51 protein-coding genes are annotated in these 56,605 nt (G+C 73.0%); 34 read left to right on the top strand and 17 right to left on the bottom strand.

Annotated features, from left to right (window positions below; genetic code table 11):
• Nucleotides 1-13: 13 nt before the first annotated feature.
• Nucleotides 14-1,009, top strand: coding sequence for a porphobilinogen synthase (hemB, locus tag Q8791_RS19460; RefSeq protein WP_330093171.1), 996 nt, complete (start codon nt 14-16; stop codon nt 1,007-1,009).
• Between the two features lie 95 nt (nt 1,010-1,104).
• Nucleotides 1,105-1,758 (top strand): bifunctional DNA primase/polymerase, encoded by a 654-nt coding sequence (locus Q8791_RS19455; protein ID WP_330093170.1) that lies wholly within the window; start codon nt 1,105-1,107, stop codon nt 1,756-1,758.
• Nucleotides 1,759-1,879: 121 nt separating this feature from the next.
• Here the strand turns inward: Q8791_RS19455 and Q8791_RS19450 are convergent, their stop codons facing one another.
• The gene (locus Q8791_RS19450; protein WP_330093169.1) at nt 1,880-2,533 is read right to left on the bottom strand and encodes a response regulator transcription factor; all 654 of its coding nucleotides are present in this window, start codon (nt 2,531-2,533) and stop codon (nt 1,880-1,882) included.
• Nucleotides 2,530-3,951: a sensor histidine kinase gene (locus Q8791_RS19445; protein ID WP_330093168.1), complete on the bottom strand. Its 1,422-nt coding sequence runs from the start codon at nt 3,949-3,951 to the stop codon at nt 2,530-2,532. The genes Q8791_RS19450 and Q8791_RS19445 overlap by 4 nt, the downstream gene beginning before the upstream one ends.
• A gap of 239 nt (nt 3,952-4,190) precedes the next feature.
• Here Q8791_RS19445 and Q8791_RS19440 point away from each other — a divergent pair, with 239 nt between their 5' ends.
• Genes Q8791_RS19440 through Q8791_RS19430 form a run of 3 tightly spaced genes read left to right on the top strand, consistent with a single transcriptional unit; the run spans nt 4,191 to nt 6,556 of the window.
• Complete coding sequence (locus tag Q8791_RS19440) at nt 4,191-4,829, top strand: hypothetical protein (protein WP_330093167.1); 639 nt, start codon at nt 4,191-4,193, stop codon at nt 4,827-4,829.
• Between the two features lie 33 nt (nt 4,830-4,862).
• Nucleotides 4,863-5,789, top strand: coding sequence for an ABC transporter ATP-binding protein (locus Q8791_RS19435; protein WP_330093166.1), 927 nt, complete (start codon nt 4,863-4,865; stop codon nt 5,787-5,789).
• On the top strand, nt 5,786-6,556 hold the full coding sequence (locus tag Q8791_RS19430) for an ABC transporter (RefSeq protein ID WP_330093165.1): 771 nt from the start codon (nt 5,786-5,788) through the stop codon (nt 6,554-6,556). Before Q8791_RS19435 ends, Q8791_RS19430 begins: the two co-directional genes overlap by 4 nt.
• A gap of 96 nt (nt 6,557-6,652) precedes the next feature.
• Here Q8791_RS19430 and rraA read toward each other — a convergent pair whose 3' ends face one another.
• On the bottom strand, nt 6,653-7,135 hold the full coding sequence (gene rraA / locus Q8791_RS19425) for a ribonuclease E activity regulator RraA (protein WP_330093164.1): 483 nt from the start codon (nt 7,133-7,135) through the stop codon (nt 6,653-6,655).
• Between the two features lie 251 nt (nt 7,136-7,386).
• On the opposite strand from rraA, the gene Q8791_RS19420 reads away from it, so the two are divergent.
• From Q8791_RS19420 to Q8791_RS19400, 5 genes are all read left to right on the top strand, one after another.
• Nucleotides 7,387-8,067 carry a phosphatase PAP2 family protein gene (locus tag Q8791_RS19420; protein WP_330093163.1) on the top strand — a complete coding sequence of 227 codons (681 nt, stop codon included), beginning with the start codon at nt 7,387-7,389 and terminating at the stop codon, nt 8,065-8,067.
• A 223-nt stretch (nt 8,068-8,290) separates the two neighbouring features.
• Entirely contained in the window at nt 8,291-9,586 is a 1,296-nt protein-coding gene (gene hemL, locus Q8791_RS19415) for a glutamate-1-semialdehyde 2,1-aminomutase (protein ID WP_330093162.1), read from the top strand.
• A gap of 42 nt (nt 9,587-9,628) precedes the next feature.
• Nucleotides 9,629-10,264 carry a histidine phosphatase family protein gene (locus Q8791_RS19410; protein WP_330093161.1) on the top strand — a complete coding sequence of 212 codons (636 nt, stop codon included), beginning with the start codon at nt 9,629-9,631 and terminating at the stop codon, nt 10,262-10,264.
• A 223-nt stretch (nt 10,265-10,487) separates the two neighbouring features.
• Nucleotides 10,488-10,586, top strand: coding sequence for a 30S ribosomal protein bS22 (locus Q8791_RS19405; RefSeq protein WP_017621272.1), 99 nt, complete (start codon nt 10,488-10,490; stop codon nt 10,584-10,586).
• 225 nt (nt 10,587-10,811) lie between these two features.
• Nucleotides 10,812-11,753, top strand: a complete 942-nt coding sequence (locus Q8791_RS19400; RefSeq protein ID WP_330093160.1) for an NAD-dependent epimerase/dehydratase family protein — start codon at nt 10,812-10,814, stop codon at nt 11,751-11,753.
• Nucleotides 11,754-12,106: 353 nt separating this feature from the next.
• On the opposite strand, the gene Q8791_RS19395 is transcribed toward Q8791_RS19400, so the two are convergent.
• Nucleotides 12,107-12,904 carry an HAD family hydrolase gene (locus Q8791_RS19395; RefSeq protein ID WP_330093159.1) on the bottom strand — a complete coding sequence of 266 codons (798 nt, stop codon included), beginning with the start codon at nt 12,902-12,904 and terminating at the stop codon, nt 12,107-12,109.
• A 248-nt stretch (nt 12,905-13,152) separates the two neighbouring features.
• Between Q8791_RS19395 and Q8791_RS19390 the strand changes: the two genes are divergently transcribed.
• The 11 genes from Q8791_RS19390 to Q8791_RS19345 all read left to right on the top strand — a co-directional run bounded on the left by Q8791_RS19390 (nt 13,153) and on the right by Q8791_RS19345 (nt 24,407).
• Nucleotides 13,153-14,295, top strand: a complete 1,143-nt coding sequence (locus tag Q8791_RS19390) for a putative quinol monooxygenase (protein ID WP_330093158.1) — start codon at nt 13,153-13,155, stop codon at nt 14,293-14,295.
• Nucleotides 14,296-14,558: 263 nt separating this feature from the next.
• Nucleotides 14,559-15,257 (top strand): LmeA family phospholipid-binding protein, encoded by a 699-nt coding sequence (locus Q8791_RS19385; RefSeq protein ID WP_330093157.1) that lies wholly within the window; start codon nt 14,559-14,561, stop codon nt 15,255-15,257.
• 176 nt (nt 15,258-15,433) lie between these two features.
• Complete coding sequence (locus tag Q8791_RS19380) at nt 15,434-15,796, top strand: TlpA family protein disulfide reductase (protein ID WP_330093156.1); 363 nt, start codon at nt 15,434-15,436, stop codon at nt 15,794-15,796.
• Nucleotides 15,797-15,891: 95 nt separating this feature from the next.
• Complete coding sequence (locus Q8791_RS31850; RefSeq protein WP_352983320.1) at nt 15,892-15,978, top strand: putative leader peptide; 87 nt, start codon at nt 15,892-15,894, stop codon at nt 15,976-15,978.
• Between the two features lie 202 nt (nt 15,979-16,180).
• The gene (locus tag Q8791_RS19375; RefSeq protein ID WP_330093155.1) at nt 16,181-16,471 is read left to right on the top strand and encodes a DUF4395 domain-containing protein; all 291 of its coding nucleotides are present in this window, start codon (nt 16,181-16,183) and stop codon (nt 16,469-16,471) included.
• Between the two features lie 80 nt (nt 16,472-16,551).
• Complete coding sequence (locus tag Q8791_RS19370) at nt 16,552-17,397, top strand: sulfurtransferase (protein ID WP_330093154.1); 846 nt, start codon at nt 16,552-16,554, stop codon at nt 17,395-17,397.
• On the top strand, nt 17,394-17,699 hold the full coding sequence (locus tag Q8791_RS19365) for a DUF1416 domain-containing protein (RefSeq protein ID WP_330093153.1): 306 nt from the start codon (nt 17,394-17,396) through the stop codon (nt 17,697-17,699). Before Q8791_RS19370 ends, Q8791_RS19365 begins: the two co-directional genes overlap by 4 nt.
• A gap of 594 nt (nt 17,700-18,293) precedes the next feature.
• Nucleotides 18,294-20,447, top strand: a complete 2,154-nt coding sequence (locus Q8791_RS19360; protein ID WP_330093152.1) for a hypothetical protein — start codon at nt 18,294-18,296, stop codon at nt 20,445-20,447.
• 740 nt (nt 20,448-21,187) lie between these two features.
• Nucleotides 21,188-22,444: a Mur ligase family protein gene (locus Q8791_RS19355; RefSeq protein WP_330093151.1), complete on the top strand. Its 1,257-nt coding sequence runs from the start codon at nt 21,188-21,190 to the stop codon at nt 22,442-22,444.
• Nucleotides 22,445-22,453: 9 nt separating this feature from the next.
• Nucleotides 22,454-23,164 carry a type 1 glutamine amidotransferase gene (locus tag Q8791_RS19350; protein ID WP_330093150.1) on the top strand — a complete coding sequence of 237 codons (711 nt, stop codon included), beginning with the start codon at nt 22,454-22,456 and terminating at the stop codon, nt 23,162-23,164.
• Between the two features lie 322 nt (nt 23,165-23,486).
• Nucleotides 23,487-24,407 (top strand): NADP-dependent oxidoreductase, encoded by a 921-nt coding sequence (locus tag Q8791_RS19345; RefSeq protein ID WP_330093149.1) that lies wholly within the window; start codon nt 23,487-23,489, stop codon nt 24,405-24,407.
• 497 nt (nt 24,408-24,904) lie between these two features.
• Here the strand turns inward: Q8791_RS19345 and ygfZ are convergent, their stop codons facing one another.
• Nucleotides 24,905-25,927, bottom strand: coding sequence for a CAF17-like 4Fe-4S cluster assembly/insertion protein YgfZ (ygfZ, locus tag Q8791_RS19340; RefSeq protein ID WP_330093148.1), 1,023 nt, complete (start codon nt 25,925-25,927; stop codon nt 24,905-24,907).
• 316 nt (nt 25,928-26,243) lie between these two features.
• Entirely contained in the window at nt 26,244-26,786 is a 543-nt protein-coding gene (locus Q8791_RS19335; protein ID WP_330093147.1) for a nitrobindin family protein, read from the bottom strand.
• A 211-nt stretch (nt 26,787-26,997) separates the two neighbouring features.
• Between Q8791_RS19335 and Q8791_RS19330 the strand changes: the two genes are divergently transcribed.
• Both Q8791_RS19330 and Q8791_RS19325 read left to right on the top strand, forming a co-directional pair.
• Complete coding sequence (locus tag Q8791_RS19330; RefSeq protein WP_330093146.1) at nt 26,998-27,771, top strand: GIDE domain-containing protein; 774 nt, start codon at nt 26,998-27,000, stop codon at nt 27,769-27,771.
• Nucleotides 27,772-27,785: 14 nt separating this feature from the next.
• Nucleotides 27,786-28,148 (top strand): DsrE family protein, encoded by a 363-nt coding sequence (locus Q8791_RS19325; RefSeq protein WP_330093145.1) that lies wholly within the window; start codon nt 27,786-27,788, stop codon nt 28,146-28,148.
• Between the two features lie 91 nt (nt 28,149-28,239).
• Here the strand turns inward: Q8791_RS19325 and Q8791_RS19320 are convergent, their stop codons facing one another.
• The 4 genes from Q8791_RS19320 to Q8791_RS19305 form a co-directional block, all read right to left on the bottom strand.
• Nucleotides 28,240-28,986 (bottom strand): phosphoglyceromutase, encoded by a 747-nt coding sequence (locus Q8791_RS19320; protein ID WP_330093144.1) that lies wholly within the window; start codon nt 28,984-28,986, stop codon nt 28,240-28,242.
• A 188-nt stretch (nt 28,987-29,174) separates the two neighbouring features.
• Nucleotides 29,175-29,687 (bottom strand): YbjN domain-containing protein, encoded by a 513-nt coding sequence (locus Q8791_RS19315; protein ID WP_330093143.1) that lies wholly within the window; start codon nt 29,685-29,687, stop codon nt 29,175-29,177.
• 21 nt (nt 29,688-29,708) lie between these two features.
• On the bottom strand, nt 29,709-31,007 hold the full coding sequence (mshA, locus tag Q8791_RS19310; protein ID WP_330093142.1) for a D-inositol-3-phosphate glycosyltransferase: 1,299 nt from the start codon (nt 31,005-31,007) through the stop codon (nt 29,709-29,711).
• A gap of 516 nt (nt 31,008-31,523) precedes the next feature.
• Nucleotides 31,524-32,516 carry a YbgA family protein gene (locus Q8791_RS19305; RefSeq protein ID WP_330093141.1) on the bottom strand — a complete coding sequence of 331 codons (993 nt, stop codon included), beginning with the start codon at nt 32,514-32,516 and terminating at the stop codon, nt 31,524-31,526.
• A gap of 73 nt (nt 32,517-32,589) precedes the next feature.
• On the opposite strand from Q8791_RS19305, the gene Q8791_RS19300 reads away from it, so the two are divergent.
• Together Q8791_RS19300 and Q8791_RS19295 are read left to right on the top strand one after the other, a co-directional pair.
• Nucleotides 32,590-33,939: a cryptochrome/photolyase family protein gene (locus Q8791_RS19300; RefSeq protein ID WP_330093140.1), complete on the top strand. Its 1,350-nt coding sequence runs from the start codon at nt 32,590-32,592 to the stop codon at nt 33,937-33,939.
• Nucleotides 33,940-34,020: 81 nt separating this feature from the next.
• Nucleotides 34,021-37,467, top strand: coding sequence for a hypothetical protein (locus Q8791_RS19295; protein ID WP_330093139.1), 3,447 nt, complete (start codon nt 34,021-34,023; stop codon nt 37,465-37,467).
• 60 nt (nt 37,468-37,527) lie between these two features.
• Here the strand turns inward: Q8791_RS19295 and Q8791_RS19290 are convergent, their stop codons facing one another.
• Nucleotides 37,528-38,058 carry an O-acetyl-ADP-ribose deacetylase gene (locus tag Q8791_RS19290; RefSeq protein WP_330093138.1) on the bottom strand — a complete coding sequence of 177 codons (531 nt, stop codon included), beginning with the start codon at nt 38,056-38,058 and terminating at the stop codon, nt 37,528-37,530.
• A gap of 500 nt (nt 38,059-38,558) precedes the next feature.
• Here Q8791_RS19290 and Q8791_RS19285 point away from each other — a divergent pair, with 500 nt between their 5' ends.
• The 3 genes from Q8791_RS19285 (at nt 38,559) to Q8791_RS19275 (ending at nt 40,379) form a co-directional block, all read left to right on the top strand.
• Entirely contained in the window at nt 38,559-38,921 is a 363-nt protein-coding gene (locus Q8791_RS19285; protein WP_330093137.1) for a BlaI/MecI/CopY family transcriptional regulator, read from the top strand.
• Between the two features lie 5 nt (nt 38,922-38,926).
• Complete coding sequence (locus tag Q8791_RS19280; protein ID WP_330093136.1) at nt 38,927-39,871, top strand: M56 family metallopeptidase; 945 nt, start codon at nt 38,927-38,929, stop codon at nt 39,869-39,871.
• Between the two features lie 208 nt (nt 39,872-40,079).
• The gene (locus Q8791_RS19275) at nt 40,080-40,379 is read left to right on the top strand and encodes a DUF2516 family protein (RefSeq protein ID WP_330093135.1); all 300 of its coding nucleotides are present in this window, start codon (nt 40,080-40,082) and stop codon (nt 40,377-40,379) included.
• A gap of 42 nt (nt 40,380-40,421) precedes the next feature.
• Here Q8791_RS19275 and Q8791_RS19270 read toward each other — a convergent pair whose 3' ends face one another.
• The 3 genes from Q8791_RS19270 to Q8791_RS19260 form a co-directional block, all read right to left on the bottom strand.
• Entirely contained in the window at nt 40,422-42,878 is a 2,457-nt protein-coding gene (locus Q8791_RS19270) for a hypothetical protein (protein ID WP_330093134.1), read from the bottom strand.
• A 121-nt stretch (nt 42,879-42,999) separates the two neighbouring features.
• Nucleotides 43,000-44,013: a neutral zinc metallopeptidase gene (locus Q8791_RS19265; protein WP_330093133.1), complete on the bottom strand. Its 1,014-nt coding sequence runs from the start codon at nt 44,011-44,013 to the stop codon at nt 43,000-43,002.
• A gap of 75 nt (nt 44,014-44,088) precedes the next feature.
• A complete protein-coding gene (locus tag Q8791_RS19260; protein ID WP_330093211.1) occupies nt 44,089-44,976 on the bottom strand; it encodes a neutral zinc metallopeptidase in 888 nt (295 codons plus the stop codon).
• A gap of 153 nt (nt 44,977-45,129) precedes the next feature.
• Here Q8791_RS19260 and Q8791_RS19255 point away from each other — a divergent pair, with 153 nt between their 5' ends.
• Together Q8791_RS19255 and dtd are read left to right on the top strand one after the other, a co-directional pair.
• On the top strand, nt 45,130-46,989 hold the full coding sequence (locus tag Q8791_RS19255) for a DUF2207 domain-containing protein (protein ID WP_330093132.1): 1,860 nt from the start codon (nt 45,130-45,132) through the stop codon (nt 46,987-46,989).
• Nucleotides 46,990-47,063: 74 nt separating this feature from the next.
• Entirely contained in the window at nt 47,064-47,489 is a 426-nt protein-coding gene (dtd, locus tag Q8791_RS19250; RefSeq protein ID WP_330093131.1) for a D-aminoacyl-tRNA deacylase, read from the top strand.
• A 316-nt stretch (nt 47,490-47,805) separates the two neighbouring features.
• Here the strand turns inward: dtd and Q8791_RS19245 are convergent, their stop codons facing one another.
• Both Q8791_RS19245 and Q8791_RS19240 read right to left on the bottom strand, forming a co-directional pair.
• Complete coding sequence (locus Q8791_RS19245; RefSeq protein ID WP_267947804.1) at nt 47,806-48,501, bottom strand: response regulator transcription factor; 696 nt, start codon at nt 48,499-48,501, stop codon at nt 47,806-47,808.
• A complete protein-coding gene (locus Q8791_RS19240) occupies nt 48,498-49,694 on the bottom strand; it encodes a sensor histidine kinase (protein WP_407942027.1) in 1,197 nt (398 codons plus the stop codon). The genes Q8791_RS19245 and Q8791_RS19240 overlap by 4 nt, the downstream gene beginning before the upstream one ends.
• Nucleotides 49,695-49,818: 124 nt before the next feature.
• Between Q8791_RS19240 and phoU the strand changes: the two genes are divergently transcribed.
• From phoU to ispF, 3 genes are all read left to right on the top strand, one after another.
• Nucleotides 49,819-50,481, top strand: coding sequence for a phosphate signaling complex protein PhoU (gene phoU, locus Q8791_RS19235; protein WP_330093130.1), 663 nt, complete (start codon nt 49,819-49,821; stop codon nt 50,479-50,481).
• Between the two features lie 385 nt (nt 50,482-50,866).
• Nucleotides 50,867-51,349, top strand: coding sequence for a CarD family transcriptional regulator (locus Q8791_RS19230; RefSeq protein ID WP_330093129.1), 483 nt, complete (start codon nt 50,867-50,869; stop codon nt 51,347-51,349).
• A 35-nt stretch (nt 51,350-51,384) separates the two neighbouring features.
• Nucleotides 51,385-51,855, top strand: coding sequence for a 2-C-methyl-D-erythritol 2,4-cyclodiphosphate synthase (ispF, locus tag Q8791_RS19225; protein ID WP_330093209.1), 471 nt, complete (start codon nt 51,385-51,387; stop codon nt 51,853-51,855).
• Nucleotides 51,856-52,646: 791 nt separating this feature from the next.
• Here ispF and Q8791_RS19220 read toward each other — a convergent pair.
• Nucleotides 52,647-54,857, bottom strand: a complete 2,211-nt coding sequence (locus Q8791_RS19220) for a DUF2637 domain-containing protein (protein ID WP_330093128.1) — start codon at nt 54,855-54,857, stop codon at nt 52,647-52,649.
• Nucleotides 54,858-55,144: 287 nt separating this feature from the next.
• Here Q8791_RS19220 and cysS point away from each other — a divergent pair, with 287 nt between their 5' ends.
• Entirely contained in the window at nt 55,145-56,545 is a 1,401-nt protein-coding gene (gene cysS / locus Q8791_RS19215) for a cysteine--tRNA ligase (protein ID WP_330093127.1), read from the top strand.
• Nucleotides 56,546-56,605: the final 60 nt, after the last annotated feature.

Below are 56,605 nucleotides of genomic sequence, written 5' to 3'. Positions count from 1 at the left end.
CGGGAGCCCCGCATTGACCGCCTCCAACGACGCCGCCTTCCCCGCCGCCCGTCCCCGCCGCCTGCGCCGTGGACCGGCGCTGCGTCGACTGGTCGCCGAGACCCGGGTGCTCCCGCAGAACCTCGTCCTGCCGATGTTCGTCAAGGAGGGGATCACCGAACCCGTGGCGATCTCCTCGATGCCGGGTCAGGTGCAGCACACGCGTGACAGCCTGCGCAAGGCTGCCCACGAGGCCGCCGCGGCGGGGGTCGGCGGACTCATGCTGTTCGGCATCCCCGCGCACAAGGACGAGCGCGGCTCGGGCGCCGACGACCCCGACGGGATCGTCCAGGTCGCCCTGCGCGACCTGGCGGCCGAGGTCGGCGACGACCTCGTGGTCATGGCCGACCTGTGCCTGTGCGAGTACACCTCGCACGGCCACTGCGGACCGCTGGAGACCGGCGGGAACGTCGACAACGACCTCACCCTGGAGCGCTACGCGTCCGTCGCCGCAGCCCAGGCCGAGGCCGGGGCGGCCGTCGTGGCGCCCAGCGGGATGATGGACGGCCAGGTCGCGGCCATCCGGGCCGGGCTGGACCGGGCCGGGTTCCACCAGGTCCCGATCCTGGCCTACGCCGCCAAGTACGCCTCGGCCTTCTACGGGCCCTTCCGGGAGGCGGCCGAGGGCGCACCGCAGTTCGGTGACCGCTCCGGCTACCAGCAGGATCCCGCCAACGCCCGCGAGGCCCTGCGCGAGGTCGCCCTGGACGTCGCCGAGGGCGCCGACATGGTCATGGTCAAACCGGGGCTGGCCTACCTCGACATCGTCGCCAAGGTCGCGGAGTCGTCCCCGGTACCCGTGTCGGCGTACCAGGTCAGCGGCGAGTACGCGATGATCGAGGCAGCCGCCGAGCGCGGCTGGATCGACCGCGAGCGGGCCATCGTCGAGACCCTGACCTCCTACCGGCGGGCGGGCGCGGAACAGATCCTCACGTACTGGGCCACCGAGGCCGCCCTCCTTCTGCGGTAACGCGACCAGGTCCTTCGCCCCGGTCGCGGTCGCCGGGCGCCGGGCCTTCCGACGGAGGCCGCGCCTGGACCACGCACGATCACCGGGGAGGACCCATGGCCGACGTACTGTACCGACGGAAGCGCCGACATGCGACGGACAGCATGCTCGACGCGGCTCTGCGCTACGCGGAGCTGGGGTGGCCGGTCGCGCGCGGCGCCGCGCCCGGCGAGGACCGCGCGTGCAACTGCGACAGGATGGGCTGTCCGGACCCGGCGGCGCACCCGGTCACGATGGCCTGGGGGGTGGAGGCCAGCACCGACCCCGCCACCCTCCGCCGCTGGTGGACGGCCACCCCCGACGCCAACGTCATCCTGCCGACGGGCAGGGTCTTCGACGTGTTCGACGTCCCGCGCGAGGCGGGTGTGATGGCGCTCGCGCGGATGGGGCGGTCGGGGATCCCGGCCGGGCCGGTCGCGGCGGTCGACTCCTCCCGCTACCTGTTCTTCGTGGCCACGCGCTCCCCGGTGGACGAGGACGAGTGGTGGTCCTGCCACCTGGACTGCGTGCCCGAGGACGTCGAGGAGATGCCCGGCCTGCGCTGGCACTGCCGGGACAGCTTCGTGCTCGGCGCCCCCTCCCTCATGCCCTCCGGCAACCGGGTCACCTGGATCCGGACCCCCCTCGACGCCGGCGAGCCGGTCCCGCTGCCCGACCCGATCGCGGTGCTCGGCATCCTCGCGGACGCCAGCGCGGAGTTCTCCGGCTGACGGTCGCCACCCGCCCCCGCACGCGGCGGCCCGGAGGCGTTCCGCCCCGGGCCGGTGCGCCCCACCGCTCCGCCGTCCCACCGCGCCTGTGCCTGGCCGCGCGGGCGGCCGGAGGGGCGCGTCAGGCCCCTCCGCGTTCGCGCACCCACAGCGCCAGCCTCGTGCGGTCGCGCAGACCGAGCTTGCGCAGGATGCTCGTGACGTGGTTCTTCGCGGTCCCCTCGGTGATGAACAGGGTCCGCGCGACCTCCCGGTTGGTGGCGCCGGTCCCCACCAGCCTCGCCACCTCCTCCTCGCGCTCCGACAGCGGTGACGCGGCGGCGGGAGCCGGCGCGGGGGCCGGAACCGCGTCCAGGGCGGCGACCAGCCGCTCCGCGGCAGGCCCTCCCAGGACGGTCTCCCCCCGGGAGGCGCGGCGCAGCGCCGAGACCAGCTCCTCCGGCGGCACGTCCTTGAGCAGGTAGCCGCGCGCACCGGCGCGCAGCCCCCCGAAGATCAGCTCGTCGTCGTCGAACGTGGTCAGCACGACGGCCGGAACGTCCGGGTACTCCTCCCGCATACGGCCGATGAGGGTGATCCCGTCCATGAGCGGCATGCGGGCGTCCACGAGGGCCACGTCCGGGAGCGGGGCGGCCGACGACAGGAACTCCAGCGCCTCCACCCCGTTGGCGGCCTCACCGACCACGGCGATGCCCTCCTCGATCTCCAACAGCTTGCGCAGCCCCTGCCTCAGCAGGATCTGGTCGTCCACGATCAGGACCGAGACGGTGCTCACGCGGCGCCCCCGATCGTGGTCAGGGCGGTCTCCGGCGCGGGGACGCGTGCGGGAACCGCCACCCTGAGGCGGAAGCCGCGCCGCGGCGCGCCCTCCTGCTCTCCCCCGGAGGAGCCCTCGGCCCCGACCCCCGCACCGGCCCCGGCGCGGGCCTCCCCGTCCCCGCCGCCCGCGCCCACGGGGACGCCCGTGCCGGGGGTGCCCCGAACCGCTGCGTCCCCGTCCGCGTCGCCGACGTCCAGCGTGCCCCCGACGGCCTCGACCCGCTCCGCGAGCCCGCGCAGACCGAACCCGGAGATCGCCGACCCCTCCGCGGCCCCGCCGCCGTTGTCGGCCACCGTGACCGACACTCCGCCGGGGCCCGCGTCGACCAGGACCTCCACCAGGTCCGCGCCCGAGTGGCGCATCGCGTTCGTCAGCCCCTCCTGGAGGCCGCGGTAGCAGACCAGCTCGGCCTCCTCCGACAGCTCGGGCCAGGTCCCGGTGTCGGTGAACCCGATGCGGATGCCGCCGCCGTCGAACGAGTCCGCCATCGCGCGCATGGCGGCCACCCCGGCGCGCCCCTCCAGCCGCAGCGGTCGCAGCGCGCGCACCCACCTGCGCGTGTCGGTCAGCGCCTCGCCCGCCAGCTCCCGCGCCTGCTCCACCTCGCCCCACGCCGCGTCGGGGCGGGCGGTGCGGAAGCGCAGGGCGTTGGACAGGGACATGGCGAGCGCGGTCAGGTAGTGGCCGGTGCTGTCGTGCATCTCCCGGGACATGCGGGCGCGCTCCTCGGCCACGGTCAGCTCCCGCACCCGCTCGGCGCGGTGGCGCAGCTCCTCGTGGGCCCGCTCCAGCTCGGAGAGGAGGGCGGTGGTCCGCTCGGCGCGCTCCGAGGCGACGACCAGGCCCACGAAGGCCATGCCCGACGCGGCCACGATGAACAGGAGGCTGGTCCCCATCACCAGTCCCGCCCAGAGCGGGGCCAGACCCGGCAGGGCGAGGGCGAGGACCACGCTGAACGCGAAGATGGAGGCCCCGTAGCCGAACCCGCCGGGCAGGCCGAACACGGCCACCGCGTTCATCGTCCCCACGCACACCAGCAGGAACATCGTGTAGTTGTTCGTGACCAGGCACAGGATGGTGAGGACGAGGAAGACCACGCTGGCCAGCCGCCGCAGCGGAGGGGAGTCCTCGGACCAGGCGAGGAGCGGCCACAGCGCGCACGACGCGATCGTCGCCCCGAAGCTGGCGAACATCACCGCCTTCAGCGCGGGGGGACCGGACGCGAACGTCGGCTCGATCAGGATGACCAGGGTCTGGAGCACGATCGTGATGCCCATCGCTCCCCAGAACAGCAGTTGCAGCATGCGCGGCGGGCGGTCCCTGTGGAGGATGACCCAGGCCGACAGGTCGGGGAGCGAACCGGACGTCTTCATCCCACGAGCGTAGCCACGCCCCGCTCCCGGTCGCGCTCCGGCAGGGGGCACGTCCGGAGCATGTTCCCGCCATGACCTCCGGCATGCCCGATGCCCGGAGAACGGCATGACCGCACCGTGCCGCGCGGTCGATGCGGCCGTCCCCCGCCTTTCCCTAATGTTCCCGGTGAGAGAACGAGAGCGGAGGGGAAATGGGCATGAGAACGGCTGCGAGAACCTCGGGCGAACCCCGGATTCCGATGGTGGGAATCGCTTTCTCGGTGGTGGGGATCACCCTGATGGCCTACGTCTCGTGGGTCGCCTGGCCGGACCTCCCCGCCATGGTGCACGGCGGGAAGACCAACCTGGACGGCACCCCCTCCATGGTCCCGCGCGCGTTGCTCGTGGCGGCCCTGCCGGCCACGGCCGTGATCCTGGCGGTCGTGCTGGCGGTCGGGGGGATCGTCGGCGCCCGGATCGAGCGCGCGCTGAACCTTCCGGTCCTGTGGACGGCGCGCGGCCTCACCCGGAACACGAACGTCATGCTCTCCCTGCTGTCCCTATTCCTCCTGGTCGTGCACGGGGTCCTCGTCCTCGGCCGGGCAGGGAGGGACATCCCGACCGATCAGGTCATGGGTGCGGCGGTCGGCCTCTTCCTCGTCGGAGCCGGACTGCTCCTCGCGCGGACGGAGGCGAAGCACGCCACCGCCAGCGCGTTCCACCGCTTCGGGGCGGCCGCCCGGGTCCCCGCCGCGGTCGCGCTGACCGCGGTCGGACTCACCCAGGCCGCCGTCGCGCTGCTCGCGCCCGCGTCCCCCCTCGCTTTCCTCGTCCCCCTGCTCCTCCTCCCCGCGCTGGGGGCGGCGGTGGGCGTCGCCGCCCTCCGCTCGCGCCCCTGAGACAACCCCGAGAGAAAAGACACGGAGGTGCCCATGCACGGCACGCCGATCATCACCACGAAGAAACTCACCAGGGACTACGGAAACGGTGCGGGGGTGTTCGACGTCGACCTCTCCATTCCGCGCGGGAGCGTTTTCGGACTCGTCGGCCCCAACGGCGCCGGAAAGACCACGCTGCTCTCCGTCCTCGCCGGACTGAGGCGCGCAGGGAGCGGGTCGGTGCGGGTGGGGACCGCGAGCGGACGGGTCCTGCTCTGCCCCGACATCCCCGACTTCGAACCCTGGCTCACCGCCACCGAGGTCGTCACCCTCAGCGCTCGGCTCGCCGGGGTCCCCGCCACGGAGGCGGACACGGCCCTCGCCCTGGAGCGGGTCGGGCTCGCCGAGGCCGCCCACCGGCGCAACGCCCGCTTCTCCAGGGGTATGCGGCAGCGGCTCGGCCTCGCCGCCGCCCTCGTCTGCCGCCCCGAGGTGCTCATCCTGGACGAGCCGGCCTCCGGACTGGACCCGCGGGGCCGTGTGGACGTCCTCGCCCTCATCCGCTCCCTGCGGGAGGACTGCACGGTCGTGCTCGCCAGCCACCTGCTCGGCGACGTACAGAGGGTGTGCGACGACGTCGCCGTCCTGGTCCGGGGGCGGGTGGTCTACCAGGGGCCGGTCGCCGACATCGCCGACCGCGGACGGCCCAGCGCGTGGCAGGTGCGGGTGCGCGGGTCGGCCGAGCGGGTGGCGGACCTGCTGTCCGCCGAACCCTGGGTCACAGGCGCCTTCCCGGTGGAGGCCGAACCCGACTGCGTCCACGTGGAGGCCACGGGAGCCGCCGCCGGGGAGACCGGCATCCCGCGGGTGCTCGTCGAACACGGCGTCCCCCTGGTCTCCATGAACGGCTACGAGGCCGACCTGGAGTCGGCCTTCCTCTCCCTCACCTCGACGGACGCCACGGACCGGAGCTCCCGATGAACACCGCGCCCTACCGCAACGAGATCAGGCGCATGACGCGCACCCACTCCCTCACCGGGCTGCTGGCGTTCTTCGTCTTCTTCGGGGCGGCCTCACCCCTCCTGACGTTCTTCCTCCCCGACCTGCTGGCGTCGATGGAGGGCATGGAGGGCGTCGACCCAGGCATGGCCGACCTCCTGCCGGAGGCCACCCCCGTCGCGGCGATCGGCTCCTACGTCGAGAACGGGCAGACCCTCGGCGTCCTCTTCGTGCTCCTGGTGGCCGCCGCGGCGCTGGCGCTCGACGGCAGCCCCGGCCGCTCCACCTTCTACCGGGTGCGGGTGTCCGGCCCCGGCGCGCTGGTCCTCCCGCGCTTCGCGGTCCCCGCGGCGGCAGCCGCCGCCTCCTACACGGTCGGCGCCCTCGTCGCCTGGGCGGTGACGCTGCTGCTGATCGGGGAGCTCCCCCTCGGGGCGACACTCGCGGGGGCGGTGCTCACGGGGCTGTTCCTGGTCTTCGCCGTCGCGGTGACGGCCCTGGTCGCCAGCAGGGCCGGCGGCCTGCTGTCCACGGTCGGGTTCTCGGTGGCCGCGCTGGTCCTGCTGCTCCTGCTGGGGCAGCTGCCGGTGGTGGGGGAGTGGTCGCCCACCACCCTCGTCGCAGCCCAGGCGGCGCTGCCCGCCGGCGCCCCGGCGACCGACTTCCTGCCCGCGGCGGTGAGCACCCTCGCGGGGACCGCCGCACTCCTCGCCCTGGCCGTGCGCGGCTTCGGGACCCGGGAGACCTGAGCGGGGAAGCCGGGCGCACCGCGCCCCCGGGGCATCCGCGGAGGGGGTCATCGGACGGACCCCCTCCGTTCGCGTCCGCTCTGTCCGGGCGCGGTCCTAGATCTCCGTGGCGTTCACCACGATCCCGTCCTCGTCGCTGTACAGCCACTCGCCCGGCACGAACGTGACGTCGCCGAAGACCACCGGCACGTCGAGACGCCCGGCGCCGTCCTTCGCGGACTTGCGGGGGTTGGACCCCAGCGCCTTCACCCCCAGGTCGAGACCGCCGAGCGCCCTGGTGTCGCGCACCGCGCCGAGGATCACCGCGCCGGCCCAGCCGTTGTCCACGGCCGCCGCGGCGATCATGTCGCCCATCAGCGCGGACCGGAGCGAACCGCCGCCGTCCACGACCAGCACCGCCCCGGCCCCGGGGGTGTTGAGAACCTGCTTGACCAGGCCGTTGTCCTCATGGCACCTGACGGTGCGGACACGGCCCGAGAAGACCGCGCGCCCACCGAACTGGCGGAACTGCGTGGAACAGCTCCGCAGGGTGTCGCCGTGGTCGTCGATGAGGTCGGCGGTGGAGAAGTTCGAGGTCATGGCAGCTCCGGTACGGGTCGTGGGGTGGACACCCCCAAAATTACTCGCCGGTACCGCGCGTCTCCCCGCCGGTCCCGAACGCCACTTTCCTCGGTGCGGCCCCCGCTCCGGCCCTGAACGGTCGCTGTTGATGACAGGATAAGGAACTTCCCGTCATCAGCTCGTGGGAGTCCCGTCACCCGCCGACCGGACGTCGCCCAGCCCCTCCCCCGCTCGCGCGCGACCCTCCCCGTACGACTTTCTGGAGAGAGATGGTCTCCGAGATCTTCGCTGTCAGTGCCACCTGGTCCCGGGCCGTGATCGAGTTCGCCGACGGACTCGACCCCTGGGTCCAGGAGGCCGCCTACCTGGGCACCGACCTCTTCCTCGGCGTGTTCGCGGTGCTCTTCCTCGCCGCCTGGTGGCGAGCCAGGTCCCACGGCTCCCGCGCCGTCGGCCTGGCCCTGTTCGCCCCCGTCGCCACCGTCATCGCCTACGCCGTCAGCCGCACCGTCAAGACGTTCTTCGAACAGCTGCGGCCCTGCCAGGCCATGACCGACCTGACCACCATCGCCACCTGTGACCCCATCGGCGACTGGTCGTTCCCGAGCAACCACGCCGCCATCGCGGGCGCCGCCGCCGCGGCCATCATCATCGCCTGGCGCCGCATCGCGGTCGTCGCCGTGCTCTTCGCCGTCCTGGAAGCCTTCTCCCGGGTCTTCGTCGGCGCCCACTACCCCCACGACGTCACCGTCGGCCTCCTCGTCGGCGCCACCGTCGCCGCCCTGGTCTCCCTCGCCATGGCCCGCCCGATGACCGCGCTCGTCGACCGCGTCGCCTCCACCGAACGCCTCCGTCCGCTCGTCCGCGCCGGGGGCGCGGCCGAGGAGGAGACGGAGGGCGCGGAGCCTCCCAGAGACACCGACCCCCGCAACACGTACGCGAACGCCTGACCGCTCTCCCCGTGTGCCCCGTCCCGCCCCCGGGACGGGGCACACGTGTGCGGTGCCCCGGGGCGCGTGCCCCGAGTCCCCCCAGGCTGGTGGACACGTGATCCGGGTACCCGGGTCCACCGGCTCGTCCGGTCCGTCCTGCGCCCCTGACCTCGGCCCGGGCGCCCCGGCTGTGGGGGCGGGTCACGGTTCCGCGGCAGGACACAGCTGACACACTGGTGAGGTGGGTACTCAACAGACTTCAGCACAGCTCTTCGAGCGGGCCGCCGCCGTCGTTCCCGGGGGAGTGAACTCGCCCGTGCGCGCCTTCGGCGCCGTCGGCGGGACTCCCCCCTTCTTCGTCAGGGGCGAGGGCCCCTACCTCACCGACTCCGACGGCCGCGAGTACGTCGACCTGGTCTGCTCCTGGGGTCCGCTGATCCTCGGACACGCCGCCCCCTCCGTCGTGGACGCCCTCCACACGGCGGTCGACGCGGGGACCTCCTACGGGGCACCGACGCCGGGCGAGGTCGAACTCGCCGAGCTGATCGTCGGCCGCACCCCCGTGGAGAAGGTCCGACTGGTCAACTCCGGTACCGAGGCGACCATGTCCGCGATCCGCCTCGCGCGCGGCTTCACCGGCCGCAGCAAGATCGTCAAGTTCGCGGGCAACTACCACGGCCACGTCGACGCCCTCCTGGCCGCCGCCGGATCCGGCCTGGCCACGTTCGCCCTGCCCGACTCGCCGGGGGTGACCGGCGCCAGCGCCGCCGACACCCTGGTGCTGCCCTACAACGACGCCGAGGCCGTCGAGCGGGCGTTCGCCGAGCACGGCGACGACATCGCCTGCGTCATCGCCGAGGCCTGCCCCGCCAACATGGGCGTGGTCCCGCCCGGGGCCGGGTTCAACGCCCGCCTCAAGGAGATCGCGCACGCCAACGGCGCGCTGCTGATCCTCGACGAGGTCCTGACCGGCTTCCGCGTCAGCGCGTCCGGGTGGTACGGCCTGGAGGAGGTCGCCCCCGACCTGATGACCTTCGGCAAGGTGATGGGCGGCGGGCTCCCCGCCGCGGCGTTCGGCGGGCGTGCCGAGATCATGGACAGGCTGGCCCCGAACGGCCCCGTGTACCAGGCGGGCACCCTGTCCGGGAACCCCCTCGCCACGGCTGCGGGGCTCGCCACCCTGCGCGGCGCCACCCCCGAGGTGTACGCGCACATCGACCGCGTGTCGGCGCAGGTGGAGTCGGAGGTCTCCAAGGCCCTCAGCGCGGCCGGAGTCGTCCACCGGGTGCAGAGCGGCGGCAGCCTCTTCACGGTGTTCTTCACCGACAGGGAGGCCGTCGACTTCGACAGCGCCCGCACCACGGACACCAGCGTGTTCGCCGCGTTCTTCCACGCGATGCTCGACCAGGGCGTGTACCTGCCCCCCGCCGCCTTCGAGGCCTGGTTCTTCTCCGCCGCGCACGACGACGCGGCCGTCGACAGGGTGGTCTCGGCGCTGCCCAGAGCGGCCCAGGCGGCGGCAGAGGCCCAGGGCTGAGTCCTGGCCCGGCCCGATGACCCCGAAAGAAAGAAACACACGATGACGACGACGACCGTCGTGCACCTGCTGCGGCACGGAGAGGTGTACAACCCTGACAAGGTGCTCTACGGAAGGCTTCCGGACTTCCACCTGAGCGAGCGGGGCCGACAGATGGCGGAGATGGCCGCGGAGTGGTTCGAGGGCCACGACATCGCCGCGCTGTACTCCTCCCCGCTGGACCGGACCCAGGAGACAGCCGTCCCGCTCCAGAAGATGCTCGGGCTCCCGGTGGCCCTCGACGACAGGATCATCGAGGCCGCCAACAAGTTCGAGGGGATGGCGCTGTCCCGGAGGTCGATGCGCGACCCCCGCGTGTTCAGCCGGGTCTACAACCCGTTCCTGCCGTCCTGGGGCGAACCGTACTCCGAGATCGTCACCCGCATGGTCTCCGCCATCAAGGACGCCCGCCGCGCGGCGTGGGGGAGGGAGACGGTGCTCGTCAGCCACCAGCTGCCGATCTGGATGGCCCGCCGGACCGCCGAGGCGAAACGGCTCTGGCACCGTCCGGACCTGCGCGAGTGCAATCTGGCGAGCGTCACGTCGTTGACGTTCGCCGACCAGCGGCTGGCCAGCGTCAGCTACGCCGAACCGGCCGCCGAGTTGTACCGCGACGAGCCCTCGGTTCCCGGGGCGTGACCCGGAGCGCGTACCCGTCGCGGTAAGCTGGTGCTTCGGGTGCGGTAGGCGTGCGCTTTTCCGGCGTTCGGCCTCCCCGGGGTACGCCCCGGTCGCATCGGCCCCCCGCGCCCTGAGCGCGTTGGTGCCAGCGGGCCCAGCAGCCGCATCCGAGCCCCTTGCCGGTTTTCACCGCCCAGCGGTTCGGCATGTCCGTACTCATCGTGAGCGAGAAGGTGATCCCATGGGTTCCGTCATCAAGAAGCGTCGCAAGCGGATGGCGAAGAAGAAGCACCGCAAGCTGCTCAAGCGCACGCGTATCGCGCGTCGCAACAAGAAGTAGGACCGGTCGCGGCGAAGTCGTCTCTCCGCGGGCGTGGGCGTGCCTTCGGTTCGCCTCGGGCGCGGAGACACCTTCTCCCCTTGCGTGCGCTTTGCCACCGCAATGGAATTTTCTGGGTGGGACGATGTTGTGTCTCACGGGTCGCGGTAGCCGGCTCACCCTCGTGGTGAACGGTCCGCGGACCTCCCGGAACAGCTCCCGTCTCCTTCCAAGGAACGTGTCGCCATGGCTCGTGTCGTACTCGTCACAGGGGTGTCCAGCCCCCTGGCCGCCAGGGTCGCGCAGACCCTGAGCGAGCAGCCCGGTGTCCGCCGAGTGATCGGCGCCGACTCCTCGCCGCCTCCCCGGCACTCCCAGGGGATCGAGTACGCCCATGTCGACCTGCACGACGGGAGTCTGGACCGGATCGTCACCGACTCCGGTGCCGACCTCGTCCTGCACCTGGGCCTGGACACCGAGGGCGCGCCGAACCGGGAGGACAACCTCCTGGGGACCATGCGGGTCCTGGGCGCCGCCCAGCGCTCCACCACGGTCCGCCGCCTGGTGGTCCGCTCCAGCGCCACCCTCGACGCCGACGACGCGGCCGAGGTCGAGCGCCACACACGCGGACTCCAGCGCCGCCGCCCCGACCTGTCGGTGGCGCTCCTGAGGTTCGCGAACCTCATCGGCCCCTCCGCCGATACCCCCCTCACCCGCTACCTGGACTCGCGCGTCGTGCCCACGGTGCTCGGCAGCGACCCCCGTGTGCGGTTCCTGCACGAGGACGACGGCGCCGAGGCGCTGGTGCGCATGGCGCTCAGCGACGGAACGGGCTTCTTCGACGTGGCGGGCACCGACCCCGTGCCGCTCTCGCAGTGCCTGCGCCGTGTCGGCGGCCAGCGGCTGCCGGTCCCGGCCCGCGGCCTGAAGGTGCTGAGCGGACTCGCCAAGCACGGCCGCATCGGCTACGCGAGCTCCAGCACGACGCGTGCCGTGCACGCGGGCCTGCGCACCCCGGGGATGGATCCCGACTCCCTGGAGCGGGTGCTGGACTGGTCTCCCGCGTACTCCTCGGCCGAGGCCTTCGAGTCCTACGCGCACAGCCGCACCGTCTCCCCGCCGCGCGGCGGGAGAGGCCTGCGCCCGATCCACGTGCTCGCCCTCGCCAGGGCCACGCTGGGGCGCTGAACCCCTCTTCTCCACCGTCCCGGACGTGTGCGGCCCGCCTTGCGCGGGCCCTCCCGGGAGTCCGTCGGCCCGCTTCGCGCGGGCTCCACGGTGAATCCCTCGACCCGCTTCGTCCGGGGTCTCCGGCGCGCGGTGCCGCTTCGTGCGGGCACCTCCCCGTGCCCGACGGCCCGCTCCGGCGGGCCGGTCTCCTGATCTTCCGGCGCCCGCGCCCACGCGCGTTCCCGCCGGATTCCGGCCGAGTGCCGGCCGTGTGGGGCCTCGCGGGGCCGCTCGGCGCCCGCAGATCCCCCGTGAGCGCTCCGGGGCCGGGTGGCCTGCCGCCCAATCGGCAGAAACCCTCCCGTGTCCTCTCAGACCGCTCTGCGTTGTCTGACCGCCCGCAGGGCGACGGCTCCGGCCACCGCGCCCGCCACCGCGGCGGGGACCGCCACCTTCAGGGCGGCCCTGTGCTTCCGGAAGTCGTGCACCGGCCATCCGTGCGTGCGCGCGTACCGGCGCAGGTCCCCGTCCGGGTTGACCGCGTGGGGCCGACCCACGAGGGACAGCAGGGGAAGGTCGTTGGAGGAGTCGCTGTAGGCCGAGCACGCGGCGAGGTCCCAGCCCTCCTTGCGGGCGAGCGCTCGCACCGCGACGGCCTTCGCGGGGCCGTGCATCAGGTCCCCGTTGAGACGCCCCGTGTACACCCCGTCGACGTTCTCGGCCTCGGTGCCCAGGGCGCCGGTCAGGCCGAGCCGCCGCCGGATGATCTGTGCGAGTTCGACCGGGGTGGCGGTGACGAGCCACACGGGTTCGCCCGCGTCGAGGTGCCGCTGCACCAGTGCGCGGGTGCCCTCCCAGATCCGGTCGGCCATGGTGTCGTCGTAGATCTCCTCGCACAGGGTGACGAGGTCGTCCAGGTCGTGACCCGCGACGAACGCCAGGGCGGCCTCGCGCGCGGCGTTGATGTGCTCGGGCTGTTCGCTCCCGGTGACCCTGAAGACCGTCTGCCCCCAGGCGAACCGCATCAGGTCGCGGGTGGTGAAGAGGTCGCGGGCCGCCAGGCCCCGGGCGAAGTGGTAGATCGAGGCGCCCCGCATCAGGGTGTTGTCCACGTCGAAGAAGGCGGCCCCCGGACCGACCGGAGTCGGGGGCACGGCGTCGTATGACACGGTTCTCTCCTGGCTTGGGTGGGGGAGGCGGCCCTCCGGTGTCGGGGTGGCGCTCCCCGCGTAGATGCGAGCCTATGACCACCCGCGGGTCATCAGGGGCTGCTGGGATGCGACGGTAAACCAGGTGATGAAGCTCACAGTGTGAATCGCCGTTGTGGGCCCCACACTGCGGGATCTTCCCCGAAACTGCACCTCTCATTCTGCTCGAAGTGCACATCCACCCGCTGGCGTGCAGCATCATTGTCGGGATGGTGACGGTAGGACTGGCATTCATAAGCGCGTTGGTGGGCTGGAGCGCCACCGCCGCGCTCGCCGCGTACGCCCAACGCCGTCCCGGTGTGGCCGCCGTCGGGTGGCTGATCGCCGCACTGGGAATGACGGTGGGACTCAGCGCGGCCGTGATCGGGGCGATGTTCGACTTCGGCGAACTCACCTTCCGGCTGCTCCAGATCGGTATCAGCCTCATAGGCCCGCTCTTCATGGCCTGGGCCGCGTTCGAGTACGGCGTCCGATCGCCGCGAGGGCTGTTCTCCTCCAGGCTGCTGCTCAGCGCGTTCACCATCGTTCCCCTGGTGGTGCTGTCCGTCGACCGGGTGAGCACCCGTTTCGGCGGGACCTTCCCCGCCCTGGGCGACCACTACGACCTCATCCCGCGCTCGCTCGTCAACGTCACGCAGGTCGTCGCCGCGGTCCTGCTGGTCACCGCGATCGTCGCGGTGGCGCGGCGCGCCTCCGACCACCGCAACGCCACCCTGGCGGTGCTCGGCCTGATCGCCCTCGCCACGCTGCTCTCGGTGCTGGTCGGCAGATTCGGGCTCGGCCTCGGCGGGCCCCTGCTGATGCTCGGCGCGGTCTCCGCGCTGTGGGGCGCCGCCGCCATGGCAGCGCGTCCCCGCCGGGACTCCTACGACGATGACGACTACTACGACGACTACGACGACGTGGCCGAGGACACCGACGACGAACTCCCGGAGGAGCCCGTGCGCCGCAAGCGTCGCAACGCCGAGACCTACGACGACTACTACGACGGTCCGCCGACCCGGCAGGCCCCGCCCGCCAAGCTGCGCGGCGTCATCACGATCTACACCCTCGCCGACGGCCAGGGGCCGGGTTTCGACCGCCTCGCCGACGCCGTCGTCGCGCAGGTCGCCGAGCGCGAGCCGGACACGCTCCTGTTCGCCTGCCACACGGTGCCCAGCGCGACCTCGCAGCGCATCGTCTACGCGATCTACCGGGACGAGCTGGCGCAGGAGGAGCACGAGCAGCAGCCGCACGTCGTGGAGTTCGCCCGACTCGGCACGAGCCACGTCGTCGCCACCAACGTGATCGAGCTCTCCCTGTCCGGCGCCGCGGCCAGCGACGGCCTCGCCGGCATGCTGATGCCGCGCTGACCTGCGCTTCGGATCCCCGGCGGTAGGGCGATCCGACCCGCGTTCCCCCTGGCCCCCACCAGGGGATGTCTCGAACCGGTGTATTTGCCCCGGAACGTTGAACCAGCTGAGGGGCCCCGGCGTCCAACCCCGGGTGAAGTACCCTTCCCTACAGGTTTGTCATGACCGGTGCCCGTCGGGCACCGATGGCGTGTGACCGAGACCGGCCGGACAGCCCAGCCGAGAGGCGCGCCGGAGCGAAAGAAAGTGTGCTGGGATTTCCGATGCGTAAATTTCTTGTCGTCCTCCTGATCCTCCTGGTCGCCCTCGTGGTGGCAGTCGACATCGGGGGACGCAGCGTCGCGCAGACCGCGGTCGCGCGCCAGCTCGCACAGCAGCTCCAGATGGCCGAGGAGCCGACCGTCGAGATCGCGGGCTGGGCGTTCCTGCCCCAGGTGTTCGGGGGCGAGTACTCCGAGATCCGGATCACCGCCGACACCGCCACCCTCAACGGTGTGACCCTCGAGCAGATCGACGCCACCGCGTCCGACGTGCAGGCGCCCCTGGCGGACCTCCTCGACCAGCCCAGCGTGGTGGCCGGTCAGCTGGACGGCTCCGCAGTCGTCCCCTACTCCTACTTCAACGCCTACCTTCCCGAGGGCATCACGGTGGCGACCGAGGACGGTCAGCCCCGGATCACCGGAGAGCTCGCCCTCCCCGAGCTCGGACTCAGCACCTCGGTCAACGCGGGCGGCCAGTTCACCGTGGACGGCGACACCCTGTCCTTCACCCCCGAGGACATCCAGGTCGAAGGGGTCCCCGGGGACGTCGGCAGCCTGGTCGCGGGGTCGCTCACCTTCAGCGCGCAGGCGCCGGCCCTCCCCTTCGGCCTGGCCGTCACCGACATGGAGCCCACCTCCTCCGGGCTGCGGATCACCGGCACCGGCGCGGACGTCCCCCTGATGGGGGCCGAGGCGGCCTGACGGACCCGGCCGGCGGCGCGGTCCCCGCGGCGCCCCTGCTCCCGGGCGGGGTCGCCGGCCTCGCCCGGCGCCGGAACCCCGCGCGCCTCCGGGAGCACACGGCGCGGGGAGCGCGGGCGCACCGCCCCCGGGGCGCGCGGACCGGACGGACGGCACACCAGGAGGAGGACGGAGCGGTGGCGGCACCAGGCGGGAACAGGCGGCCGGACGCGGAGCGGTCCGGCGCGGTCGACGCGCTCACCTCCGACGAGATCGGCGCCGAACTGGGCAGGCGGGCCACACTCGTACAGTTCTCCAGCGCCTTCTGCCAGCCCTGCCGCGCCACCCGGCGCGTCCTCGACGACGTCGTCGCGATGGTCGACGGCGTCGGCCACGTGGAGATCGACGCCGAGTCCCGGCTCGACCTCGTCCGCAGACTCGACGTCGTGCGGACCCCCACGGTCCTCGTCCTCGACGCCGGGGGCCGGATCGTGCGCAGGGCGAGCGGGCAGCCCCGCAAGGCGGACGTCATCGCCGCGCTCGGCGAGGCCGTCCGCTGAGCGGACGATTCCCGCGCGCCCACCGGGAAGAACGGCCGTCCTGTGATCTACCCCACCCGTGACAAACGCGTCGCGGGGACTGTAGCGTCTAGGACGTGACTTCCTTGACGAGCGCGTATCTGACGAAGCGACGGGCAGTGGACTTCTGCCGCGTCGCCGCCGCGCTCTGTCTGTGTCCCTAGGGCGGACGGGCTTCCCGACCCCCGCCCCCTCCGTGCGACTGGTTCCTTTCCGTGTACGCAGCAGGGGACAGCACACCATGCAGGTCGACCCTCGCGGGCAGCGCTTCCGCGCTGCCCTGACCACCCTCGCACCGGCCGTCGCCCTCGCCACCGGGAACCCCTGGTTCCCCTCGGTTTCCAGGCGCTGGTCTTCGCCGCAGCGGTGGTTCCCGGGGCGCGTCACCCGCCCTGCGGCCTGCTGTTCTCCGCCCTCGTACGCCCCCGGCTCGGCCCTCCGGCCGAACCTGAGGACGCACGGCCTCCACGGTTCGCACAGGGAGTGGGACTCGCCTTCGCCGTTCTCGGACTCGCCGGACACCTGGCGGGCCCGGAGCGGCTCGGTACCGCCCTCGCCCTCCTCGCCGCCTTCCCCGACACCGCGTCCGGCTTCTGCGCCGGCTGCGAGACGTATCCGCTCGCACGCCGCCTCACGGCGTCGGGGAGGACGGCCTGACACCCCGTATCCCGGGACGGCAGCACCCGGGAGCACCGACCGCACAAGCGACACCGCACAAGAAACACTGGAGGTTCCGCATGAGCCGCTCCGACGTCCTCGTGGATGCCGACTGGGTGGAGGCTCACCTGGACGATGACAACGTGGTCCTCGTCGAGGTCGACGAGGACACGTCCGCCTACGACAAGGGCCACATCCGCGGCGCAGTCAAGATCGACTGGAAGACGGACCTCCAGGACCCGGTCCGCCGCGACTTCGTGGACCGCACCGGGTTCGAGAAGCTGCTGTCCGCCAAGGGCATCGGCAACGACGACCAGGTGATCCTGTACGGCGGCAACAACAACTGGTTCGCGGCCTACGCCTACTGGTACTTCAAGCTGTACGGCCACGAGGCCGTCCGCCTGCTCGACGGCGGCCGCAAGAAGTGGGAGCTGGACTCCCGCGAGCTGGTCGAGGAGGTCCCCGAGCGGGCCGCCACCGAGTACACCGCCCAGGAGCAGGACGCGTCGATCCGCGCCTTCCGCGACGAGGTCGTCGAGGCCATCGGCACCAAGGACCTGGTCGACGTCCGCTCGCCCGACGAGTTCACGGGCAAGCTGCTCGCCCCCGCGCACCTGCCGCAGGAGACCTCGCAGCGCCCCGGCCACATCCCGACCGCGCGCAACATCCCGTGGGCCAAGACCGCCAACGAGGACGGCACGTTCAAGAGCGCCGACGAGCTGCGGGAGCTGTACACCGAGGCCGGCGTGGACCTGGACAAGGACATCATCGCCTACTGCCGCATCGGCGAGCGCTCCTCGCACACCTGGTTCGCCCTGCACGAGATCGTCGGCCTGGAGAACGTCAAGAACTACGACGGCTCCTGGACCGAGTACGGCTCCCTGGTGGGCGTGCCGGTCGAGCTGGGAGAGGCGGAGGCCAAGTGAGCGACAGCTGCGGAGCGCCGGTCGGCGGGGTCGCCCTCGCCGACGTCGACGCGGGCAACCAGGCGGTCATCCAGGGCACGGTGACACGTGACGGCGAGCCGTTGCGCGGAGCCTACGCCCGCCTGCTCAACGCCTCCGACGACTTCGTCGGGGAGGTGGCCACCGGCGACGAGGGCACGTTCCGCTTCTTCGCCGCGGACGGGGACTGGAAGGTCCGCGTCCTGGCGTCCAAGGGCTTCACCGGGGAGTACCCGGTGCGGGCCGAGGTGGGCAAGGTCATCGACCTCCAGGTGCAGGCCTGACCAACGGGGGACACGACAGTTCGGGCGCGGAGCGCCGGTACCGACGGGAGACCGTCCGGCGCCGGCGCTCCGCGCTGTCCGGGCCCCGTGCCCGGGGCGTCCGGAGGTACCCGCCGCTCCGGTGACGCGGGCGGCCCGGGGGTGCGGTCGCGGGCGTTCGGGATGCCGGCGCCGACGGCGGCCCTCCCCTGAGGGCGGCCCCCGCGGTCCCGGAGCCGGCGGGCGCGGGCCCGCCCCCGGCAGGGTGGGGACCCGGGTGTCCGGAGGCCGGAGGACCACCCGTCACCGCGTCCCGCACCGCGGAGCGCCCGCGGCCGTCCGTCCTGCGCCCGGACCCGGGCGACCGCGCGTTCGTCCACAGGGAGCGGCCGGGACTGGTGGGCCGTTCCGGGGGCTGCTTCACTGGAAGGAGTGCGACCTCACCGACTCTCCGGCCGCGACCGGCTTTCGGCAGCGTGTCGACCCCGGTGGGACCGTGACAAGCACCTCGGGCAGGTGGCAGCATCAGGCCCACACTCCGGTCACAGCCGGAGCCCCGCGTGAACAACCCCCGGCCGCACCCTCCACGGCGGCCGGTCAGGAGGTGTGAGGACGGTGCCCGACCCCCGCACAGGCGGCACGGCCCGAGGAGAGGCCGGGCGGACCTACGTCGGCTGGCGCCACACTGCGCTCCTCCCGCCCCCGGGACCGGCCCCCCGCAGGCCCGTGCCCGCCGACACCGAGAGCGTCAGCGAGGAGTGGATCGCCGCCCAGCGCGACAGCGAGGCCCAGACCAACCGCCCCCTCTACTTCGCCCTGGCGGGACTCGGCGTGTTCGCCCTGCTGTGCCCGCTGCTGTGGACCCTGCGCATCCTCCCGGGCAGCTTCGCCCTCGGTGGCGCGTTCGCCTGCGCCGCGATCGCCGCTCCCGTCGTCTACGCCCTGGTCCAGAGCCGCCAGGTCGTCGCCGAGCGGCTGGCCAGGGCCCGTGAGCAGTTGGCCGCCGAACGCGACGAACGCGAACGGGTCCTGCACGAACAGCAGCGCGACCACGCCCGCCGGTACACCGAGTGGCAGGCGGCCTCGCGCGCCTACGAGGCGCAGCCCCGCTGGTACGGGGTGACCGTGCCCGCCGACGCCTGCGCCGCCGTCGTGGTCGGCGGTACCGACACCGGATGGTCGGCGCTGCTCGCCACCGTCGGCGTCTCCCGGCTGCGCGAGGGCGGAGACCTCACCGTCGTCGACCTCACCGGGCGCTCCGTGGCCCGCGAGCTCGTTCGGCTCGCCCGCCGCTGCGCTGTCGACCCGCGCCGCTGGGTGCTGCCCGCCGACCTGCCGCGGATGACGCTGGGCACCAATCTGGACGCAGGCCAACGGGCGCGCATCCTGTCCGCCGTCGCGGCCGCCTCCGGGGACGCCGACGACGCCGACGCGGACGAGACCCTGCTGCTGCGCCTGCTGGAGGTGCTGGGCCCGCACGTCGGCATCGCCGAGCTCATCGGTGGCCTGCGCGCCCTCATCACCCCCCTGGAGGACGCGGCCGAGGACGACCCGGCGCTCGCCCTGCTCACCCCCGGGCAGCGGGTGCGGGTGCGCGAGCGCTGCGCCGACCGACCCGACGTCCGGGAGCGGGCCTGGGAGCTCGAACGCCGCCTCAGCCCCTTCGAGGCGGTCGGCACCCGGGCGGACGACGGCGACTACGCGCAGGTCAAGATCATCTCCACCGATCGCGCCTCCGGCCCGTCGGCGGCCCGCGTCTACGGTACCTACGCCGTGTCCGCGCTCAGCGAGCTCCTGGAGGGGGCGGCGCGCCCCCGCGACACCGGAGGCGGGCGCTCCCGCGTCCGGCCCGACCGCACGCGGACCGTCGTGGTCTGCGGAGCGGACACCCTCCCCCCGGAGGAGGTCGACCAGGTCCTGTCCGCCGGGGCCGAGAGCGGGGTGGAGGTGGTCCTGATGTTCGGCGCCGCCTCACCCGCCGCCCTGGCCAGGTTCTCCGATCCCTCCTGCCTGCCGGTGGTGATGCGCCAGCAGGACGGCTCCGCGGAGACCGTCGAGCACGCCGTGGCCGCCGCCCCGGGGTTCGCCGGGCACGATCCCGCACGGCTGCAACTGCACCGCCTGACCGAGGCGGTCGGCGAGGCCGTGAGCGGCTCGGACACCGGTGCGGAGGACCCCGAGGACGAGATCGAGGCCGACGACCGCTTCTTCGCCTCACCGCACACCGAGTCCGGAGCGGTGATCCGCAACGCCGCCGCCGCGATCACCCCCCTCGACCTCGTCCGCCATGTGAGATCCGCCACGGCCTGGGGGCGCGCCACCGCGCAGGCGGCCGGGATCGACGCACCCGGTGCGCAAGGGGACGGAGAGGGCGATCCCGTGCGCGTCAGCCGACTGGACGCCGGCGCGCTCCGCGACCTGCCCCCGACCGCCGCGGTCGTCCTGACCCCCGGAGGCCCTGTCCTCGCGGACACCAACCCGGGTATCCTCACCCTGTCCACAGCCACACTGGCCACCGTGGACGACTCCCAGAACTCCAGCACCACGTCGAGCGGGCGCGGCGCCAAGGCGGCGGACACCCGCCGGGGCCGGAGGGGACGGCACGCCGAGAGCGGACGTCCCCGTTCCGTGGCATCCGGCGGCGCCCCGCCCGACACGCCCGCCGGCGCCCGCGACGGGTCGCCGGCGTCCGTGGGGGTCGACGACACCAGGGGGCAGGTACCGCCCAACCTGGGGCCTCCGCCGGAGAGGTTGGACTGGCGGGTCTGATCCCAGGTGGACACTAGGCTTGGCCCGACACGTCGCCCGCCGCCGCCCACGAGCGAACGGCGCGGGTGATCCAGCAGTTCTGGAGAGTAGGCAGCGGGTTCCCCGCCTGGGGCGGGGCCTTCGGTCCTCCGGGCCGTGGACCCGCCGCTGCCGGCACGAGCCGTCCCCAGGAGGTGACCGACGATGGCTGCGTTTCACGTAGGACGACAGGCCGGCCCCTGTGCGCTTCCTCCGCTGCCCGCGTCACCCGCCAGGACGCTCCGGCTCCCCGCCCGCGGCGGCGCCGAGGCCGCTCGGCGCACACCGTTCACCGTCCGCTCCACGGGCCGCGCCGTCGTCTCCCCCCGCACCGGGGAGCCGGGGACGGCACGGTCCCACCGGGGCACGGCGCCGGCGGCCACCGCCGCGGGGCGCGGCGGTTATGCGCGGACGTGTGCCGACAAGTACGGTTCTCCTCGTCTGCGTTCGCCGGGGGCCCAGCGGTTCCACGGGTTCGCCACGGGGGAGTCCGTCCGGGCGGTCCCGCCGACCGGGAGGACGGCCGGTGCCGGCACCGGCCGAGTCGCGGTACGCGTGACCGGCAGTTCCAACGTTCGTACCCGGCACGGCATCGTGCAGGGGATCCACCACCGCCGTTTCCGGCTGCTCCAGCGAGCAGGCGGACATGCCTACACCACTCAGAAGGAGGCAGGGGCCACCTCTCCCGGCCTGCAAGCCGGAGTAACCGTCCCGCACAGCAGATGAGCGAGCTTCCCTTGCGCGCCCAACTGGCATCGGTCCTGGGAAGGAGCGCAGCCAGCCTCTCCCGTGCCACCGGACGGGGAGACGGCTCCGTCATCGGTGGCAAGGTGGCGCTCAAGGTCGAACCCGACCTGCTCGCCAAGCTCGCCCGTGGCCGCAGGCTCGCCCTGATCAGCGCCACGAACGGCAAGACCACCACCACCAGGCTCATCGCGCAGGCCCTGCGCGAGTTCGGTGACGTGGCCACCAACGAGCACGGCGCCAACATGCCCACCGGGCACATCACGGCTCTGTCCGACAACCGCTCCGCCGTCAACGGCGTGCTGGAGGTCGACGAGAAGTACCTCCCGCAGGTGCTGCTCGCCACCCAGCCGTCGTTCGTGGTCCTCATGAACCTGAGCCGCGACCAGATGGACCGCGCCTCGGAGATCAACCTGCTCGCCAAGAAGTGGCGCACCGCCCTGGGCAAGAGCAACGCGCACGTCATCGCCAACGCCGACGACCCGCTCGTCGCCTGGGCGGGCCTGGGCGCGCCCAACGCCACCTGGGTCTCCGCCGGCCAGCGCTGGAAGGAGGACTCCTGGTGCTGCCCCGAGTGCGGCGGCCACCTCAGGCGCGAGACCGACCCGTACTGGGAGTGCCCCGAGTGCGGGCTGGCACGCCCCCGCACGAGCTGGGCCGTCGAGAACGAGACCGACACCCTGGTCACGCCGGAGGGCCAGCGGATCAAGCTGCGGCTCAACCTGCCCGGCGACGCCAACCGGGCCAACGCGGCGATCGCCGCCGCGACCGCCGCGGGGTACGGCATCCACCCCGAGCGCACCGTCGAGCGGCTGCGGGAGATCACCTCCGTCGCCGGTCGCTACACCTCCGTGGTGACCATGGGGGTCGAGGTGCGGCTGCTCCTCTCCAAGAACCCCGCCGGGTGGCTGGAGTCGTTCGCCGTGCTGGACCCGCCCCGGACCCCGGTGATCCTTGCGGTCAACGCCCAGATCCCCGACGGAAAGGACACGTCCTGGCTGTGGGACGTGGACTACACGGTGCTGCGCGACCGCCGCGTGTTCGTCATGGGCGAGCGCCGGACGGACCTCGCGCTGCGGCTGGAGACCGACGGGGTCCGATTCGAGATCGCCGACCGGGTGGACGAGGTGCTGGGACGCCTCAAGGCCGAGCAGCCCGACATCACCAAGGTCGACCTCATCGCCAACTACACCGCCTTCCAGCAGATCCGCACGGCCTACGGCCGCGTCCAGTAGGGGAATGTCATGACGAACACCAGTGCGTTGCGGATCGTGTGGATCTACCCCGACCTCCTGAGCACCTACGGCGACCAGGGCAACGTCCTCATCCTCAAGCGCCGCGCCGAACTGCGCGGCATCCCGACCGAGATCGTGCACGTCCACTCCAGTGACGCGGTGCCCGAGCAGGGCGACATCTACCTGCTCGGCGGCGGCGAGGACCGGCCACAGATCCTCGCGGCCGAGCGCCTGCGCACGGACGGCGGGCTGGCCCGCGCCGCCGCCCGCGGCGCGTGCGTCTTCGCGGTGTGCGCCGGCTACCAGATCATCGGCGAGTCCTACGGCGACGACGAGGCCAACCCCCTCCCGGGGGTGGGCATCCTCGACATCCGCAGCGGGCGGGGCGAGACGCGCGCGGTCGGCGAGATCGTCGCCGACGTGGAACCGTCCCTGGGCGTCGGCCGGATCACCGGTTTCGAGAACCACCAGGGCCGCACGGCCATCGGCCCGTCGGCGCGCCCGCTGTCCACCACGGTGCGGGGGATCGGTAACGACGACCGCACCGAGGGCGCCTACCAGGGCCAGATCCTGGGCACGTACCTGCACGGTCCCGCCCTGCCCCGCAACCCGCAGCTGGCGGACCTCCTGCTGCGCTGGCGCGTGGGGCAGCTGGCCCCGCTCGCACCGTCCTGGGGCGAGCGGCTGCACGACGAGCGCCTCGCCGCGGCGCTGCGCTAGGGCGTGTTCTGTGGATGCTTTCGGTTGACTCGGCGCTTGCGCCGATCGACGCGAGCGGCTTCCAGGCCATCTCTCGCAAGACGAGTAGCGCAGGTCAGCCCGGGTTTGGCTGTCCAAGCGCAGTCGGCGCGGCGAGAGGCAGCCTGGGGGACGCGAGCCCGGAATGATCCGCGGAACGCGGCCTAGCCCGGGGAAACCAGCGCGGGGCCCGGCGGGCACGGAACCACTCCGTGCCCCCGGGCCCCGCCGCTTTCACACCGGATCCGGCCCGCGCCGGAGGGGCCGCCGGAATGTTCCGGCCGTGTGTGACGCTTCCCAGGACATGAAGGCAATAGCTCTGCAGCAGTACGGTTCCGCGGACGACCTGGCCCTTGTGGAGGTCTCCGACCCCAAGGTCGCCCCCGGTGAGGTCCTGATCCGCGTGAGGGCGGCGGGCGTGAACCCGGTCGACTGGAAGGTCGCGGCCGGAGCACTCGACCCCATCATGGAGGCGGACTTCCCGCTGATCCCGGGATGGGACGTCGCGGGCGTCGTCGAGGCGGTCGGGCTCGACACCACCGAGTACGAGGTGGGGGACGAGGTCTACGGGTACGCCCGCAAGGACTGGGCGAAGAACGGCACCTACGCCGAACTCGTGTCCGCGAGTGTGCGCATGGTCGCCCCCAAGCCCGCGTCGCTGAGCTGGGAGGAAGCCGCGGGGGTCCCGTTGGCGGGCCTGACCGCCCACCAGGCACTGAAGCGCGTCGGGGTGGGGGCCGGTGACACCGTGCTCGTCCACGCCGCCGCGGGCGGGGTGGGGGCGTTCTGCGTCCAGATCGCGGTGGCGAAGGGCGCCCGCGTCATCGGTACGGCCAGCGAGCGCAACCACGACTTCCTGCGTTCCCTGGGCGCCGAACCGGTCGTCTACGGGGAAGGGCTCGTCGACCGCGTCCGGGACCTGGCGCCCGGGGGAGTCGACGCCGTGCTGGACTTCGTCGGCGGCGGGGTGGCCGAGCTCTCGCTCCCGCTGGTGGGGGCGCCGGATCGTGTCGCGTCGATCGCGGACGCGGGCATCCTGGCGCACGGCGGCCACTACGTGTGGGTCCGGCCCGACTCCGCCGGCCTCGTCGACCTGGCCCGGCTCGCCGACGACGGCAAGCTCTCCGTGCACGTCGAGCGTGCGTTCCCGCTCTCCGAAGCGGCCGACGCCTGGCGCCTGAGCCAGACCGGTCGGACCCGGGGCAAGATCGTCCTGACGGTCTGACCGATACGAGGGGGCCCGGCGGACGCGGTCCGCCGGGCCCCCTGTCATGCCGCGCCGAGCTCGCCCCCTGCCGTCCCCGAGGCGTCCGCGCCCCGGGAGGGGGCATGGGGGGCAGGTCCGGGGTGACGGCCAGCGATCCGTGCTCGACCCGTAGGTGCAGGGCACCGCCTATGGCGCCGATGTACGAACGCAGCAGTTCGAGGCTGTCGATCTGTCCGTGTTCGATCTGTGAGATGCGCGCCCGGCCTTCATGCCTGGTCGTCCTCCGGCCTTCGCAGGTGACCCAGGTGGCGCCCGATCCCCTCCGCGTCCTAGGCCGCGTTCCGCGGATCGTTCCGGGCTCGCGTCCCCCGGGCTGCCTCTCGCCGCGCCGACTGCGCTCGGACAGCCAAACCGGGGCTGATCTGCGCTACTCGTCTTGCGAGAGATGGCCTGGAAGCCGCTCGCGTCGATCGGCGCAAGCGCCGGGTCAACCGAAGGCATCCACGGAACACGCCCTAGCGGGGGCGCCGCCGCAGGGTGATCTGCGCGTTGGCTCCGGTGTCGGGATCCACCACGACCTCCTGGCCCGCGGCGATGCCCTCCACCACCAGGTCGGCGTCCACGGGCGCGGAGCGCTTGACCACGCCGAGGGCGATCGGGCCCAGTTCGTGGTGCCGGGCCGAGGTTCCCACCCGTCCGATGGCGCGGCCGTCCAGCTCGATCGGGCTGCCCACCTCCGGTAGGCGCTCCGCGGTGCCGTCCAGGTGGAGCAACACCAGCCGGCGCGGGGGACGACCCATGTTGTGCACCCGCGCGACCGTCTCCTGGCCCGGGTAGCAGCCCTTCTCCAGGTGGACGGCCCGGCCCACCCAGTCCACCTCGTGCGGGATGGTCCGGTCGTCGGTGTCCAGCCCGGGGCGGACCCGGTGCCCGGCGATCCGCTGCGCCTCGTACGCCCACATCCCGGCGGCACGCGTTCCGGCGGCCGTCAGCGCCTCGGCGGCCCTGGCCAGGCGCTCGGCGGGCAGGAACAGGTCGGTGCCGTCCTCCGCAGGGCGCGCGGGCACGTCGCCGAGCGACGCCGCCCCGATGGCCTCCGCCCGGCCCGGGCCGAGCACGGTGAGGACCGCCCGAGCGTCACTCAGGTCCTCCACCTCGACGCGGAGCATGAAGCGCATGGATTCCAGGAACGCGGCCAGCGCGGCTCCGCCCCCGGGCTCGGTGTGGATCCAGGTCGCCTCGCCGTCGTCCACGAGGGACAGGTGGTGGCGGAGGTGGCCCCTGCCGTCCAGGATCAGCGCCTCGGTGGCGTCCCCGGGGGCCAGGCCGCGGGTCAGCTGACTGGTGAGGTCGTTCAACCACCCCAGGCGGTCGGGCCCGCTCACCCGCACCACACCGCGGTTGCTCCGGTCGACCCACGCGCTCGAACGTTCCATGGCACGCCCCTCGTGGGCGGGGTCGCCGTAGTGCGCGGCGACTCCGGCGTCGTGGGACTCGGCGCTCACGGCGCCCGGTGTGCTCATCAGCGGCGAAGTCATACCGCCGAGACTAGCCGCCCCGTAAAGGGTCCGGAAACACGGCTCTGACCTGCGAATTCGCGCACAGGAAAAACATTTGCCCCCGGGCTTCCAGGGGACGTACTGTCGGTGTCACGCAAGAAAGGAGGTGGTCTAAGAGTGGTTGATCTTAGGACTGGCGAGGTGGCCGTCCGTTAGGGCGACGCACGCGTTCGCGCGGCGTCGTCCGTAGCGAATCCCAAACGGACACCCGGACCCCGGGCTGCCGGAATCGTCCGACCGGCCCCGCCTCCAGGCGGGAGGAAGCCCGGGGTCTGTCCGTGCCCGGACCCCGCCCCTACTTCTTCGCGTCGGTCCGCTTGAGCTGCGCCGACATGTACGAGCGCAGGCTGTGGCCGCTCGCCGCCAGGTCCCAGGCGTACCCCAGCGTCTCCCGGTCGTCGCCGAACAGGCCGTACAACCGGTGCGAGGCGGTCGCGTCGATGCCGGTCTCGGTGTGCACCACCGCGTCGGTGTGCATCTCCACCCGGTTCGCGAACACGTTGCCCAGGTAGACCTCGGTGAAGCCCTCGGGGTGCGAGATCAGCGCCTCCAGGTGCACGACCTGCTCACCCTCCTCGCGCGTCTCGGCCTCGGAGTCCGGGCGCACGCGCCAGTAGCCCGACTCCTCGGTGACGAGCTCGCCCGGCTTGCCGTCGGCGCCCATCCGCCAGGCCCTGCTCGTGTAGGCCAGGTACGGAAGACCGCCCGTGTGTGTGAACTCGATCTCCTGTCCGAACTGGAACTCGTCCACGTCGACGTAACCCGCGACGCCGACGCCCTCCCAGTGACCGATCAGGAAGGACAGTTTCGCCAGATCGGGGTGTGCCTCAGCGTCCATGACACCAGAGCGTAGCGGCGGCGGACGAGTGGCGGTGACGGCCGGCGTGCGAGCGGTGGCGTCCGCCACTCCCGTGCCGTGGTCCGGCCATGCCCAATTGGCCCCGGTTTCCCGAAGAACTGGTAAAGATTGTCACCAACGCGGTGTGGCCACGGGGTGTTACGCCAACCGCTGACGTAGACCTCCGACGCACTTCCATAAGGGGCGGCCTGTGTTACTGGTGATCGGTTCGGCGCTGCTCGTGGCCGCGGTGGTCCTCCTCCCTCTGACCGTCATCGCCCTCCGGCGCTGGCTCCGCCAGCGCGGACTGGCCCAGCTCCGGCCCGGGGCCCTCGCGGCGCAGGACGGCCAGAGGGTCACGCTCACCGGCGTGGCCGCTCCGGGGCCCGAAGGCCCCATCACGTCCGGACTGGCCGGTGTGGAGTGCGTGTGGCACGGCCACGAGGTGTTGCGCCACTACTGGCCGCTCAACCGCGACCGGGCCGAGGGCACGGTCCGCGAGCGGGCCTGCGACTCGATCGCCGACTACGGCTCCGACAACCTGTTCGGACTCGTCGCGGAGGGGCGCGAGGGCGACCCCGACCGGGTCCTCGTCGTCCCCGGCGACACCGAGCCCAGGGGCGCAGAGCTGTGCCTGAAGCGCCTGGTCGGCAGACCGCAACCCGGTGTGGCCTCGCCCGCCGACGACCTGCTGCCCCGTGTGCGCGGTCGGATCTCGGGCGTCTTCCGAGGGGAGACCATCGAGTTCGAGTACCGGGAATGGGTGATCCGGCCCGGCGCCCGCGTGCGCGTCACGGGTGAGCTCCGGGTCCGGGACGGGCGCGTGCTCCTGACCGCGCCCGAGGGCGGCACGATCAGCATCGAGCACGGCGTCGCGGAGCAGCCGGTGCGGGTCTCGCCCCGGCGCACCGAGGCGATCGTGTTCACCGCGGCCCTCGGCTTTTGCGCGGTGGCGGGGGCGGTTCTGACCCTCACGGCGCTGTGAGTAGGGTGGCGACCATGTCTCGTTCCTTGGTGATCAAGGTCACCGCCGGGGAGAATGATCCCGAGCGGTGCAACCAGGCGTTCACGGTCGCTGCCGCGGCCCTGGCCAGCGGGGTCGACGTCTCGCTCTGGCTGACCGGTGAGTCGGCGTGGTTCGCCGTCCCCGGCCGTGCTGAGGAGTTCCGCCTCCCGCACGCCGCCCCCCTCGAGGACCTCCTCGGAGCGGTGCTCGCCGCGGGCCGCGTCACGGTGTGCACCCAGTGCGCGGCGCGGCGGGACCTCACCCAGGACGACCTCCTGGACGGCGTGCGCATCGCCGGGGCCCCCTCGTTCGTGGAGGAGACGATCCAGGACGGCGCGCAGGCCCTGGTCTACTGACCCCCGTCTCCCGTCTCCCGTCTCCCGGCTCCGGACACGGCCGTGCCCGTACCGCCGACGGCGGCACGGGCACGGGACGTAGGAGGGGCCGTTACTTCTTGCCCTGGTTGGCGACCGCCTCGATGGCGGACTTGGCGGCCTCCGGGTCGAGGTACGTGCCGCCGGGGTTGGTCGGCTCGAAGGCGTCGTTCAGCTCGTAGACCAGCGGGATGCCCGTCGGGATGTTCAGTCCCGCGATGTCGGCGTCGCTGACGCCGTCCAGGTGCTTGACGAGCGCGCGCAGCGAGTTGCCGTGCGCCACGACCAGCACCGTCTTGCCCGCGGCCAGGTCCGGGACGATGGAGTCGTACCAGTAGGGCAGGGCGCGGTCCAGGACGTCCTTCAGGCATTCGGTGCGCGGCAGCAGCTCCGGGGGGAGCTGGGCGTAGCGGGCGTCACCCGACTGCGAGTAGGGGTCGTCGTCGGCGATGGGCGGCGGAGGGGTGTCGTAGGAACGGCGCCAGACCATGAACTGCTCGTCGCCGTACTCGTCGCGCGTCTGCGCCTTGTCCTTGCCCTGGAGCGCGCCGTAGTGGCGCTCGTTGAGGCGCCAGCTCCGCTCGACGGGCAGCCAGTGCAGGTCGGCGGTCTCCAAGGCGAGGTTCGCCGTGCGGATGGCGCGCTTGAGGAGGGAGGTGTGCAGGACGTCCGGCGTCACACCGGCGTCCTTGAGCAGCTCCCCGCCCCGGCGGGCCTCGTCCTCGCCCGTCGCGGAAAGGTCGACGTCCACCCAGCCGGTGAACAGCCCCTTCGCGTTCCAGACGCTCTCACCGTGTCGCAGCAGTACCAGAGTTCCCATGGGTCAAGCCTAGCCACCCGGTGGTGCGGCTCGGGCGCCCACCCGGCACCTGGGCGCCACGGCGGCACTGCCTGCGCATACGCGTGCGCCGGGCGCGCCCGGAACGGCGCGGACGGAGGCGCCGTGCCCGCGCCGCGGCTGCCCCCGCGGGGAGGCTGCGCGTCCGGGTGTACGGGGCGGCCCCGGTCCTACCGGTCGTCCCCGGCGTCGGTCAGGTGCGTGAACGCGCTCAGGTTGCGCATGTCGTGGCCGCGCTCCGCGCGCCACTTCCACTCCTTGCGGATCGCCGACGCGAACCCGCGCTCCAGGGCCCCGTTGAAGTTCTCGTCCGAGTAGGTGAGCACGCACCCGAGCAGCCGGTCGACCTCGCCGGGGGTGACGCCCTCCAACGGCAGGCGGCCGCGGATGTACACGTCGCCCACCTCGTCCGCCGCGAACGCCATCCCGTACATGTCGGTGTTCTTGCGCATCAGCCACAGGTAGAACGCGGCGTGGTTCTCGTCCGGCTGGCGGCAGAAGAACGAGGTGAGCGTGAGGCTGTGCGGTCCCGCCTCCAACCACACGAGGGTCCTCAGCTTGGCGCTGCCCGGAAGCGTGACGAGGAACGACCCCTCGCGCGGGCACTCCACCTCCAGCCCCGCCCCGGTCACCGCAGCGGTGATCGCCTCGACCGCGGCCTCGCGCGCCCCGTCGGTACCCACCTCGTACGCCCCCTCACTCGGTCACCTGTTCGCGGCCAGCGGCAGCGCGGGCGGGGTGATGCTCGCGCTGTACACGTTCAGCAGCTCGTCCACCGTCCGCGACCAGCCCAGGGTGGCGGCGTGCTTGGGCGCCGCCATCGCCAGCTTGGCACGCCAGGCCGGTTCGGCGATCATCCGGTGCAGCTGCGCCGCGTAGTCGGCCGGGTCGTGCCCCTCCACCAGGACCCCCGACACCCCGTCCGCCACGGCCGTGGTCAGCCCGCCCACACGCGCGGCGAGCACCGGGGTGCCACAGGCCTGTGACTCCACCGCCACAAGGCCGAACGACTCGGAGTAGGACGGCACCACGGTCACCGCGGCCGCCCGGTAGTGGTCGGCCAGCCGTTCACGGGTCTGCGCCGGCTCGATCCTCACCACGTCCGCCACCCCCAGGGACCGGGCCAGGTCCGTGAGCAGCCGGGGTTCGCGCATCCCGCCGCCGGACAGGCCGCCGACCACGCCCACCACCAGGCGCGACCGCAGCGAGGGGTCGCGCCGCAGGAGGTCGGCGGCGGCGCGGATCAGCACGTCGGGGGCCTTCAGCCGCTGTACGCGGCCCACGAACAACAGCAGTTCGGTGTCCGGGGGAAGGCCGATGCGGGCCAGCGCGTCCCGGCGCGAACCCGGACTGAACACCTCCAGGTCCACCCCGGGCGGGATCACGCTGATCTGGCCGTCGCGCGCGCCGTAGTGCTCGCGGAGCTGGCGGGCCTCGTCGTCGGTGTTGGCGATCAACCGGTCGGCCTGGTGGACCAGCTGGTCCTCGCCGCGCACACGGAGCTCGGGTTCGGGCACGTCGCCCTCGGCCAGGGCGGCGTTCTTCACCCGCGCCATGGTGTGCATCGACTGGACCATCGGCACGCCCCAGCGGCGGGCCGCCACCACACCGGCGCGGCCGGACAGCCAGTAGTGGCCGTGCACGAGGTCGTAGTGGCCGGGGTCGCCCTGGGCCTCGGCGCGCAACAGGCCGAAGATGAACGGGCACAGGTGCTCGGCGAGCGTGTTCTTGTCCAGGTGGCCGTAGGGGCCGGCGGGCACGTGCCGTACGTTCACGCCGGGGGCGAGCTCCACGACCGGGGGCAGGTCGGGTTCGGTCGCGCGCGTGAACACGTCGACGGCCACGCCGCGTTCGGCCATCCGGCGGGCCACCTCGACCACGTAGACGTTCAGCCCTCCGGCGTCACCGGTGCCCGGCTGGTCGAGCGGCGAGGTGTGCAGACTGACGGTCGCGACTCTGGAAGGGACCGCCGTCTGATCTCCCAGGGGAACGATTCCCGACACCGGTGGGTCCCTTCAGTTCGTGTATACAGCCGCTGTCCTCAACAGCGACGAAGGTACACACTGTTCCCGCCCGGATTGTCCGAGGGGCCTGCTATTGACCGCTCGGCGGCCAGGGTGTAGCGGACCGGCCCGCCACCAGGACGTCCACCGTGTCGGGAAAGGCGCGCCTCCACGTGCCGGGGGCGTGCCCTCCGACAGGGTGGACTGTGGCCACCGTCATACCGTGCTCCGCGAGAAGGCCGGGGCTGCGGTCCGCCTCCCGGGGGGCGCCGCGACTCCGGAGCGGAGCGTGGTCGTCTCCGCCCTCCGCCGGGGAGGACCCGATGCCGAGCCCCTTCTCCGAGGACGGGGCAGGCCGGTGCTGTCGGGGCCGTTCGGGCGGCGGATCCACAGGGGCCGCGTCGCAGCGTCACGCGTGGCGACGGCCGTGTCCGGGCGGTCCCCCTTCCGGAGCCCGTCGGCGCCGCGCGGGCGTCACGCGGCGCACACCCGCCCGGCGGGCGGCGGCAGGACCGCTCAGACCGAGACGGAGTGCCTGAGCCGCAGGTCGTCGGGGTACGGGCGCAGGTACGTCTGGTCCCTCGCCCACGCGACGTCCTCCGCCGCGCAGTGGTGGCGCAGGAGGGCCACCGGGACGCTCAGCGGCACCTGCTCCCTCCGGTAGTCCTCGATCGCCTCCAGCAGGTCGTGCCTGCGGGCGTCGTCCAGGAGGGAGCTCAGCATCCCGAAGGCGTGCTGGAGCGCGTTGACGTGCCTGCCGCGGCTCGGCAGGACCGCCATCGCACGGTGGAACGCCTCCGTGTACGCGGCGACGGTCTCCTCGCGGTCCGCGGTGCCGGCGCGTGCGACGATCCGCCCGGTCTCGCGGTACCCGTCCGGGGAGTGCGACATCAGTTGCAGCTTGTGCCGACTGTGCAGATCCACCAGGTCGCGGGGCCGCCACGGCGACTCCCAGAGCTCCCGCAGCCTGGCGTGGGCGAACACCCGCTGCGCGAACTGCTCGCGCAGGACCGCGTCGGACAGGCGCCCCTGCTCCTCCACGGGGAGGGACGGCAGCAACTCGGTGAGTCTGCGGGCGAACGCCCCGCGCCCCTTGCCGTCCACCCGGTTCCCGTCCTCGTCGAACACCGGCAGGGCGAACAGGCCGCAGCTGGGCGACTTGTTCTTGAGGACGTACCCGTCCAGGCGGCGCAGCTGGGAGAGGTGCTGGTCGGCGATCCCCGCCAGCTCCTCCGACACGTCGGTCCCGTCCTTGCTGGAGACCACCCGGTCCTCCCCGTCCCGGCGCCGGAGGCGCAGGGTCGGGCGCGGGACGCCCAGGCCGATCTCGGCCTCGGGGCAGACCGGGAGCCAGTTGACGTGCCGGTCGAGCTCGTCGGTGAGGAAGCGGGAGCGCGAGTGGCCGCCGTTGTAGCGGACCGGCGCGCCCAGCAGGCAGCTGGACACACCGACCAGCGGGCGAGAGGGGGCCTTGGCGGCGGTCTGCGCAGGTGGCGGGTGTGTCTTCATGGGTCATCCTTACCCGGTCCAGGGGTCCCGCATCGGATTTCCACAGGAGCATTCGTGGAACTAGGGTGTTCCGATGAACACGAAGAGTAGTGATGCTCGCGATCCAGGCCGGGAGCGCCGCCCGGACGCCCCCACGCTCGTCCTGTTCACCCAGGACCTGCGCGTCCGCGACCACCCCGCCCTCACGGCCGCGCTCGACCGCACAGGGACCGTCGTCCCGGTGTTCGTACTCGATCCGGCGGTGGCCGAGCGCTCCGCCCGCAACCGCGTCGCGCACCTCGCCGACGCCCTGGCCTCCCTCCGGGCCGGGCTCCGCGAACGCGGAGGCGACCTGGTGGTCCGCCGGGGGGACACCGTGGAGGAGGTCCGCGCCCTGGCCGGGGCCACCGGCGCCGACACCGTGCACGTGACCGCCGGGGTGAGCGCCCTGGCCGCGCGCCGCACCCGGCGGCTGCGCGCGGCCGGCCTCTCCGTGCGGGCCTTCCCCGGCCTCACGGTGGTCCCGCCCGGTGAGGTCACCCCGGCGAGCGGGGACCACTACAAGGTGTTCACCCCCTACTGGAGGGCCTGGGAGGCGCACACGTGGCGCGAACCGCTCCCCGCCCCGGACCGGGTGGCACTCCCCGGCGGGGTGCGTCCGGGAGACCTGCCCGGCGACGCCGGGCGCGGCAGGGGGCGCCTGGCCGACCACCTGCCCGAGGGCGGCGAGCGCGCCGCCCGTGAGCGGCTGCGCGCGTGGGTGGAGCACGGACTGGCCGACTACCCCGACCGCCACGACGACCTGCCCGGGGCCGCCACCTCGCACCTGTCCGCCGACCTGCGCCTCGGCTGCCTGTCCCCACTGGAGACCGCCCTGGCCGCGGGCAGCGGACCGGGCTCGGGGGAGTTCGTCCGCCAGCTCGCCTGGCGCGACTTCCACCACCAGGTCACCGCGGTCTTCCCGGACATGAACGTCCGCGACTACCGGCCCCGGGACAAGGAGTGGCGGCACGACCCCGACGCCCTCGCCGCGTGGAAGGAGGGCCGTACCGGAGTGCCGATCGTCGACGCGGGGATGCGCCAACTGCTCCGCGAGGGGTTCATGCACAACCGCGCCCGCATGATCACGGCCGCCTTCCTCACCCGCACACTGCGCGTGCACTGGCGGGAGGGGGCCGACCACTTCTTCGAGCACCTCCTCGACGGGGACGTGGCGAACAACTACGGCAACTGGCAGTGGGTGGCGGGGACGGGCAACGACACCCGGCCGAACCGGTCGTTCAACCCGCTGCGCCAGGCCCGGCGGTTCGACCCCGACGGCGTGTACGTCCGCCGCTACCTGACCGAGCTCGCCGACCTCCCCGGCGCCCGCGCCCTCACACCCTGGCGGGAGGAGAAGGCGCCGGAGGGGTATCCGCCACCGATCGCCGACCCCGGGCACTGACCCCGGAGCGGCCTCGGAACCGGGACTGTCGGGAGACCGTGCCACCATCCAGGTCCACCCCGAGACGGACGGAACCGAACGATGGACTGGATACCGGTCACAGGCGGATACGCGGTCCGCCTACGCGGAACCGGAGGCGACACCCGACTCGTCTGCCGAAACCCCCGGGGCCGTGAGCTGGCCCGTGTGCCCGCCTCCCTCAAGGACGACCCGGACGTCGCCGCCCTGCGCGGGCTCCGTGCGTGGCTCGGCGAGCACGAGGAAGGGGCGCACGGCACGGTCCTGGTGTGGGTCCTGCGCTCCCTGCCCGTCCCCGCGCCGCTGATCGCCGCGCTCTGGCCGGACGCCGCCTGGCGGCGAGCCCTGGGGGGACTCGTCGTCGCGCCCGCAGCCGACCCCGCCGGAGTCTGGAAGCGCGACGAGCTCGGCCTGCTCACCGACGCCGACCCCGACCGCGGACTGCGGCTCACGGGAACCGACGGCGCGCACCGGTGGACCGGCGCCCCCGCCGTCGTCGCCCCGCACCCCGCACTGATCGGCGACGCCGTCCCCGACTGGCGCGGGGCCGCCGCGCCGCTCGGGCTCGACCTGTGGTCCCCGCAGTTCGACCACCCCGTGTGGCCTCGGGCCGACGACGTGCCGCCGGACACCGCGGCGATCGAGCTGGAGAGCCGGTTCGACTACGAACTCGGGTCGACCTTCGAGCGCCGTGTCAACAGGCTCGGCGGGCGCATCCGGGGCGAGACCGCCCATTTCCTCCTCTACGGCGCCCGCCACGGAGACGGCCCCGTCCCCGCCAGCCTGTCCCTGCGCTGGCAGGGGCCCGACACCATGGTGGACGTGCGCTCCCTGGCCTGGGACGCGCCCCCCGGGGGGATCGACGAGGTCGCATGGTCCGAGAGCGTGCGCATCCTCGTCGACCTGTACGACCACCGCTCCGGTGCGGGGGAGGACGGGCTTCTCGCCCCCGACCCCCGGGTCCGGGCGGCCCGGCACCAGCACCTGTGGACCCGGGACGCTGCGGCCCGCGAGCCCGCCGAGCCGCGCCGCGCCCTCCTGGCCGCCGACGGCGTCGCGCCCCTCCCAGCCGGCCCCGGGGAGGACGTCCTCGTCGCCCTCCGACTCGCCCACCCCGCCCTCGACGGCCCCGTGGTCACCCTGGAGCCCCGCCACTCCGCCTCCGCGCAGCTGGAGGCCCTCGCCCTGTTCGGGCTCCGGGGAGACGGCGAGACGGAGACGGGCGCGCGGCGCCACCGCCCGCCCGGCTTCCTCGCGGTCGCGCTCTCACGGGCCCCCGAACTCCGGGAGACGGCGGTCGGCCTCCTCCCCGCCCTGGCACGCCAGGGGGAGGTCGCCCGGACCAAGCCGGGCCGGGCGCACCGGGCGCTCACGGCGATCGGTGACGCGCTCTCCGACGAACACCCCGTCCTGGCCGCCCCCTTCTACGACGAGTGCTCGCAGGTCGTCCTCGAGGCGGGCAGCCCCACCTACGCGATCCGGCTCTTCGACCAGGCCAGGGACGCCGAGCGCACGTCCGCCGACGTGGACGAGGACGCCGTGGTCGCCGCCTACCGGCGCTTCCCCGCCCTCGACGCGCTGCCGCGCAGCCTGCGCACGCACGCGGAGAGCCTGGCCGCCCGCCTCGAACCGTCCGAGGCCTACCGACGGCAGCGCGACCTCGTCACAACCTGGTGCGAGGGCGACCGCCGGGCCTCGGCCGACCTGGCGGCGGGGCTCGCCTCCCTGGCGGACGACGCCGGGATCGTCCCGGGCGGGGACGGCTCCGACGACCCGGAGGCGGACGCCCGGGCCCTGCGGGCGCTTCTCGTCAGCGGCTCGCTGGAACTCGCTCCGAAGCGGGCGTGGGACCGGTTCGGCCCCCTCCTCGCCGCCATGGCCCGGCACGACCCCCGCGACGCCGGGGTGCTCGCCACCCGGCTGCCCGCGCCGTCGGGGACGTCGGCCAGGGCCGCGGCCTCGGCGATCGGCGTGCTGGTCCGCGCCCTGCGCGGCGCGGGCCTGACCGCGCCCTTCAGCGGCGACACCGCTCTCACCGGAGCCCAGGTCAAGGACTGGCTCGAACGCTTCCTCACGCTGTACACGGCGGCCCGGCCACCGGTCGACGGTCTCGCCGAACTCCTGGCCGACGCGGGCGCCAGGCTCCGTTCCGAGGGTCTGACCTGTGACGTCTCCGGGATGCTCGCGTACGACTACCGGAACCCCCAGCCGCTGGACCTGCTCGACACCGCAGTGTCCAGCGGAGTCCCGGCCTCCGGTCCGGGGGACCGGGAACCGGCGGTTGTCCTGCACCACCGGGCCGGGGCCGAGCGCCGCGACCGGGACCTCTCCGGGCTGGCCGCCGACCCACGATGGCGGGTCGTGCTCACGGACGCGGCCTGGGCCGGAGACGACCTGAACGAGTTCGGACGCCCGGGATGGGTTCCCGTCCCCGAGGACGCCGACCACCACGCACGCCAGGCCGGGGTCCGCGCCGCACAGGAGACACGCGCACTGGCGGCCGTGCCCGGTGTCTCCGACGTTCTCCGCGCCTCCCTGGACCAGCACGCCGAGAACGTGGCGGGGGAAGGGCTGGCCGGACTGCACCGGGCGGCCTGTGCCGTCGCGCGGTTCACGGCGGGCGAACCGCCCGCGTGGTGGGGGGAGCGCGCCGCGGCGATCGCGGCCGCGGCCGATCCGGAGGCGTCGCTCGCGCTCACGCTGCGGTCGGGGATCGCCGACGAACTGGCCCTCGCGTCGGCGGAGGAGGGAGACCTCCCCGCCCGCATCGACCTCGTCGAGCACGGCACCGGTCTCTTCCTCGTCGACCACGACAGCGCCTCGACCATCGCGCGGATCGGCCGCGAGGAGCGGGGGCCGTGGGTGAGGACACCCTTCTCCAGCTACTCCAGCGCGTCGAGGTGCCCCGTGTGCCTCGCGTCGGTGGCCGACGGAACGGTCACGAACCGGCGATACACCTGCGGCCACACCCGCGACGACCGGAGGACGGGAGCCGCCGAGGAACGGATCCGCTTCCCCGGTACCCGCGCCGACCTCACCGTGTCCAGGACGGGCGACGGACACCTGACGGTGTCGGACGAGGAGGGCAGGGCCCTCGCCGTCCACCGTGTCGGCAAGAGCGGGAGCAGCGGGTACGTCAACTCCGGCCCCTTCTGCCACCGCTACGCGGCGGGCACCCGGCTCGTGCCGCCCCCGGGGTGGTGGGGAAGCATGCGCCCGCGCGACGCCGAGGGGTCGGCCGCGCTGCGGACCGTGGACAGCGAGCACGCGGCGCGCCTGCTGGCCGCCGTCGACCGCGGGCTGGGGCGCCGGATCGTCCTCGCCACCGACAGGATGGCGCCGCGCGGCCGACTGGACGAACGCACGGCCTGTGTCGAGGAGCTGACCGCGCTCGTCCGGCCCCTGCTGCCGGGGGTCACCCACGCACGGCTCCTCATGGGCGTGACGTCCCTGGTGTGGACGGCCGTGGAGAGCCGCGAGCGCCTGGCGGACGCGGTCGCACTCGTCTGACGGCGCGGGGCGGCAGCCGGGGCCGCCCCGCCGCCTCCTGCGTCCGGGCCGTGCCGGAGGTCAGGGCGTGTCGAACGCCGTCCGGAAGGCGGTCAGCGCCGCGTCGTCGAACAGTACCAGGCGGATGTCCGGCACGCTCGGCCGCGCGGTACGGATCGCGTCGGCGGCGATGCGCGCCGCGTCGTCCATCGGCCAGCGGTACACCCCGGTGGAGATCGCGGGGAAGGCGACCGACTCCGCGCCCAGTTCGCGGGCGACCCGCAGGGACTCGACGTAGCAGGAGGCGAGCAGCGCGCTCCGGTCCTCGGCGGCGCTGTACACCGGGCCCACGGTGTGGATCACCCACCGCGCGGGCAGCTCGCCCGCCGTGGTCGCCACGGCCTGCCCGGTGGGCAGACCGCCCCCGTAGTGTCCGGCGCGCAGCGCTCGGCACGCCTCGAGAACGGACGGGCCACCCTTGCGGTGGATGGCGCCGTCCACCCCTCCGCCTCCCAGGAGGGAGCTGTTGGCGGCGTTGACGATCGCGTCGACGCTCTGCTCGGTGATGTCGCCGCGGACGAGTTCGATACGGGAGCGCGGTGGGGAACCCATGGGTCTTCCTTCCGGTAAGGACCGGCAGTATCGCACCGCGTGCCCCCGGGCCGGGGGATTCGCGCCCGCGCGGCGGTGGTGCCGGGGCCCCGGCCGACCGGAGGCCGGTCCTGGCGCCGGCCCGCGGGCGCCCCGCCCGCGGACCGAACAGCCCGTGCGTCCCACGCACCCCCGTCGCCCCACACGGTGCCGCTCCCGTCCGACACCCCTCCGGCCGGGCCCTCCGGCAACCCCTCCGCCCCCGCCGCCCCGCGGCGAGGGCCGTCCCTTTCCCGCCGCACGCTCCGTCACCCGGCTCCGGGCCGCTGACCAGGCTCTCCGCGAGCGCGATCCGCCTCACCCCGCCAGGGGCGGCGACTCCCCCGGACCGGGACGGCGCCCCGGCCGAGCCGGTCCCACGGAGCCCGATCCGCGGCCCCGGATCCCTTGTCCCACAGGACACGAGGAATTAACGTGGGGGTACGACAGTGCGTAGTACGACCCGCAGTAGACTCGTGGTCATGAATCGGCTTGGCGAACTCGAACGCGCGGTGATGGATGTACTGTGGGCACGGAATGAACCAATGACGGTTCGTGAGGTCGGCAAAGCGCTCTCCGAGCGCGACCTGGCGCACACGACCGTCATGACCGTGCTCGACAGGCTCGCCAAGAAGAAGGTCGTCACCCGGGCACGTGAGGGTCGTGCGTGGCGATACCGTCCGGCAGCCAGCCGTGAGGCCTACGTGTCCGAGCTGATGTTCGACGCTCTCGGGCAGACCGGTGATCGTGACGCGGCCCTGGCCGCCTTCGTCCAGTCCATGGACGGCACGGAGGCTGCCGCGCTCCGGCGCGCACTCGCGGAAATCGAGCAGCCAAGGAACTAGTCCGAATGGTCAGTGCCGCACTACTCTCCCTCGTCGCGGTCGGCTGTCTCATCGCCATGGAGGCGCTGCACCGGGCCAAGTGGCCCTCGCGCGGCCCCTACACCGCGGTGATCACCTGGCAGACCCTCGGCCTGGCCTGGGGTGTGTCCACCATCGGCGCCCTCCTGGCGTTCGGACTCTCGTCCTACGAGCTCGGTGCCGCCGGAGGCTCCCTGGCCCTCGCCACCGACGCCCTCACCGGTCAGCTGCTCCTCGCGGAACTCTCCCAGGGAGTCGAGGGCATCAGCCACATCGTGGCCGTCGTCCTCGCGATCATCCTGACCCTCGTCCTGTTCTACGGCCTGGTCTCCTCCTTCGTGCAGGTCGTCCGCGTCCGCCGGCGCCACCACGACCTCCTCGAACTCGTCGCCAGCGAGCACCCCGACGTACCGGGGGCCCGCGTCGTCGACCACCCGGCCGCCGCCGCCTACTGCCTTCCGGGCGTGCTCCGCTCCCAGGTGGTCATCAGCGCCGGCGCCCTCGCAGTCCTCGACAACCGGGAGCTGGCCGCGGTCCTGGCCCACGAGCACGCGCACCTCCGCCAGCGCCACGACCTGGTGCTCCTGCCGTTCTCGTCGCTCAAGCGCGCGTTCCCCCGGGTCAGACTGGTCCGCACCTACTACGAGAGCGTCGCCCTGCTGATCGAGATGTGCGCCGACGACCAGGCCAGCCGCCGCAGCTCCTCGCGTGAGCTCGCCATGGCGCTCCTGCGCTTCGGCGCCGCCGGCCCCGCCCCGGTCCCGGCCGGGGCCATGGCCGCGGTCGGCCAGGCCGAGCCCGGCGTCATGCGTCGGGTCAACCGCCTCCTGCGCCCCGACGACGAACTCCCGTACCACGCGGGCGCGGTCATCATGGGCGGCTCGGCGTTCCTCCTCGCCGCGGTCACCTGCCTCTGGCACATCCCGGTGTGACCACCGGCCCCGCAGGTCAGGGGTCCACGGCCGGGACGTGGCGGCCGCACGACCGTTCGCACCGCGGACGCCCCCGCCCCGGCGGCCCTCCCGGCCCGCGGTGCGACACATGTGATCCGGACCTCCGCGGGCACGATTGCCGGTCCCGGTCCGTTTACGGTGGAGAGTGGGCGGACCCCCGCTCGGAACGTATTCGGGAGTGTGCGTCTTGTTCGGACTGATCTGGCAGCTCATCTACCTGGTCACCTTCGTGGCCAGTCTGTACGCGCTGATCGAGGCCATCCGCACGCCTGCCGCGGCGTTCGAGCTGATGGACAAGCAGACCAAGAAGCTGTGGGTCATCCTCACCGGCCTCGCCACGGGACTCTCCCTGCTGGCCGTGTTCTCCGGCAGCGGGATGTTCGTCATCCTCGGTCTGGTGGCCACCCTGGTCTTCCTGCTCGATGTGCGCCCGGCGGTCAAGGGCGTGGGCGGAAACCGCAACAACGGCCCCTACGGTCCCTGGTAGGGCCTCCGTGGCGCGGTCCCCGGCAGGTCCTCCGGGCGGCGGTCACCTTCGTCCCTCGGTGACCGCACCCGTCCGGGGGGCCTCCTCGCCCTCCATGGCGGTCATCACCCGCCAGAGCGCCCCCGCGTAGGCCGGGTCGCTCGTGTAGTAGGAGTGGCCCAGGATCTCCGGCCTCCTGGCCTCCCCCGGCGGGGCGTCGTAGCCCCGCGGGTCCGGGAGGGGGTCGGCCTGGCCCACGGTGCGCAGGGCCCCCGGCCCTCCGGAGCCGTCCCGCAACCGCACCGGCCCCGCGATCGCGTCCGTGACCCGCCACAGGTTGTGCCACGCCGACACCCGCTCCCGGAGGTCGGCGAACGGCTCCGGCCCGAAGTAGGCCGGGAAGTACCTGGCGTACAGGCGGTCCAGCGGGGAGCCGTGCGTGATCAGCGCGATCCGGCCCAGGCAGTCCTTGGGCAGCTGCCACACCGTCGCCGCCGCCAGCACCGAACCCTGGGAGTGCCCCGACAGCACCACGTCGGTGTCCTCCCGCGTCATCCTGGCCACCCGCGCCGACAGCTGCGGCACCGCCCGCTCCGCGTAGGAGGGCGGCGCCAGCGGGTGGGCGACCCGCGGCCAGAACGTGCCCACGTCCCACAGGGCGCCGACCGCCTGCCGCGTCGGCCGGTCGCGGTACGCGCTGCGCCCGATCCACGCCAGCGTCACCAGGGCCGCCCCGCCCAGCAGCGAACCGACGCCGATCAGTCCCGACACCGTGCTCTGGGCGGCCCCCTGCACCTCGCCCGACACGGCCGTCGCCGCGGGGGCCGGGCCGGCCGCCAGGTTGCCCGTCAGGGCCGAGTAGAGCGCCAGCGCTCCCAGCGCCACCGCCGGGAGCAGGAAGGCCACCAGCACGGAGGGCAGCACCTCGGTCATCCGTCCCGTCGCCCGTGCCCGGGCGATCTCCCAGGTGCGGCGGTCGCGCACGCTGCGCGCGTAGTCCTCGGTGACCCTCGGCAGGTGCGCCCGGGTGCTCCGGCGCAGCTCCAGGGCGAGCACGCCCGCCACGCCCACGGCGATGGCGGCCTCCAGCGCGAACGCCAGCTGGAGCCATGAGTAGGCGGAGGGCACGGACAGCGGCAGGCAGTCCACGCCGGGCGTGGACAGGGAACCGCAGCCGCTCAGCCACAGCGACCCCTGGTAGACGAGCGCCGCCGAGAAACCGCCGCCCAGGAGGGTGCCCAGTGCGGCCGTGGCCGGGCCCGCCAGGCCCCGCATCGCCGCCCCGTCGTGCGCCCGGTCGACGGCGAACAGGGTCAGCGCCGCCACCAGCATCAGCAGCACCAGGGCCACCTGCACGGCGAACAGCGTGTTGAGGATCGCCCCGTGGCCGGGCAGCCGCCCGGCAGCCGCCCAGTCCGTCCGCGGCCAAGCCGTGTACACGGCCACCGCGACGCCCAGGACGAGGGTGGCGTCGCGCAGGCGTCGGCAGACCCGGTCGGCCCGGGCGTTCCAGCGCGGGTCCACGCCCGGGACCAGCACGCTCAGGACGCTCACCGCGACCACCGCCGCCAGAAGGACCGCCAGCACCGCGCCGGCCGTCCAGAGGCCTGCGCCGCCCCCCGCACCGTCCCCCCGGGAGAGCAGGTCGTGCCGCAGCGCGGGGATGAGCAGGAGCGCGGCGACGGTGCCCAGGGCCACGGAGATGTGGGCCGACCGCAGCCGCGCCATCGTCTCGCTGTTGCGCCAGAAGGAGGCCTGGCTCAGCGGAGCCGCCGCACTCGGCCTGGGCGGCACCGACGCGGCGACCACCTCGTACTCGGCGGCCGTGCGCCGCGAGAGCCGCCACAGCACCACCACCACGGCCACCGGCAGCACGGCGCCGACCAGCAGGGCCGTCCCCGGCGCGGACAGCACCGACGCGGGCGACGCCAGGAACGCCAGCCACGGGCGCGCCCGGACGCACTCCTCCCCCTGTCCGGCGGCGCACTGCCAGGCCACCAGGTCCATGCCGATCCCCCCGGAGGCCAGGGTGATGAGCATGGTCAGCGACAGGGCCAGAAGGCGCACGCTCGCCCCGTACGCGTTGTTGGCCAGCCGCCGCACCCCCTTGGGGGCCCGGTCCATCCGGCCGGGCCGCATCCAGTACGCGACGTTGGTCAGCATGAACGGCAGCAACAGCAGCCAGAACGCCCGCGAGGAGCTGCCGGAGGTGAGGTTGCCCCAGGCGAAGATCTCCCGGCGCACACCGGGAACGGTCTCGGTGTCGGCCTTGCGGCGCCACCGGAAGAACCCCGCCAGCCGGTCACCGCCCACCCGCATGGCGGGCTCCACGTCCAGCAGTTCCTCGGCCTGGCCGCCGCTGACTCCGTGCACGCGCAGCTCCACGCAGTTGCGCTCGGGCGGGTCCGGCGCGGCCGCTGCGGACGAGGGGGCTGGGTAGGGCGGGAAGGAGGAGGTACGGGGGCCGGGCACGGCCGGATCAGGCTCAGGGGTGCCGCGCGAGACGGCGGGGTCCGACATGAGAAGCATCCTGCCACGCTGCGTGTCCGAGCGACAGCGCTCGATGAGATCTGTGGACGACTCCCGGAACCGCGGGCGTACGGCGAACGGTGTGGACCCCGCCGCGCCCCGCCCCCGCGGCTCAGTGCACGAGCGTGTCGTCGTCCAGCTCCCAGGTGTTGCAGGCGGCCGGCGTCTGCTGCTCCCAGCCCCGGCTGGTCCAGTGCACGCTGTTGTCCGCTGAACCGTGCGTGCGCTCCTCCTCGTCGCCGTCCTCGCGGTCGGCGGTCGCCCTCGCGTCGGTCAGGACCGCGTCGAGGTCGTCGCGCTCCAGCGGGAAGCTCACCTGGACGGAGCCCAGGAACGCGCCGGACAGGCAGTTAGCCTGGAGCTCGCTGCGGCGCGTCCACGCGTTCCGCTCCAGGTAGTGGTCCTCCAGCTGGCGCTGCTCGTGGTAGTACTCCAGCAGACCCGACTCGCCCTGGACGTGGTGGCCGTACTCGTGCGCCAGCAGGGACGCGTACACCACCGCCCGCGAGGCGCCGTTCCACTTCTCCACCACGTCCGCCGTGCCGATGTAGATGCTCGTGCTCGCACGGCAGTAGAACGCGCCCGCCTCCGACGGGTAGGGGCGGCACGGGCTCACCCCGGGCTCGTCCCAGAACACCCGCTCCGGAGGGGTGAAGGGGATGCCCGCCCGGGCGAACTGGGTGGCCCAGGCGTCGTCCAGGCAGTCCGCCACCGCGTCCAGGAACTCCTTCATCGACTCCGTCTCGTCGACGTCCAGCTCCGGGGCCGGGCACGGGCGCGGACTCAGGCGGCCGGTCTCGTACAGCGGGTTCGCGACCAGCGCCTCGTGCCCCGACGGGCGGTCCGGCTGCCGGAGCGGATCGGACGGGTCGAGGTCCGCGTCGTCCCCCGACGGGCTCTGCCCCGGCTTGTCGTCGAACTCGGTGTCGGGCACGGCCTCGGCCGGGCCACCGTCGGACACGGGGCCGGGACCGGGGTCCTCCTCGCTGACGGTCGTCCAGGACAGCAGCGCCAACGCCAGCAGCACCACCACGAGGGCGGTCACCAGGCCGAGCGCACGCCGGTCCGCGCGCCGCGCCTGACCCGGCGCCGCCGAACGGGGAGAATCACCGAACCCTGTGTACACCCCTGTCCGCCCACCCTGTCGTCACCGTCGACCGGGCCTGACGGCCGGGCCCCTGCCAGCGCCCCCGCGAGCACCTCACTCGACCAGGTCCTCGGGGGCGTTCCACGTGTTGCACGCCCCCGGATCCACACGGTCCATGCCGTGCGCGGTCCACAGGCGGCCGTTGCGTGCCGAACCGTGCGTGTGCCCGCCGCCGCGGTCGGAGCGGAGGCCGACGTCGTCGAGGATATTCTCCCGTTCGGACCCGCCGTAGCCGAGCCCTGACCCCGAGGCCCCCAGGAACACCCCGCCGAGGCAGTTCGCCTGGAGCTCGTTGCGCCTGGTCAGCTCGTCGGCGGTCTCCTGGTCCACCCCCGCCCGCGCCTCGTGGAACTCGGCGAGGATGCGCGACTGCCCCTGCACGTGGTGTCCGTACTCGTGGCTGAGCAGGAACGTGTACGCCTCGGGTCTGTCGCTCCCCGCCGAGGCCGCCACGATGTCCTCGACCCCCAGGTAGAGGCCCTGGTTCGCCTGGCAGTAGAACGCCGCCGTTCCCTGGGTCGGGAACGCGCCGCACGGGCTGGTCCCCGCCGAGTACCAGTACACGCGGTTCGGCGAGGTGAACTCCATCCCCGCCGACGCGAAGTAGGAGCCCCACGCCCGGTCCAGGCAGTCCGCGATCTCGTGGACGAAGGCCTCCACCGACTCGGGGTCCTCAGGGTCCAGGTCGGGCGCCTCGCAGGTCACCTCGCCGAGTTCCCCGATCCGGTACAGCGGGTTGTCGCCGAGCATGTCGCCCCGTGCGGACGCGGTCTGCGGGCGTTCGTCCCCGCCCCCGTGGCCGGCGCCCGCCGACCCCGCGAGGGGCACCGGGTGGGACCACGCGGCGTCCGACGACGACAGCATCGCCGAGAAGGCCAGGAAGCCGGTGAAGCCGACCGCGGCCAGGCCCGTGCCGAGGGTGAGGGACACCCCGAGGCCCATCCGCTGGAAGAACCCGGGACGCTCGGACCAGAACTCCGGCCCCGGAGCGGGCACGCGCCTCACCACGGCGACACCCCACGGTCCGGAAGCACGGCGTCGCCCGCGGTGCCCTGTGACAACAGCGCGCGGGGGGACCGGATAGGCTCTCGCGTCATGTGGTGGGTCGGCTCCTGGCGCCCGGCCGTCGTGGCGACGACGGCCCTCTTCGTGTTCTCCGTGCTGGTCACAGCGCCTGGCGTCGTGTGGCCGGAAGGGGAGGCCCACGCCGCGACGGCAGCCGCACCGGCCACCACAGTACCGGGGGGCGCGTCGGCGGCGACCGGCGCGGTCGGCCTGCGGAGCGCGACCGATCCGCTGATCACCAACGACATCAGACTCGAACTCGACCGCGCCGGCGTCCTCCACGGCGAGGAGACCGTCACCTTCAGCGGCGGGGCCCCGGCGGTGTTCACCCGGGCCCTGACCGAGACGATGCTGTACGACACCGACCACGACAGGAAGTTCGAGGTCTCGGGTGTCGAGGCCACCGACCTGGACGGCAACGCCCTGGCCGTGGAGGTCGAGAAGACGAACGGGACCCTGTACGCGCACATCCCCACGGCGGCCACCGGCGGCGTGGTGCTCACCTACCGGGTGGGCGGGACCGTGAGCGAGGTCACCCAGGGCGTCCAGATGGAGTGGCGGGCGATCGGCGCCTACAGCCACACCGTGGAGTCCACCGACGTGACCGTGACAGCACCCCTGCCGCCCTCCGCGCTCTCGTGCCTGGCAGGAGAACCGCGCAGCGCCATGTACTGCACGGCGTCCGACATGGGGCCCGAGCAGGGGGTAGCCCACTTCCTCCAGGCGGACATGGAGCCCGACGACAGGCTGGACATCGTCGTCAACTACCCCTCCGGCACAGCCGAGGGCGAGCCGATCCTCACCCGCAGGTGGTCGCTGGGGTCCGCGTTCGCGGTGACCCCGGCCACGGCCAGCGTGTTCGGTCTCCTGCTCGTCGTCCTGGTCGGCGGGCTGGCGGTGCTGATCCGGGTCCGCGGCCGGGACGAGCGCGCCCTGCGCCGGGAGGCCTCCGAGGGCGACCACGCCCCGGTCGAGGAGGGTGACCGGGGACAGCTGAGGTTCGCGCCGCCCGACGACGTGCACCCCGGCCAGATCGGCACCCTCATCGACGAACGCGTCGACATCGCCGACCTCACCGGAGCGGTCCTTGACCTCGCGGTGCGGGGCTACATCCGCCTGGAGGAGCTCCCCCACGAGCACTTCACGTCCGTCGACTGGCGCCTGGTGCGGCTCGACGGCCCCCGGGGGGAGACCCTGCTGGCCTCGGAGTGGCTGCTGCTGGACGCCCTCTTCGGCGAGCGGCGCACGGTGCGCCTGTCGCAGCTGGGCTCGCCGCGCGCCTCCGCGGACTTCCCGGCCAGGATCGACCGGGTGCGCGAGGAGCTGTACCGGGACATGGTGCGGCTCCGGTGGTTCGCCCGTTCGCCGAGCCAGGTGCGCACACGGTGGAGCACGGTCGGGATGGTCCTGACGGCGGCCGGCGTCGCCCTGACCGGGATCCTCGCGGTCTTCACGGGCGCCGCCTTCTCCGGCCTGGCGGTCGTCATCGCCGGCGCCGCCGTCACGGTGGGCGCCCAGTACATGCCGGCCAAGACCAAGCTGGGCAGCAGGGTGTACGCGCACACCATGGGCTTCCGCGACTACCTGCTGAGCCCCCGCGCGGAGCAGGCACTCCCCGGCCGGAGGGTGGAGCTCTACTCGCGCTACCTCCCGTACGCGGTGATCTTCGACGACGTCGACCGGTGGGCGAACATCCTGGCCTCGGCGGCGCTCGCCGACCTCACCCCGGAGGAGCTGACCGGTGACGGCCTCGCCTGGTACACCGGTCCGCGCGAGTGGCGGATCGAGGACTTCGCCGACTCCATCAGCACGTTCGTGGTGTCGCTGACCGGCATCATCACCAACACCCGGCGCCTGCGGGCGCTCAACCAGTTCCAGCGGTCGAGGTAGCGACGTCCCCCGGGCCGTGAGACGGTCGCCTACCGGCCTGCGGGCCCGGGGGAGGACACAACGAGGGAGAAGCCATGCGCGCGGTCGTGCAGCGTGTCTCACACGCGTCGGTGACGGTCGACGGGGAGGTCGTCGGTGAGGTGACCGAGCCCGGACTGATGGCACTGGTGGGGGTGACGCACACCGACACAGCCGCCGAGGCGGCCAGGATCGCCAAGAAGCTCTGGACGCTCCGCATCCTGGCGGACGAGCAGTCCTGCTCCGACGTCGGCGCGCCCGTCCTCGTCGTCAGCCAGTTCACGCTCTACGGGGACGCGCGGAAGGGGCGCCGCCCCACCTGGCAGGCCGCAGCCCCCGGCCCCGTGGCCGAACCCCTGGTGGACGAGGTCGTCAAGGAGCTCCGCGAGCTGGGCGCCACCGTGGCCACCGGCGTGTTCGGCGCCACCATGTCGGTCGCCCTCACCAACGAGGGTCCGTTCACGGTCATCATCGAGGCCTGAGCGCCGCGACGGCGGCGGGCCGAGGATCCCTGCGCGCTCCCGCCCGCAGTCGGCACGGGCCGGTTCCCGGACCGTGCGCGCATGCGCCGAGGGCGTGCACCGGACTGCGCCCCGCCCGGGCGGACGGGACGTTCGGCGGCCCCGGCCGGCGGAGGCGCGCACCGGGCTCCGGTGCGTACGCCGCAGCGGTCCCGGGCTCCGGCAGGGGCGCGGGGACTGCGCGGCCCGGGCCGTGGCAGGTCCACGGCCCGGGGCACGGGAACGAAGGGGAGAGGCGTCGGGGGAACGGGGGAGTCCCCGTGGGTTTCCCGTGCCCTCAGACGTCGACGGTGACCGGCTCGAACTTGTAGCCCAGGCCCCGGACGGTCACGATGTACCGCGGGCTCCCCGGGTCCTCCTCGATCTTGGCGCGCAGCCGCTTGACGTGCACGTCCAGGGTCTTGGTGTCACCGACGTAGTCGGCGCCCCACACGCGGTCGATGAGCTGCATCCGGGTCAGCACCCGCCCGGCGTTGCGCAGCAGCACCTCCAGCAGCTCGAACTCCTTCAGCGGCAGCTGCACGCTGTCGCCGCGCACCGTCACCACGTGCCGCTCCACGTCCATGCGTACGGGGCCGGCCTCCAGGGCGGCGGGGAGGACGACCTCGTCCTCACCGCGGCGGCGCAGGACCGCGCGGATGCGGGCGACGAGCTCGCGGGACGAGAACGGCTTGGTGACGTAGTCGTCGGCGCCGAGCTCCAGACCGACGACCTTGTCGATCTCGGAGTCCTTGGCGGTCAGCATGATCACGGGGACGTTGGACTTCTGCCGGAGGGTCCGGCACACCTCGGTGCCCGAGAGGCCCGGGAGCATCAGGTCCAGGAGCACCAGGTCGGCCCCCGTACGGTCGAAGGTCTCCAGCGCCACCGTTCCGGTGGGCGCCACGGCGACCTCGAAGCCCTCCTTGCGCAGCATGTACGACAGGGCGTCGCTGTACGATTCCTCGTCCTCGACAACAAGTACACGAGTCACTGTGCCGCCTCCTGCTGGTCGGTGTTCCGGGCGGCGTCGGGCCCCCGGTCGTCGGGTCTGGGCAGACGCAGTGTGAACGTCGACCCCGACCCCTCCTTGCTCCACACGGTCACTTCTCCACGGTGGTGGGTCATGATGTGCTTGACGATCGCCAGGCCGAGACCGGTACCACCGGTGGCCCGGCTCCGAGCGGCGTCCACACGGTAGAACCGCTCGAAGATTCTTTCCCGGTCCTGCTGGGGGATGCCGATCCCCTGGTCGGCGACGCTGATGTCCACGCTGGAGCGGGACACCCCGACCGACACGGCGACCCGGGTGTTCTTGGGGCTGTAGGCGACGGCGTTCGCGATCAGGTTGCGCAGGGCGGTGCCCAGCAGACCCTCGTCGCCCAGGATGGTGACGCCCTCCGCCCCGCTCCCGACCAGCTCGATCCCCTTGGCGTCCGCGGGCATCCGCACCGCGTCCAGGGCCTCCTCCACGACACCGCCGAGGTCGACCCGCGTGGGCTCGGCCATCGGCTCGGCTCCCTGGATCCGGGAGAGCGTGATGAGGTCCTGGATGACCGCCGTCAGCCGCGCGGCCTCCGTCTGCATGCGGTCGGTGAAGCGGCGCACCGCCTCCGGGTCGTCACTGGCGTCCTGTACGGTTTCGGCCAACAGGGACAGAGCGCCGACCGGGGTCTTGAGCTCGTGGGAGATGTTCGCCACGAAATCGCGGCGCACCGCCTCCACGCGCCGGTGCTCGGTCTGGTCCTCGGCGAGGACCAGCACCAGCCCGGTTCCCCCCAGGGGGGCGACGCGGACCGCGAAGGACGTGGCGTCGGGACCGAACTTGCGCACGGCCACCTCGATGTCGGTCTCCCGGATGACACCGTCGCGCCGCACCTTGCGGGCCAGCACCAGGAGTTCGCCTATCACCAGCTCGTCGCCGCGGACGATGCCGAAGGCGCGGGCCGCCGAGGAGGCGCGCAGCACCCTGTCGGCCGAGTCCAGGACCACGGCGGAGGAGGGAAGCGCGGAGAGCACCTCGGCGATCCCCGGTGGCAGGGTGGTGCCGTCGTGGCGTTCGGGCACGGGAGCCTGACGGCGTTCGTTGGTACCCGTACGGAAGAAATGACCGGCGAGGACGCCGATGACGACGCCCGTCACGAGTCCGAAGATGCCGGTCACAGCGGCGAGAAGTTCCCCTTGCACGATTCGATCGTAAACGGGCGGACTGGAGCTTTACCCGGTCAGGGCATGTGACACAACCGAGGTTCTTCCACCGTTCACCAAATCTTGGCCGACTCTTCAAACAACCACTGGGAGCATTGACGCCATGCGCGATACGTACCACGAGGATCTTGACAGCTTGACCGAACGCCTGGTCGAGATGACCCGACTGGCCAGGCACGCGGTCGCACGCGCGACCACCGCGTTGCTGGACAGCGACCTGGACGCCGCCCAGGAGGTCATCTCCGGGGACGAGGCGATCAACCGCCTCGACCAGGACATCGAGGACACGGCCTTCAGCCTGATGGCCCGGCAGCAGCCGGTCGCCTCTGACCTGCGGACCATCATCACCGCGCTCTACATGCGCGGGGACCTGGAGCGGATGGGCGACCACGCCGTCCACCTGGCCAAGGTCGCACGGCGCAGGCACCCGGACTCGGCGATCCCCAAGCCGGTCCGCTCCATCGTGCTGGAGATGGGGCACCAGGCGGAACTCCTGGTCACGAAGGCCGGGGAGGTCATCGTCGACAGGGACCCCGACACCGCCCTGGAGCTGGACAAGGACGACGACAGGATGGACCGGCTGCGCCGCAAGCTGCTGCAGCGCATCCTCGCCCCGGGGTGGGAGTACGGGGTGGAGGCGACGATGGACGTCACCCTCGTCGGACGGTTCTACGAACGCTTCGGTGACCACGCGGTGCACGTGGCCGACAACCTCGTCTACATGGTGACGGGGGAGAAGCGTGAGGACTACGAGCCGGAGGCGTGAGGCACTCGTGGGCCCGGGGCCCCACAGGACGGGTGGGGTCCGCCGCGGCGTTCCGCGGCCGTCGGAGGGGCTTCGGGCCACTCCCGGGACAAGGGTTGTTCCGGTCGGCGCAAAATCGTGACATCCGTCGCTCCGGTGCTTCGTGAGAGGTCCGGATCGAGGTCGTCCCGGACCTCTCCGCGCCCTTCCCCGAGAGCGCACAGTTCCGCTGGCCAGGGGGCTCCGGAGCCTTTCGGACCAGTGCTGACCAGGCCCCCGACAGGCCTCGGGTACACTTTGTCAAGCCCTGAAAAGGGGGTTCTGACCTGCGTGTTCGCAAACCTAATAGGTACGTTAAGTCACAGATTCGTGGTATCCTTGTGGTAGCGGAAGGGGTACCTGTCACATGACTTTCAAGGTCGGCGACACTGTTGTCTACCCCCATCATGGGGCTGCTCGTATTGAAGCGATCGAGACTCGCACCATTAAGGGCGAGGACAGAATCTACCTCGTTCTGAGGGTTGACAAGGGCGATCTGACGGTCCGTGTGCCGGCCGCGAACGCCGAGGACGTCGGCGTTCGTGACGTGGTGGGACAGGAAGGCCTGGACAAGGTCTTCGAGGTGCTTCGAGCACCGCACACCGAGGAGCCCACCAACTGGTCCAGGCGCTACAAGGCGAACCTGGAGAAGTTGGCGTCGGGCGACGTCAACAAGGTCGCTGAGGTGGTTCGCGACCTGTGGCGCCGGGACAAGGAGCGCGGGCTGTCCGCCGGGGAGAAGCGGATGCTCGCCAAGGCGCGCCAGATTCTCGTCAGCGAACTCGCCCTCGCGGAAAAGACCAACGAGGACAAGGCGGAGGCCCTCCTCGACGAGGTTCTCACCACCTGAACTCCAGTCACGGAATAGCGTCATTCATGACGAATATGCCTCGGGTGGGCGTCGGAACGGACGTCCACCCGTTTTCTCCTGGGCGCACACTTTTTCTCGCCGGTTTGGAATGGCCGGGAGAAGACGGTGTCAGCGGCCATTCGGATGGTGATGTCGCCGCCCACGCCGCGTGCGACGCGTTGTTGTCCGCGTGCGGACTGGGGGACCTCGGGTCCAACTACGGCACGGCGGAACCGCAGTGGAAGGGCGCCTCCGGCGCCGCCCTGCTCACCGAGACCGTGGCCCGCGTTCGCGCGGCCGGCTTCGAGGTCGGCAACGTCGCCATCCAGATCATCAGCAACCGTCCCAAGTTCTCACCCCGGCGCGCCGAGGCCGAGAAGGCGCTCTCAGAGGTCGTGGGAGCGCCCGTGAGCGTCTCCGCGACCACGACCGACGGTCTGGGCCTCACCGGCCGCGGAGAGGGCATCGCGGCCGTCGCGACGGCCCTGTGCGCGAAGGTGGACTGAGCCCTCGCCGGAGGTCCGGCGCCGGTTCGGCTCGGGGCCGTCACGGGGACTCCGTGCGGTCGCGCCGGAGGGTCCGGCGAGCGGACGGACGACGGACACAGGTCCCGTACCCGGAGGTGCGGGACCTTCGTCGTGTCCGGAACACCGCCGTGCGGGGGCGCCTCGCGGCCGGAGCCGTGGTGGGGGGTGCGACCCGCGCGAAGGCGCTGTGGGGTGGGGTGCGTCGTGGGGGAGCCTGTCGTGTCCGGAACTCGTGCTGTGCGGCCCGTGGTGGGAGGCCCGTGGTGTGCGTCGTGTCCCCGGAGGGGTGTCTTGTGCGGGGCCGATCGGTGGGTGCCCCGGGGAGCCCCCGGGGCGGACACGCCACCGGCTCGGGCCGGGGCGGGGCCTGCGTTCGGCTTCGCGGGCCGGGGGTGTGGCCGTGGGGGTGGCCGTGGCCGGGCTCCGGCCGGTGGCGGGACCGGGGCTGGGGGCGGGCGACCGGGAGCGGCGCCGGTGGAGCGGAGCTGTGAGCGTGGCCGGGCTCTGACCGGGGAGCGGTGACGGCGGGGCCGTGTGAGTGGCTGGGGGCGGGCTCTGACCGGGGCGGGCGACCGGGGAACGCGCGGCGGTGGCGTTGTCCACAGGGCGGGCGCGGGCGGTTCCGGGTGAGCGCGCGCGGGGGATGTTCTGGCATGGGGCCACCCCTCGCCGTCGGGGCTCTCACGCGCCCCCGACAACAGCATGACCCGCCCGGTCGCCGTCCACCACCCCCTTCTCGGGGCTGTGGACGACCGGACGGGTCACGCGTCTCACTCGTCGGGGCGGAGCGGCTCGCTGCGCACGCGCCGTGACGGCGGTCCCGTCGCGAAGTCGGGCGCGGGCGGGCGAACCCTGGACTCGGGCCTCGGTGCGCCCGCCGTGAAGCCGGGCATCGGCGGGCGGGGCGGCTTGAGCACCATGGGGCGCTTCTCCACCGGCGTTCCCCGCCCCCGCCTCGTCACCTGCTCGGGCTCGCGCCCGGTGGGAGGGGTCCCGGGCTCGGAGCCGGTCCGGGTGTCGGTGACGGCCGGAAGCTCCTCCACCTCGGGCAGGGGGTCGTCCTCCGACGCCACGGGGTCCGGCTCGGGCCCGGCCTCCAGGGCCTCCTCCGTCTCCCGCTCTGTCCCCGTCCGTCGTTCCGGCTCGGGTCCCGGCTCCGTCGCCGCGGCCTCCTGCACCGGGGCCTCCTCGGCCTCCTGCACCGGGGACGGACGCGCCGCGACCGGAGGCGCCTCGCGGATCCGGAACGCCGCGCGCACGGTCGGCCCCGTGTCGTGGTCCAGCACCGGCGCCGGTTCCGGATCGGCCAGTTCCTCGTCGAAGGCCGGCCCGTCGTCCTCCGGAGGGGTCCACACCGGCGGCACGTAGTCCGCCAGGACCCCGTCCCCCGCGTCGGAGCTCGCAGGGGGCTCCCAGAGGGCGGGGCCCGGATCCCGGTCCCCGTGGACGTCGCCGGCGGAGTCGTCGGCCGCTCCATCCACCGCACCGTCCGGAGCCCCGTCGACCGGCCCGTCGGAGGGGTCCGCGCCGGGGGCGGACCCGGCTCCGGCACCCGCCGAGGCGGCGGGCACGGCCGCCCGTGCGGGCCCGTACGCGGAACCGTGGTCCTCCGGGTGCCTCTCGTACTCGGCGAACCCGGCGTCCGCCTCCCGGTACTCCGGGTACCCGTCCTCGGACCAGGAGACGGTCCCGGTGGACGATCCGGCGCCGGGGGCGGCAGCGGCCACCGCCACGGGCTCGTGGACGTCGTCCGGCACCGCGGCCGGTGGCCCATCGGGTTCGGGGAGCGCGGCGGGCGCCTCGTCCTCGTCCGAGACCGGGTCGCCGGGGGGCGGTTCGTGGTCGAACCCCTCATCGGCGAGGTGGTCCGGCACCACCACGATCGGCCCGTCCGCGTCGTCCTCGTGATCCGCGCTCCGGGCCGGGAACACCGGCTCCGCGTAGGCGTCGGCCACGGGCTCGGGTCCAGGGTCCGGAGCGGCGGCGCCCGGCACCACCGGAGGGTGCTCGGCGGCCAGCTTGATCGCGTTGTGTCCGCCCAGGCCGCGCCGGGGCAGCGGGAACGTGGGTGCGGACAGCTCGTCGTCGTCATCGTGCTCGGGACGGGGTGCGCTCCGCAGCACGGTCGGCACGGCGGGCGCCCGGAGGTCGTCCTCGTCGTACTCCTCGTCCCGGACGTCGTTCGGGACGTCGTCCGGGACGTCGTCCCAGCGGTCCCGGGATCCGTGGTCGGAGCGCCGGTCCTCGTCGGAGGACGGCCTCGGTCCGGGACGCACCCGAACGGACTCCTCCACCTCGGCCGCCGGCATCCGGTACGCCTGCGTGTCGTCCGGGTCCGGCCCGGCCTCGGAGTCCCGCTCCTCTGTCCCCAGGCGCAGCAGCCGGGTCCGGAGGCCGCCGTCGTCCGGATCCTCCACCTCCCGGGCGGCCGGAACCACCGCGCGCGCGTGCAGCACGGTGGTGGGGTCGTCGGAGGGGCGGGGCCGGGAGACGGGCGCGCGGCGCCGTCTGCGCATGTGCGCGCGGACGGTCATCCACAGCAGGAACGCCACGAGCAGGGCTGCGAGCGGCGCCACCGCGACGATGACGTTGGCGACCCCCTCGGGCACCCGCTCGACGAGTTCGAGGTTGCTCAGCAGCATGGCCGTGGTGGCGACCATGATCAGGACGGGGATCAGCACCAGGTCGACCCAGAGCCGCTCGCGGGGGTGCGCTCCGCGCAGGAGGTAGCTCACCCAGCACGCCATGATGAGCAGCAGGGTGTAGGTCACCGGGAACACGTGGGCGAGGGCGCTGCCCGCGTGGCCGCCGTACGCGGCGAACTGGAAGATGCCGTTGTAGGAGATGACGAGGGCGCACAGCGCGATGAGCCCGACGAACAGGGCACCTCCCGCGAGAGCTCCGGCTCCCGTGACGCGACCTGCGGGCCGACCGTTCCGTGTCCCTGATTCGGGGGTGTCGTTGTAAGGGGCCATCGCCATCGCAGCGTAGTCGAGACCGTGCCGCTAACACGAGATTCCGGCCGATTACGGTTGCTTCCAGGCCGACGCACTCAGGGGGGTTCTGGGGTGTTCTGTCGGAATATGCAGGGCCTGGCGGCCTGCTGATCCGTGGGGGCCAACGGTTGAAGAGTGTTTTCCCGCACCCCCTCTTCCCGAATACGGCTAATCACATATACGCACTTCGGGATGTCCGAGAGGGGGAAGTCGACATGTGGGTTCGTGGTTTGTGACGCGGCTGTGAGGGGAAAGCGGATAGGCTTGACAACGTGAGTCTGCGCTTCTATGACACCAGTGCCCGACAGGTCCGCGAGTTCGTCCCTCTGCGCGAGGGATCCGCCTCCCTGTACCTGTGTGGTGCCACGGTGCAGGCACCCCCGCACATCGGCCACATCCGGTCGGGGGTGAACTTCGACATCCTGCGCCGCTGGCTGACCCATGTCGGGTACGACGTCACCTTCTGCCGCAACGTCACCGACATCGACGACAAGATCATCAGGGTCGCGGCGGCCGAGGGCGTGCCCTGGTGGAAGGTCAGCGAACGCAACCAGCGCGCGTTCACCCAGGCCTACGAGATCCTGGGGTGCCTGCCCCCCACCGTCGAGCCGCGCGCCACCGGCCACGTGCCCGAGATGATCGACCTCATGCGGCGCCTCATCTCCGACGGCCACGCCTACGCCTCCGACGACGGCTGCGGCGACGTCTACTTCGACGTGCGCTCCTACCCGCCCTACGGGGAGCTCTCCAACCAGCGGCTGGACCAGGTCATGGAGTCCTCCGACTCCGACCCCGACCGGGACAAGCGCGACTCCCGCGACTTCGCCCTCTGGAAGGGCGCCAAACCGGGCGAGCCCAGCTGGGACACCCCGTGGGGGCGCGGCCGCCCCGGCTGGCACCTGGAGTGCTCGGCCATGGCCACCAAGTACCTCGGCCCGAGCTTCGACATCCACGGCGGCGGCCTGGACCTGATCTTCCCGCACCACGAGAACGAGCTCGCGCAGTCCCGCGCGGCCGGAGACGGCTTCGCCCAGTACTGGCTGCACAACGGGATGCTCTCCGTCGGCGGCGAGAAGATGAGCAAGTCGCTCGGCAACTCCATGCTCATCCCGCAGATGGTCCAGAAGGTCCGCCCGGTCGAACTGCGCTACTACCTCGGCCAGGCGCACTACCGCTCCACCATCGACTACTCCGACGCCGCGCTCCAGGAGGCGGCCGCCGCCTACCAGCGGATCGAGGGCTTCCTCACCCGCACCGTCGAGGTGCTGGGCGAGGTCGCCACCGCCGACCGCGTGCCCGCCGCGTTCGCGTCCGCGCTCGACGACGACCTCGGGGTCTCCCAGGCGCTCGCCGTCGTGCACGGCCACGTCCGCGAGGGCAACACGGCGCTGGCCTCCGGAGGCAAGGAGCAGGCTGCCGAGATCGCCGGCGAACTGCGCGCCATGCTCGCCATCCTCGGGATCGACCCGCTCAGCGAGCAGTGGTCGGGCGGTGACCAGGGGCTCCGCGAGGTCGTGGACGCCCTGGTGGCGGTCGCCCTCGAACAGCGCCAGGCGGCCCGCGGGCGCAAGGACTACGCGGCGGCCGACGCCATCCGGGACCAGCTCGCCGAGGCGGGGATCGTGGTCGAGGACACCCCGCAGGGGTCCCGATGGGACCTGCGCCGGGGCTGACCGGACGCGTCCGGTGGCGCGGCGGCACTAGTCTGGGAGTTTGCCGCCGCGCCTCGCGCT

The organism is Nocardiopsis codii, assembly GCF_036327455.1.
Classification (GTDB): Bacteria; Actinomycetota; Actinomycetes; order Streptosporangiales; family Streptosporangiaceae; genus Nocardiopsis; species Nocardiopsis codii.
This window is presented reverse-complemented; position numbering and strand designations above follow the sequence as displayed.

What these genes read in the sequence shown, in the direction of transcription:
- Q8791_RS19295 (WP_330093139.1), top strand. Translation starts at nt 34,021, where the DNA reads ATGGACTGGATACCGGTCACAGGCGGATACGCGGTCCGCCTACGCGGA.
- Q8791_RS19285 (WP_330093137.1), top strand. Translation starts at nt 38,559, where the DNA reads ATGAATCGGCTTGGCGAACTCGAACGCGCGGTGATGGATGTACTGTGG.
- Q8791_RS19325 (WP_330093145.1), top strand. Translation starts at nt 27,786, where the DNA reads ATGTCTCGTTCCTTGGTGATCAAGGTCACCGCCGGGGAGAATGATCCC.
- Q8791_RS19355 (WP_330093151.1), top strand. Translation starts at nt 21,188, where the DNA reads ATGAGCGAGCTTCCCTTGCGCGCCCAACTGGCATCGGTCCTGGGAAGG.
- Q8791_RS19385 (WP_330093157.1), top strand. Translation starts at nt 14,559, where the DNA reads ATGCGTAAATTTCTTGTCGTCCTCCTGATCCTCCTGGTCGCCCTCGTG.
- Q8791_RS19335 (WP_330093147.1), bottom strand. Translation starts at nt 26,786, where the DNA reads ATGGACGCTGAGGCACACCCCGATCTGGCGAAACTGTCCTTCCTGATC.
- Q8791_RS19400 (WP_330093160.1), top strand. Translation starts at nt 10,812, where the DNA reads ATGGCTCGTGTCGTACTCGTCACAGGGGTGTCCAGCCCCCTGGCCGCC.
- Q8791_RS19320 (WP_330093144.1), bottom strand. Translation starts at nt 28,986, where the DNA reads ATGGGAACTCTGGTACTGCTGCGACACGGTGAGAGCGTCTGGAACGCG.
- Q8791_RS19370 (WP_330093154.1), top strand. Translation starts at nt 16,552, where the DNA reads ATGAGCCGCTCCGACGTCCTCGTGGATGCCGACTGGGTGGAGGCTCAC.
- Q8791_RS19280 (WP_330093136.1), top strand. Translation starts at nt 38,927, where the DNA reads ATGGTCAGTGCCGCACTACTCTCCCTCGTCGCGGTCGGCTGTCTCATC.
- dtd (WP_330093131.1), top strand. Translation starts at nt 47,064, where the DNA reads ATGCGCGCGGTCGTGCAGCGTGTCTCACACGCGTCGGTGACGGTCGAC.
- Q8791_RS19260 (WP_330093211.1), bottom strand. Translation starts at nt 44,976, where the DNA reads ATGGGCCTCGGGGTGTCCCTCACCCTCGGCACGGGCCTGGCCGCGGTC.
- Q8791_RS19270 (WP_330093134.1), bottom strand. Translation starts at nt 42,878, where the DNA reads ATGTCGGACCCCGCCGTCTCGCGCGGCACCCCTGAGCCTGATCCGGCC.
- Q8791_RS19455 (WP_330093170.1), top strand. Translation starts at nt 1,105, where the DNA reads ATGGCCGACGTACTGTACCGACGGAAGCGCCGACATGCGACGGACAGC.
- Q8791_RS19440 (WP_330093167.1), top strand. Translation starts at nt 4,191, where the DNA reads ATGGTGGGAATCGCTTTCTCGGTGGTGGGGATCACCCTGATGGCCTAC.
- ispF (WP_330093209.1), top strand. Translation starts at nt 51,385, where the DNA reads ATGCCTCGGGTGGGCGTCGGAACGGACGTCCACCCGTTTTCTCCTGGG.
- Q8791_RS19390 (WP_330093158.1), top strand. Translation starts at nt 13,153, where the DNA reads ATGGTGACGGTAGGACTGGCATTCATAAGCGCGTTGGTGGGCTGGAGC.
- Q8791_RS19420 (WP_330093163.1), top strand. Translation starts at nt 7,387, where the DNA reads ATGGTCTCCGAGATCTTCGCTGTCAGTGCCACCTGGTCCCGGGCCGTG.
- Q8791_RS19345 (WP_330093149.1), top strand. Translation starts at nt 23,487, where the DNA reads ATGAAGGCAATAGCTCTGCAGCAGTACGGTTCCGCGGACGACCTGGCC.
- Q8791_RS19230 (WP_330093129.1), top strand. Translation starts at nt 50,867, where the DNA reads ATGACTTTCAAGGTCGGCGACACTGTTGTCTACCCCCATCATGGGGCT.
- Q8791_RS19435 (WP_330093166.1), top strand. Translation starts at nt 4,863, where the DNA reads ATGCACGGCACGCCGATCATCACCACGAAGAAACTCACCAGGGACTAC.
- Q8791_RS19220 (WP_330093128.1), bottom strand. Translation starts at nt 54,857, where the DNA reads ATGGCGATGGCCCCTTACAACGACACCCCCGAATCAGGGACACGGAAC.
- Q8791_RS19405 (WP_017621272.1), top strand. Translation starts at nt 10,488, where the DNA reads ATGGGTTCCGTCATCAAGAAGCGTCGCAAGCGGATGGCGAAGAAGAAG.
- Q8791_RS19350 (WP_330093150.1), top strand. Translation starts at nt 22,454, where the DNA reads ATGACGAACACCAGTGCGTTGCGGATCGTGTGGATCTACCCCGACCTC.
- Q8791_RS19445 (WP_330093168.1), bottom strand. Translation starts at nt 3,951, where the DNA reads ATGAAGACGTCCGGTTCGCTCCCCGACCTGTCGGCCTGGGTCATCCTC.
- Q8791_RS19300 (WP_330093140.1), top strand. Translation starts at nt 32,590, where the DNA reads ATGAACACGAAGAGTAGTGATGCTCGCGATCCAGGCCGGGAGCGCCGC.
- Q8791_RS19430 (WP_330093165.1), top strand. Translation starts at nt 5,786, where the DNA reads ATGAACACCGCGCCCTACCGCAACGAGATCAGGCGCATGACGCGCACC.
- phoU (WP_330093130.1), top strand. Translation starts at nt 49,819, where the DNA reads ATGCGCGATACGTACCACGAGGATCTTGACAGCTTGACCGAACGCCTG.
- Q8791_RS19305 (WP_330093141.1), bottom strand. Translation starts at nt 32,516, where the DNA reads ATGAAGACACACCCGCCACCTGCGCAGACCGCCGCCAAGGCCCCCTCT.
- ygfZ (WP_330093148.1), bottom strand. Translation starts at nt 25,927, where the DNA reads ATGACTTCGCCGCTGATGAGCACACCGGGCGCCGTGAGCGCCGAGTCC.
- Q8791_RS19290 (WP_330093138.1), bottom strand. Translation starts at nt 38,058, where the DNA reads ATGGGTTCCCCACCGCGCTCCCGTATCGAACTCGTCCGCGGCGACATC.
- Q8791_RS19255 (WP_330093132.1), top strand. Translation starts at nt 45,130, where the DNA reads ATGTGGTGGGTCGGCTCCTGGCGCCCGGCCGTCGTGGCGACGACGGCC.
- Q8791_RS19410 (WP_330093161.1), top strand. Translation starts at nt 9,629, where the DNA reads ATGACGACGACGACCGTCGTGCACCTGCTGCGGCACGGAGAGGTGTAC.
- rraA (WP_330093164.1), bottom strand. Translation starts at nt 7,135, where the DNA reads ATGACCTCGAACTTCTCCACCGCCGACCTCATCGACGACCACGGCGAC.